Origin of the sequence: Paenibacillus sp. P46E, assembly GCF_001909095.1 — a bacterium.
Taxonomy (GTDB): domain Bacteria; phylum Bacillota; class Bacilli; order Paenibacillales; family Paenibacillaceae; genus Paenibacillus_AQ; species Paenibacillus_AQ helianthi.
Genome location: NZ_LVYZ01000032.1, coordinates 57,672 through 115,342, shown reverse-complemented (window position 1 = coordinate 115,342; position 57,671 = coordinate 57,672). Strand labels below are relative to the sequence as shown.

48 protein-coding genes (2 of these 48 cut by a window edge) are annotated in these 57,671 nt (G+C 50.4%); 21 read left to right on the top strand and 27 right to left on the bottom strand.

Going from position 1 to position 57,671, the window contains the following annotated elements:
• The 3 genes in view from A3849_RS09525 to A3849_RS09515 are tightly spaced (at most 23 nt apart) and all read right to left on the bottom strand, a layout consistent with a single transcriptional unit that may run on beyond the window.
• Window positions 1-1,044 carry the 5' portion of a HAMP domain-containing sensor histidine kinase gene (locus tag A3849_RS09525; RefSeq protein WP_074111181.1) on the bottom strand. It extends 330 nt beyond the left edge of the window, so only the first 1,044 of its 1,374 coding nucleotides appear in the window; the start codon lies at window positions 1,042-1,044; the stop codon falls past the left edge of the window.
• Between the two features lie 9 nt (window positions 1,045-1,053).
• Window positions 1,054-1,731, bottom strand: coding sequence for a response regulator (locus tag A3849_RS09520; protein ID WP_083607039.1), 678 nt, complete (start codon window positions 1,729-1,731; stop codon window positions 1,054-1,056).
• A gap of 23 nt (window positions 1,732-1,754) precedes the next feature.
• The gene (locus A3849_RS09515; protein ID WP_074111180.1) at window positions 1,755-2,933 is read right to left on the bottom strand and encodes a DUF4097 family beta strand repeat-containing protein; all 1,179 of its coding nucleotides are present in this window, start codon (window positions 2,931-2,933) and stop codon (window positions 1,755-1,757) included.
• Window positions 2,934-3,107: 174 nt separating this feature from the next.
• On the opposite strand from A3849_RS09515, the gene A3849_RS09510 reads away from it, so the two are divergent.
• Window positions 3,108-3,686 (top strand): class I SAM-dependent methyltransferase, encoded by a 579-nt coding sequence (locus A3849_RS09510; RefSeq protein WP_074111179.1) that lies wholly within the window; start codon window positions 3,108-3,110, stop codon window positions 3,684-3,686.
• 22 nt (window positions 3,687-3,708) lie between these two features.
• Entirely contained in the window at window positions 3,709-5,058 is a 1,350-nt protein-coding gene (locus A3849_RS09505; protein WP_143191772.1) for a DUF2252 domain-containing protein, read from the top strand.
• On the opposite strand, the gene A3849_RS09500 is transcribed toward A3849_RS09505, so the two are convergent.
• Window positions 5,059-6,774: an Imm51 family immunity protein gene (locus A3849_RS09500; protein WP_074111177.1), complete on the bottom strand. Its 1,716-nt coding sequence runs from the start codon at window positions 6,772-6,774 to the stop codon at window positions 5,059-5,061. It lies immediately after the preceding gene.
• A gap of 53 nt (window positions 6,775-6,827) precedes the next feature.
• Window positions 6,828-7,271, bottom strand: coding sequence for an Lrp/AsnC family transcriptional regulator (locus tag A3849_RS09495; protein ID WP_074111176.1), 444 nt, complete (start codon window positions 7,269-7,271; stop codon window positions 6,828-6,830).
• Window positions 7,272-7,443: 172 nt separating this feature from the next.
• Between A3849_RS09495 and A3849_RS09490 the strand changes: the two genes are divergently transcribed.
• Together A3849_RS09490 and A3849_RS09485 are read left to right on the top strand one after the other, a co-directional pair.
• Window positions 7,444-8,619, top strand: coding sequence for a serine hydrolase domain-containing protein (locus tag A3849_RS09490; protein ID WP_074111175.1), 1,176 nt, complete (start codon window positions 7,444-7,446; stop codon window positions 8,617-8,619).
• 15 nt (window positions 8,620-8,634) lie between these two features.
• Window positions 8,635-9,855 carry an MFS transporter gene (locus A3849_RS09485; protein WP_074111174.1) on the top strand — a complete coding sequence of 407 codons (1,221 nt, stop codon included), beginning with the start codon at window positions 8,635-8,637 and terminating at the stop codon, window positions 9,853-9,855.
• A 64-nt stretch (window positions 9,856-9,919) separates the two neighbouring features.
• Here A3849_RS09485 and A3849_RS09480 read toward each other — a convergent pair whose 3' ends face one another.
• The 3 genes from A3849_RS09480 to A3849_RS09470 form a co-directional block, all read right to left on the bottom strand.
• Complete coding sequence (locus A3849_RS09480; RefSeq protein WP_143191771.1) at window positions 9,920-10,330, bottom strand: hypothetical protein; 411 nt, start codon at window positions 10,328-10,330, stop codon at window positions 9,920-9,922.
• 59 nt (window positions 10,331-10,389) lie between these two features.
• Window positions 10,390-10,785, bottom strand: coding sequence for a tetratricopeptide repeat protein (locus A3849_RS09475; protein WP_074111172.1), 396 nt, complete (start codon window positions 10,783-10,785; stop codon window positions 10,390-10,392).
• 89 nt (window positions 10,786-10,874) lie between these two features.
• Window positions 10,875-12,113, bottom strand: a complete 1,239-nt coding sequence (locus A3849_RS09470; RefSeq protein WP_074111171.1) for an ATP-binding protein — start codon at window positions 12,111-12,113, stop codon at window positions 10,875-10,877.
• 287 nt (window positions 12,114-12,400) lie between these two features.
• Between A3849_RS09470 and A3849_RS09465 the strand changes: the two genes are divergently transcribed.
• From A3849_RS09465 to A3849_RS09455, 3 genes are all read left to right on the top strand, one after another.
• Window positions 12,401-13,168 carry a DODA-type extradiol aromatic ring-opening family dioxygenase gene (locus A3849_RS09465; protein WP_074111170.1) on the top strand — a complete coding sequence of 256 codons (768 nt, stop codon included), beginning with the start codon at window positions 12,401-12,403 and terminating at the stop codon, window positions 13,166-13,168.
• Between the two features lie 233 nt (window positions 13,169-13,401).
• On the top strand, window positions 13,402-15,801 hold the full coding sequence (locus A3849_RS09460) for a putative bifunctional diguanylate cyclase/phosphodiesterase (protein WP_074111169.1): 2,400 nt from the start codon (window positions 13,402-13,404) through the stop codon (window positions 15,799-15,801).
• Window positions 15,802-15,897: 96 nt separating this feature from the next.
• Window positions 15,898-16,377, top strand: a complete 480-nt coding sequence (locus A3849_RS09455) for a hypothetical protein (RefSeq protein ID WP_074111168.1) — start codon at window positions 15,898-15,900, stop codon at window positions 16,375-16,377.
• Between the two features lie 26 nt (window positions 16,378-16,403).
• Here the strand turns inward: A3849_RS09455 and A3849_RS09450 are convergent, their stop codons facing one another.
• From A3849_RS09450 to A3849_RS09435, 4 genes are all read right to left on the bottom strand, one after another.
• A complete protein-coding gene (locus A3849_RS09450; protein WP_074111167.1) occupies window positions 16,404-17,531 on the bottom strand; it encodes an SGNH/GDSL hydrolase family protein in 1,128 nt (375 codons plus the stop codon).
• Window positions 17,532-17,716: 185 nt separating this feature from the next.
• Window positions 17,717-18,610 (bottom strand): sugar phosphate isomerase/epimerase family protein, encoded by an 894-nt coding sequence (locus A3849_RS09445; protein ID WP_074111166.1) that lies wholly within the window; start codon window positions 18,608-18,610, stop codon window positions 17,717-17,719.
• Window positions 18,611-18,643: 33 nt separating this feature from the next.
• Window positions 18,644-19,501, bottom strand: a complete 858-nt coding sequence (locus A3849_RS09440; protein WP_074111165.1) for a sugar phosphate isomerase/epimerase family protein — start codon at window positions 19,499-19,501, stop codon at window positions 18,644-18,646.
• Window positions 19,498-20,550, bottom strand: coding sequence for a Gfo/Idh/MocA family protein (locus A3849_RS09435; protein WP_074111164.1), 1,053 nt, complete (start codon window positions 20,548-20,550; stop codon window positions 19,498-19,500). Before A3849_RS09435 ends, A3849_RS09440 begins: the two co-directional genes overlap by 4 nt.
• A 127-nt stretch (window positions 20,551-20,677) precedes the next feature.
• Here A3849_RS09435 and A3849_RS09430 point away from each other — a divergent pair, with 127 nt between their 5' ends.
• From A3849_RS09430 to A3849_RS09420, 3 genes are all read left to right on the top strand, one after another.
• Complete coding sequence (locus A3849_RS09430; RefSeq protein WP_074111163.1) at window positions 20,678-21,547, top strand: AraC family transcriptional regulator; 870 nt, start codon at window positions 20,678-20,680, stop codon at window positions 21,545-21,547.
• 96 nt (window positions 21,548-21,643) lie between these two features.
• Window positions 21,644-22,438 (top strand): AIM24 family protein, encoded by a 795-nt coding sequence (locus A3849_RS09425; RefSeq protein ID WP_074088291.1) that lies wholly within the window; start codon window positions 21,644-21,646, stop codon window positions 22,436-22,438.
• A gap of 120 nt (window positions 22,439-22,558) precedes the next feature.
• Window positions 22,559-23,098, top strand: coding sequence for a MerR family transcriptional regulator (locus A3849_RS09420; RefSeq protein ID WP_074111162.1), 540 nt, complete (start codon window positions 22,559-22,561; stop codon window positions 23,096-23,098).
• Window positions 23,099-23,176: 78 nt separating this feature from the next.
• Here A3849_RS09420 and A3849_RS09415 read toward each other — a convergent pair whose 3' ends face one another.
• The 3 genes from A3849_RS09415 to A3849_RS09405 all read right to left on the bottom strand — a co-directional run bounded on the left by A3849_RS09415 (window position 23,177) and on the right by A3849_RS09405 (window position 25,285).
• Window positions 23,177-24,022: a hypothetical protein gene (locus A3849_RS09415; RefSeq protein WP_143191769.1), complete on the bottom strand. Its 846-nt coding sequence runs from the start codon at window positions 24,020-24,022 to the stop codon at window positions 23,177-23,179.
• Window positions 24,023-24,137: 115 nt separating this feature from the next.
• Window positions 24,138-24,716: a sigma-70 family RNA polymerase sigma factor gene (locus A3849_RS09410; protein WP_074111160.1), complete on the bottom strand. Its 579-nt coding sequence runs from the start codon at window positions 24,714-24,716 to the stop codon at window positions 24,138-24,140.
• 338 nt (window positions 24,717-25,054) lie between these two features.
• On the bottom strand, window positions 25,055-25,285 hold the full coding sequence (locus tag A3849_RS09405; RefSeq protein ID WP_074111159.1) for a hypothetical protein: 231 nt from the start codon (window positions 25,283-25,285) through the stop codon (window positions 25,055-25,057).
• Window positions 25,286-25,638: 353 nt separating this feature from the next.
• On the opposite strand from A3849_RS09405, the gene A3849_RS09400 reads away from it, so the two are divergent.
• From A3849_RS09400 to A3849_RS09375, 6 genes are all read left to right on the top strand, one after another.
• Complete coding sequence (locus A3849_RS09400) at window positions 25,639-27,441, top strand: sensor histidine kinase (protein WP_074111158.1); 1,803 nt, start codon at window positions 25,639-25,641, stop codon at window positions 27,439-27,441.
• Window positions 27,442-27,444: 3 nt separating this feature from the next.
• Complete coding sequence (locus tag A3849_RS09395) at window positions 27,445-29,034, top strand: response regulator (RefSeq protein WP_074111157.1); 1,590 nt, start codon at window positions 27,445-27,447, stop codon at window positions 29,032-29,034.
• 108 nt (window positions 29,035-29,142) lie between these two features.
• Window positions 29,143-30,489: an ABC transporter substrate-binding protein gene (locus tag A3849_RS09390; RefSeq protein ID WP_074111156.1), complete on the top strand. Its 1,347-nt coding sequence runs from the start codon at window positions 29,143-29,145 to the stop codon at window positions 30,487-30,489.
• Window positions 30,490-30,594: 105 nt separating this feature from the next.
• Window positions 30,595-31,476, top strand: coding sequence for a carbohydrate ABC transporter permease (locus A3849_RS09385; protein ID WP_074111155.1), 882 nt, complete (start codon window positions 30,595-30,597; stop codon window positions 31,474-31,476).
• A gap of 15 nt (window positions 31,477-31,491) precedes the next feature.
• Window positions 31,492-32,337 (top strand): carbohydrate ABC transporter permease, encoded by an 846-nt coding sequence (locus A3849_RS09380; RefSeq protein ID WP_083613420.1) that lies wholly within the window; start codon window positions 31,492-31,494, stop codon window positions 32,335-32,337.
• A 136-nt stretch (window positions 32,338-32,473) separates the two neighbouring features.
• On the top strand, window positions 32,474-33,841 hold the full coding sequence (locus A3849_RS09375; RefSeq protein ID WP_074111154.1) for an erythromycin esterase family protein: 1,368 nt from the start codon (window positions 32,474-32,476) through the stop codon (window positions 33,839-33,841).
• A 451-nt stretch (window positions 33,842-34,292) separates the two neighbouring features.
• Here the strand turns inward: A3849_RS09375 and A3849_RS09370 are convergent, their stop codons facing one another.
• The 4 genes from A3849_RS09370 to A3849_RS09355 form a co-directional block, all read right to left on the bottom strand.
• On the bottom strand, window positions 34,293-38,225 hold the full coding sequence (locus A3849_RS09370) for a glycosyl hydrolase 53 family protein (protein ID WP_074111153.1): 3,933 nt from the start codon (window positions 38,223-38,225) through the stop codon (window positions 34,293-34,295).
• A 238-nt stretch (window positions 38,226-38,463) separates the two neighbouring features.
• The gene (hprK, locus tag A3849_RS09365; RefSeq protein WP_074111152.1) at window positions 38,464-39,381 is read right to left on the bottom strand and encodes an HPr(Ser) kinase/phosphatase; all 918 of its coding nucleotides are present in this window, start codon (window positions 39,379-39,381) and stop codon (window positions 38,464-38,466) included.
• Between the two features lie 248 nt (window positions 39,382-39,629).
• Window positions 39,630-40,793 carry a glycosyltransferase family 8 protein gene (locus A3849_RS09360; protein WP_074111151.1) on the bottom strand — a complete coding sequence of 388 codons (1,164 nt, stop codon included), beginning with the start codon at window positions 40,791-40,793 and terminating at the stop codon, window positions 39,630-39,632.
• A gap of 134 nt (window positions 40,794-40,927) precedes the next feature.
• Complete coding sequence (locus A3849_RS09355; protein ID WP_074111150.1) at window positions 40,928-41,953, bottom strand: sugar phosphate nucleotidyltransferase; 1,026 nt, start codon at window positions 41,951-41,953, stop codon at window positions 40,928-40,930.
• A 438-nt stretch (window positions 41,954-42,391) separates the two neighbouring features.
• Here A3849_RS09355 and A3849_RS09350 point away from each other — a divergent pair, with 438 nt between their 5' ends.
• The 4 genes from A3849_RS09350 to A3849_RS09335 all read left to right on the top strand — a co-directional run bounded on the left by A3849_RS09350 (window position 42,392) and on the right by A3849_RS09335 (window position 48,073).
• Window positions 42,392-43,906: a PTS transporter subunit EIIC gene (locus A3849_RS09350; protein ID WP_178382648.1), complete on the top strand. Its 1,515-nt coding sequence runs from the start codon at window positions 42,392-42,394 to the stop codon at window positions 43,904-43,906.
• Window positions 43,907-43,915: 9 nt separating this feature from the next.
• Window positions 43,916-44,788, top strand: a complete 873-nt coding sequence (locus tag A3849_RS09345; protein ID WP_074111149.1) for a PRD domain-containing protein — start codon at window positions 43,916-43,918, stop codon at window positions 44,786-44,788.
• Between the two features lie 260 nt (window positions 44,789-45,048).
• The gene (locus A3849_RS09340) at window positions 45,049-46,506 is read left to right on the top strand and encodes a glycoside hydrolase family 68 protein (protein WP_074111148.1); all 1,458 of its coding nucleotides are present in this window, start codon (window positions 45,049-45,051) and stop codon (window positions 46,504-46,506) included.
• Between the two features lie 67 nt (window positions 46,507-46,573).
• Window positions 46,574-48,073 carry a glycoside hydrolase family 32 protein gene (locus tag A3849_RS09335; RefSeq protein WP_083613424.1) on the top strand — a complete coding sequence of 500 codons (1,500 nt, stop codon included), beginning with the start codon at window positions 46,574-46,576 and terminating at the stop codon, window positions 48,071-48,073.
• 90 nt (window positions 48,074-48,163) lie between these two features.
• On the opposite strand, the gene A3849_RS09330 is transcribed toward A3849_RS09335, so the two are convergent.
• From A3849_RS09330 to A3849_RS09315, 4 genes are all read right to left on the bottom strand, one after another.
• Window positions 48,164-49,687, bottom strand: a complete 1,524-nt coding sequence (locus A3849_RS09330; RefSeq protein ID WP_074111146.1) for a malate:quinone oxidoreductase — start codon at window positions 49,685-49,687, stop codon at window positions 48,164-48,166.
• Between the two features lie 337 nt (window positions 49,688-50,024).
• Window positions 50,025-50,465, bottom strand: a complete 441-nt coding sequence (locus A3849_RS09325) for an EVE domain-containing protein (protein WP_074111145.1) — start codon at window positions 50,463-50,465, stop codon at window positions 50,025-50,027.
• Entirely contained in the window at window positions 50,453-50,992 is a 540-nt protein-coding gene (locus tag A3849_RS09320; RefSeq protein WP_074111144.1) for a DinB family protein, read from the bottom strand. Before A3849_RS09320 ends, A3849_RS09325 begins: the two co-directional genes overlap by 13 nt.
• 140 nt (window positions 50,993-51,132) lie before the next feature.
• Complete coding sequence (locus tag A3849_RS09315) at window positions 51,133-51,663, bottom strand: dihydrofolate reductase family protein (RefSeq protein WP_074111143.1); 531 nt, start codon at window positions 51,661-51,663, stop codon at window positions 51,133-51,135.
• 78 nt (window positions 51,664-51,741) lie between these two features.
• Here A3849_RS09315 and A3849_RS09310 point away from each other — a divergent pair, with 78 nt between their 5' ends.
• Entirely contained in the window at window positions 51,742-52,677 is a 936-nt protein-coding gene (locus A3849_RS09310) for a helix-turn-helix transcriptional regulator (RefSeq protein WP_074111142.1), read from the top strand.
• Here A3849_RS09310 and helD read toward each other — a convergent pair.
• From helD to A3849_RS09290, 4 genes are all read right to left on the bottom strand, one after another.
• Complete coding sequence (gene helD, locus A3849_RS09305; protein WP_074111201.1) at window positions 52,669-55,080, bottom strand: RNA polymerase recycling motor HelD; 2,412 nt, start codon at window positions 55,078-55,080, stop codon at window positions 52,669-52,671. The two genes, A3849_RS09310 and helD, sit on opposite strands and share 9 nt — an antisense overlap.
• Before the next feature lie 433 nt (window positions 55,081-55,513).
• On the bottom strand, window positions 55,514-56,938 hold the full coding sequence (gene araA, locus A3849_RS09300; RefSeq protein WP_074111141.1) for an L-arabinose isomerase: 1,425 nt from the start codon (window positions 56,936-56,938) through the stop codon (window positions 55,514-55,516).
• Window positions 56,939-56,972: 34 nt separating this feature from the next.
• The gene (locus A3849_RS09295) at window positions 56,973-57,668 is read right to left on the bottom strand and encodes an L-ribulose-5-phosphate 4-epimerase (RefSeq protein ID WP_074111140.1); all 696 of its coding nucleotides are present in this window, start codon (window positions 57,666-57,668) and stop codon (window positions 56,973-56,975) included.
• Window position 57,669: 1 nt separating this feature from the next.
• Window positions 57,670-57,671, bottom strand: partial view of a xylulokinase gene (locus A3849_RS09290; protein ID WP_074111139.1) — a 2-nt sliver only. Its footprint extends 1,612 nt past the window's final position; a 2-nt sliver of its 1,614-nt coding sequence is all that appears in the window; its start codon lies off the right edge, out of view; the stop codon is cut by the window's right edge — 2 of its three bases fall inside, at window positions 57,670-57,671.

The following is a 57,671-nucleotide window of genomic DNA, read 5'->3' as shown; positions in this document are numbered from 1 at the left end:
TCCGGGCATGCGGATCAGTATCACCGGACCCTCCGGATGGCCGTCATAATCAAGCTGTACCTCGGGATTAACATGAACGGTCTGGGGCAGCAGCTCGTTGAGGGTATTTTTAAGATTGCAGGTTTCTTCCCCGCCGTCTGCCACCGGGGACTCCGCTTCTGCAAGCAGGAGCAGTTGGGCAATCAACTCCTTCATCCTCCGGGTCTCATTCATCATGAACGACAGTGACTCGTCCAGCACCTCCGGCGATTGCTTGCCCCACCGCTGAATCATATGCGTATGTCCCTCAATAATGGCAAGCGGTGTCTTGAGCTCATGGGAAGCATCAGCGATGAATCGCCGTTGCTGGTCAAAGGAACCCTCCAGCCTGTTCAGAAGACTATTGAAGGTCTCCCCGAGCTGATGAAGCTCATCCTGGGCCGCGGGCACATGCAGCCGCCGGGACAAGCTGTTCGTCCCGATGCTATGCACCTCACCGATCATACTGCGGATCGGCTTCAATGTTGAACGGGCGACGACCCACCCTGCTGCTATAGCCATCCCTGCAGCAAGCAGGAGGCCCAGCAGCAGCAGCCTGCCGACCTCCTTCTCCGCGGTTGCGCTGCCCGAGTGCCCACTTTCAGTGAGGCGCAGCCGGACAGGGCCGTATACAAGAAGTGAGAACTCCCTCTCTGCCTTGTAGGTGACGGCAGTGTCTGCCGTTCCGCCTGAACCCACCTCTGCCAGCACCCGTCCTTTGGAATCGAGCATCTGCAGTAATTGTCCCTCGCTCAGATCCGGGGCAAACGCCGACAAGTCCGGCTTCAGTACCGCCGCCGCTCCGCTTCCTTTACCCAAGCCCGGCTTAAGCAAGGAAGGCAGGAACTCCACCTCCCCGACCTGAAGCTCGAACTGCCTGAGCTTGGCATCCAGCAGCTCAGTCTCCTGGCGCTCTGTCCAGTGCTTGAAGGTGATGTAGACAAATCCGCTGACAACGGCTGCGACGAGCAGCGCTGTCAGTGCAATAGATGCGCTTACTTTACGTGAGAACGTCCATGGCTTCATTCGCTCACCTCAGTCCCTCAGAATATAGCCGCTGCCACGGACAGTATGTATCAACTTGTGTTCAAACCCTTCATCCACCTTCATGCGCACGTAACGGATATAGACATCTACCACATTCGTCTCGCCTTCATAGGAATACCCCCAGACAAGATTGAGCAGGGCTTCACGGTTCATGAGCCGGTTCTTATGGGCCAGCAGACAATGCAGCAGCTCGAATTCGCGCTGAGAGCATTCAATCTCGCGCCCGGCACGGCTCACCCGGTGCGAGGCCTTGTCGAGTGTCAGATCCTTGGCACACAGCACTTCGTCCCCCGTCTCCGCCAAGTGAAGCCTACGCTGGAGGGAACGCATGCGGGCAAGAAGCTCCTCAATGGCGAATGGCTTCGGCACATAATCATCTGCCCCGGTATCCAGCCCCCGCACCCGGTCGCTGACCGTATCCCTGGCCGTTAGCATAATAATCGGGGTCTGCTTCACCGCCCTCACCCGCTTGCATACCTCAAACCCGCCCATTCCCGGCAGATTCAAATCAAGCAGAATCAGGTCAAAATGCTCATTCAGCGCTCTGTCTGCGCCCTCAAGGCCATCGTATGCAACCGTGATGTCGTAGCCTTCATAAGAGAGCTCCAGCTCCAGCAGGCGAATCATGGCGATTTCATCCTCAATAATCAATACGCGTTCCTTCAACCCCTCGTCCACCTCTTCACAGATCATTTCTTCTTCATTAGCGATAAACCGGCCATGGATTGCGCATGGATCTGATACGTCCCTTCGCCAATCTTCCCGCTAACCTTGTGATTCTTCACCGTCAGCGGGAAGTCAGTATCCATCTCCCCAAGAGCTGACTTTGCATCCACCACCACTCCGGCATTTTCCGGCCAGGCCAGTTCAACATCCCCTACCGTCGAGGTCACCCTCCAGTCTCCGCCGACCTTCCTGCTCTCCACATGGATATTACCAGCTACCGTGACTGCTTCTATAGCAGCGAGCGCATCCTTCACCGTCAGATTGCCGTTTGTCGTTTCAGCTACCAGAGTTCCCGCAATTTGCTCTGCCTTCACATTGCCATTGGTAAGCGAAATATCCACATTTGCCTTCGCTTCGGATACTTCAACATTCCCATTCACCGTGTGCAGAGAGATGTCTTTCGGGGGGCCGGATGCCGTAACGTTGCCGTTCACAGACGATAATTTAATTTTACCTGTACTAGAAACATCTGACAAAGAGAGATTTCCGTTCTTGGTCTTCGCCTGCAGATCGGCCTTCATTCCCTTGGGCAGTGTAATCATCAGCTCAAGACCCGGATAATGAATATTGCCGTAAGGCTCGCTGTAGGTCTTAATCTCCAGTTGAGCTCCCCCGCTTACCTTCACCCCCGCCTTGTCCGCTATGGTCCGGGCTTCTTCGGCTGTGGCTTGATTCACGACCACTGTCGTATGGATTTCAATATCCTTCCCGTTGCCCTGCTTCATCTCAATCTTTCCGTTGGTATTTGCAATAGAGATGCTTTCCGTACCTTCTGGTACATCGACTCGGGTGATGCCTTTGTCAAAAGTGTACTGTGCATTCCCTGCAGACACACCCTCCGCACCTGTCTGCCACGACCCGATAACCGTAGAGGCGGCAGAGATGACGTCGGAAATAACCTCCGGAACGGACACAGAGTCCGTAGTAGCTTCGGACACAGCATCCGGAGCAAACTCAGCGGCTGCAGAGGTGGCTTCGGATACAACATCCGTAGCAGAGGCAGATACCCCCGCAGGCTCAGATGCGGAATTTGCCCCAGACAGTTGGCGGGCTTGGACTGGGCCGCCATATCCTTTTCCAATGTAGAAGAATACTACCGCCAGAGCGGCACCCAACAGCAGCCACTTCCAATTAAACTTCATACTCATTTCCTCCCTAGTCCTTGTGATTACCCTTAGGTTACAGCAGACTGAATGAGAAAGACTTTGCAGGAAGATTAGAGTTTGATGAGAACACTTTAGCTGGTTATGACGCCAAATGGGATTTATAATAACAGAAACATTAGAAACCTGTTCATGGAGAGAGGAGAGGATTGCATGCTCATCCTCCAGACTATCACGTGGGTTCTCGCGCTCGCCGTTCTCCTGTCTGTGGTGTGGATCGTTGTGGACACTTGGAGGAACGGAATCTCACCGATGCCCACCTCGAAGGCTGTGCGGCTGGCGGTTGCCGGGGAGGTGAACCGGATTCCCGGCTACAGCACGGTTGTAGAGGCGGGGTCCGGCTGGGGCACATTGGGACTCGATATCGTCCGTCATTGTCCAGGCAAACGACTCGTTGGGATTGAGAATTCAAGCCTCCCGTTATGGTGCTCGCAGCTGCTGGCACTGATATTCGCGCGGCTCCCTCACTCAGGGAACGGCCCGAAGCCGCTCCCGGGCAGACTCCGCTTCATCCGGGGCGATATCTACCGCAGGTCCTACGCCGATGCCGATATGGTTCTCTGCTATTTATTCCCCGGCGCCATGGAGCGGCTGGCGGACAAGTTCAATCAGGAGCTGCCGCCCGGCGCAGTGGTGATCAGCATTTTTTTCGCCCTGCCGGACAGGCAGCCAGCCCGCACAGTGACCTGCAGAGATCCGCTGCGGACCAAGGTGTATGTGTATACTTTTTGAAATATATCCAAGGAGGGTTCCCGTGATCGACAAATCTATTACCGAAGGCGTCATCCGCACACGAACCAAGCTCCGCAAGGATCTGCTGATCTCCATCTTTGAAGAGTTCGATCGTGGCATTATGGGCCTGAGTCCCGAGAAACGGACGGAGAAATATCTGAAAATGTCGCAGAACGCTTTCTCCTTTTACCGGGGCAGCGCGTACTTATTCTATTTCGATACAACCCGCCAATACTTCCCTTACCACACCCCTGAGGACCGGCCAACCTGGATTCAGGGAGACCTGCACTTCGAGAACTTTGGTGCCATCCGCAGCGAAGACGGAGATATGGTCTATGACGTCAATGATTTCGATGAGGGGTATGTCGGCTCGTATCTCTATGATCTCCTGCGTATGGCCGGCAGCATCGCTCTGGTGGGCAGACAGCTGGAACAGGGTGAAGCTGAACAGCTCAGCCATATTGAGAGCTTTGTTAAGGCGTATGCCAGACAGATCCGGCGGTTCGCACAGGGCAAGGATAACCCCGCCACTTATATTATGGATGAGGATACCGCCAAAGGTCCGGTGAAGAAGCTCCTCCGCAAGTTGGAGAAACGCAGACAGGCGCATTTTCTGGAAAAGGTTACGGCTCAGATGCAGACGGGCAGAGTGTTTCTGGAGAATTCCGAGCTGGCTGTCCCCGGACAAGCCGAACAGACCCTCCTGGAGAGCGCCTGGACGTTCTATACACAGACCGTGGTTACCCGAAACCTGAATGAGGATCACTACCGGATAAAAGACATTGCCGTCAAGCATGGTTCAGGCACCGCCTCCATCGGGCTGGACCGCTATTATGTATTAATCGAGGGTGGACATGAGCAGGAGGATACGGACGATACCGTGCTTGAGGTAAAAGAAGTGCGCGTGCCGGTTCCGGCTTATTTCATGCCGTATTCCGAGTCCTTTTGGCAGTCCTTTGGGCATCAGGGAAAACGGGTAACGGCGACACAGCAGGCCATGCACCATAAGGCCGACCCGTATCTGGGCTTTCTGACGCTTGCGGGAAGGCACTTCTATGTAAGAGAACGGTCGCCGTATAAGAAAAGACTGAAGCTGACCGATATCGCGACTATGGAGGATATGACCCGGGTACTTGAGGTAATGGGCTGCCTGACCGCCAAAATGCATGCCCGGGCCGATGCCGATGTGGACCAGGGCATTCTTCCTTATCATAGCGAGGAGGAAATTGCCAAGGCCATGGGGCAGGACCCGGATGCTTTTGCGCGCTATCTCTCCCGTTGGGCTTATGGGTATGCCGATCAGGTGGAGAAAGACTATGGGATGTTCACAGAATGGGTAAAAGAACGATTTGAAGTAGCCGTAGTGGAGTAATCAATCCAGCTCGGCGCGGGAGAACAGGTCCCGGATCAATACCTCATCCTCGCAGGCCTGCTTGAATCCGGCAGCAAAACCAAGTATAGCTTCCCTGTTGCCGGAGTAGGCGCAGAACATGTCCGCCTCCGGGTCAAAATGCACAATGTCTGCCAGCTCCGGCATGTGTTCCTCCAGGAAAACCGCTGCAAGGGAAGCCCAATCGTAGCCGTTGCCTTCAAAGCCTTCGTCTGCCCGTGTATCAAACAGATCGGCCAAATAGGTACCTACGCTCAGAATAACAGACATACCGCCATTTGCCTGCTCTACCAGAATGAACGGAGCTACATTGCCATTTGCAGACACGGCGAGACCGTTCAGCTTGTGCAGCAGGGCCTCCCGGGCTTCTTCCGTGAAGCTGAGCACACCACCACGCTCAATAATACGCCCCTGCCGGACCCGATCATCCAGCCAATCCGTAATGAAGGACGGCGCGTAGCCGCCGGTTCCGAATTCGCCGCCAAAGGCGATCATTTTGGAATAGACCTCCAGGTATTCAGCCCGGCTGGTTTGCGGGTACGATTTGGTATACAGCCAGAACTGCACATCATACATCAAGATAGAACGCTCATCGGCATGGAGAGAGAAATGCCCCTTGTCTTCTACAATCTCCGTACAGATTGAACGGATTATACCCTCTACATTACCGATCTCCGTGACATTGCCGCACAGCTCTGCAAGCAGGGGTGAAAAGGCCCCCTGAGCCACCTTCCGCAGATCCTCTGCCTTATCCTCCTCGGACGTATCGAAGACCTCCTCATTCACCAGCCCGCGTACAAAGCTCTCGAAGTCTTTGGCCAGAAAAGTAATCTCATAATCCGCTTCCTGATCCACGTGGATCACAGCCGGTTCGCCTTCCGGACCAGAGGCCCGGTAATCCAGCATGATCACATCATGTCCTGCGGACGGGCAATCGCCGAATACCACACCAATATCAGGATAACCCCACTCTTCAATCATGAAGCGGCTACCGAGTTCCCCGCATAAGGAATAGGTCTTCTCCCGTCCAATGCCCATAATGCCTGTGATGGCCACATGATCTTCCGCCCAAGAGGTCGCTTCCTCTGTAGGGAAGCAGGTATCCCGGGGAATCCCCCCATTCTGCCGCTTCATCATCTCGATATAAAAGGCCGGCAGCTTGTACCCCAACTCCTGCTCCACCGAGGCAATCAGCTCGTCTGTAGGCGGATCGGATACATAAGATTTTCGGGCATAATCGCTGTCCTCCCAGAAGCCGTCGAAGTCAAAAGGTTCAACTGTGCTTCCTTCCGCAGTGCCCTCGCCGGCCTGTGCAGCTGCAAAACGCTGCTGCTCCCGAACCTCCCGCTCCGCCGCACGGCGGCTCCAGCCAAGCAGCTGCTGAACCGCCTCATCTCCAGGCTCCAGCTGATCCGCCAGCTCGAATTCGCGAACCGCTTGATCGTACTGCTTCAGATAGTAGTAGGCATAGCCTGCCCGGTAATGCCAGATTGGGTCTTTCTCTCCTTGCCCTGCAACACTCAGCAGCTGTTCCAGCGCTTCATGGTAACGGTCCAGATTGTTCAGCGCCCTGCCCAGTTGACCAATTAAGGTATAGTCTCTGTCCGGTTCGGGAATCTCCATGATGCGTTCCACAATTTTGGCAAATTCATCATCTTCATGCCACTGTACCAGTTGCGCCAGCAATGTCTCTTCCACTATGTATATGCCTCCTCTCGAATCTACTCTTCATTCCCCAGTGAGGGCAGGTCCTAAACAGTTCCTTCCAGCAAAGGAATAAGGTACTTATGATCAATGGGCGATGACATTACGATTAGAATTGTATAAGTCCCGTATCTATCGCATTCATTGCCGAACTGCTCCAAGGCTTGCGTGGATTCGGTCATTACTTTTAGCAGATAGTTGTGCTCCCCACTGATCCTGTAACACTCAAGGACCTCAGGGGAGGAGCGGCAGAAATCAACGAAGGCATGGCAATCCCTGGAGTGAAACAGAATGTAAGCAGCAGCCTGTTTCCCAATTTTTTCAGGTGAAATAATAGTCCGGTACTCCTGGATCACCCCGTTTTCCTCCATACGTTTAACTCTTTCCGTCACTGCCGGTTGTGATAGACCCACACATTTCCCGAGTTCTGTCATAGACATTCTCGCCTGGTTTTGAAGATGAAACAGAATCTGCTTGTCTGTATGGTCCATCTCATTCAGCTCCTTTAATTTTAAGGATTCATGTGTAAACTGCCTTGTTTTTAACTGCTGAACGGCTGTTATAGCTTAGTTGCCTTATGTTAGCAGGCCAACTAATTTTATATAATATACTTACAATAGTAAAGCGAATTTAGCTTTAACTATAGCGAAAGGATGACTACGAATGCAGGATTCAAATCTCATAAACCCGGAGCATCTACCGGAGCGCATCGATAACGTATTGGACCAGACATTAGCCGACAAGCGTCTGGCGGGGGCTGTCATCAAGGTAGCGTTAGATGGGAGGATCATATATAGCCGTGCTGCCGGTTTTGCGAGCCGCGAGCTGAACCAGCCTATGCGGGAGGACGCCTTGTTCCGGCTCGCATCGGTTTCCAAGCCTATCACTTCTATGGCTACTCTGGTTCTGGTAGCGCAAGGCCGCCTGAAGCTGGATGACCGCGTGGACCGCTGGCTTCCGTATTTTCAGCCACGACTTGAGAACTGTAAGCCCGCAGCAATCACAGTAAGGCACTTAATGACGCACACCGCTGGTTTGACCTACCGCTTCTTTCAGGAAGAGGGCGGCTCCTATGAGCGGGCTGGTGTATCTGATGGCATGGATCAGACTAACCTTACGCTCGAAGAGAACCTACGGCGTATTGCCTCAGTCCCGCTCCTCTATACCCCAGGCACCATGTGGAGATATTCTATCGCAACAGATGTGCTGGGGGCCGTGATTGAAAAAGTCACAGACACCACACTCAGCGAAGCCATAGATTCACTTGTGACCTATCCGCTAGGTATGAAGGACACGGGCTTCGTTGCAACTGACCCGCAGCGGCTGGCCGCTGCTTACGCCGATGATGTTCCCGGGCTGCGTCCTTTGCACAATCCGGACAGTCTTGCTTTTGTGGAGGGTACAGCAGGCTTCCGCCTCGCCCCTGGACGGGCGCTCGACCCTGCAGCTTATCCCTCTGGGGGAGCTGGCATGGTCGGCAGCACCGGGGACTTTCTGCAGCTGCTGGAAACCCTGCGCAAAGGGGGAGCACCTCTGCTGCCGGAATCCCTGGTTCGGGAAATGACCACCAATCAGATTGGTGATCTGCACATGCCCTTCTGGCCAGGGCGGGGCTTTGGCCTGGGCATCACGGTGCTTAAAGACCCTCTTGCCGCAGACACTGCGGAATCCCCTGGCACATGGCGCATGGGCGGTACCTATGGTCATTCGTGGTTCGTTGATCCCAAGCAGCGGCTAAGCGTGGCGGCTTTCACCAATACCGCACTGGAGGGTATGTCGGGTCCGTTTACAGTTGACCTGTGCAATGCCGTCTACGGCAGATTGAATCATGAATCATAAGGTAGGAGGTTCGAAATGAGCAGCAGCACAGCTTCTTCTTCTTCTTCTTCTTCTTCACAGCAAATCTCCAGCGCTTCTGCTTCCGGACGCCTTCCCTGGGCCGGATTGCTCGCCCTCGCTATGACCGGGTTTATCTGTATCCTTACCGAGACAATTCCCGCCGGATTACTGCTCCAGATCAGTAAGGGACTTGGAGTGACGGAGGCCATGGCGGGTCAGCTCGTTACCCTGTATGCCCTGGGCTCGCTACTCGCCGCAATTCCTTTGACCACCGCAACACGCGGGTGGAGACGGCGTCCCTTGCTGCTGACATGCATTCTTGGTTTTCTCATATTTAACACCGTCACGGCTCTCTCTTCAAGCTATCCCCTAACGCTTGCGGCCCGGTTCCTCGCGGGCGTATCAGCCGGTGTCCTATGGGGCATGATCGCAGGCTATGCCCGGCGTATGGTGCCGGGGCCGCTTAAGGGAAGGGCTATGGCCATTGCCATGGCAGGAACGCCACTTGCTCTTGCGCTCGGTGTCCCTGCCGGAACCTTGCTCGGGGACCTTGCGGGCTGGCGCAATGTCTTCGGCATCTTGTCGCTGCTCACGCTGCTGCTGGCCATTTGGGTGCTCTGGAAGCTGCCGGACTCTCCGGGAGAGTCCGCAGACAAGCGGCTTCCTCTCCACAAGGTCCTCACTACTCCCGGAGTGCGCCCGATATTGTTTGTCGTACTAGCCTGGGTACTGGCCCACAACATCCTGTATACCTACATTGCACCGTACCTTACGCAGACCGGGCTTGCAGGGCGCGTGGACGTGGTGCTTCTCATCTTCGGCGTTACCGCACTGCTTGGCATCTGGCTGACCGGAGTCTGGATTGACCGGCACCTGAGACTGCTTGTTCTGATCAGCCTCGTTGCATTCGCCTTGGCAGCTATCCTGCTGGGCATAGGCAGCAGCCAGCCTATTGTGATCTATCTGGCGGCTGCCATGTGGGGCTTAACGTTCGGGGGAGCGGCAACGCTGCTGCAGACAGCTATTGCCGTAGCAGGCGGAGAGAGCGCAGATGTAGCTCAATCGATGCTGGTGACCGCATGGAATCTCGCCATCGGCGGCGGGGGTGTGGCCGGTGGGATTCTTCTCGAAACAACGGGTGTCGTTTCTTTCCCGTGGGCGTTGTGCATCCTGCTGGCCTTTGCGTTTGTGACAGTCTGGCGCAACAAAGCACGCGGGTTTCCAGCTGGAAGGTGAAAGAAACAGCAAAGGGGCGTCCCATTGAGGACAGCCCCTTGTTGGTTTCCTAGCATGGCCGGTCTTAAGCCCGCCCGGGGCGCACAGGTGCAGAATGAGAGGTACTTATACCTCTCATTCCACCAAATAGCTCAAATCCGGCAAACTCAGAGGTACTTATACCTCTCATTCCACCAAATAGCTCAAATCCGGCGAATTCAGAGGTACTTATACCTCTCATTCCACCAAATAGCTCAAATCTGGCAAACTCAGAGGTACTTATACCTCTCATTCCAACAAATAGCTCAAATCCGGCAAACTCAGAGGTACTTATACCTCTCATTCCACCAAATAGCTCAAATCCGGCGAATTCAGAGGTACTTATACCTCTCATTCCACCAAATAGCTCAAATCCGGCGAATTCAGAGGTACTTATACCTCTCATTCCACCAAATAGCTCAAATCCGGCAAATTCAGAGGTACTTATACCTCTCATTCCACCAAGTCGGCAACCTCTGGCATTCATCTTAGGCCTAATGACTTCCTCTCAATTCTTCATTCATCTTCTTCGTCAGAAGAATCCTTATCCGCTGTGGCTTCAGCCGCTTCCTTACGGCTCCATTCCAGGAACTGTACCGTATCTTCATCTTCAGGGTCCAGCTTGTGCGCAATCTCAAATTCCCGGATCGCATCCTTCAGCTGGTCCAGATAATAGTGGGCATACCCCACACGGAAATGCCACAACGGGTCCTTCTTGCCCTGGTCGGCCGTCTTCATGAACCATTTCAGCGCTTCTTTATACCGCCCCAGATTGTTCAGCGCTCTCCCCAAATGGGTAGCCAGCTCATCATCAATAAGGATCGTCGGCGTTTCTTTGATCCGGTCTACGATTTCCTGGTATTTGTCCTCCTCATGCCACTTATTTAATTGTGCGATCAATTCTTGTCTCATTCCTTCTGCCTCCTGGTTACGATTTCCTGAGAATTCTCTCTTCAATAAACACTTTATCATTTTTGAACAGGGGTCTGCTACAGAGCCCTTTAGGTAGGGATGGTGATGAGGAAGGTTGTGCCCCTGCCCTTTTCACTTTCCACTTCAATGTTCCCTTTAACCTTATTGATCGTACTGTAGGCCATAAGCATCCCAAGCCCGGTTCCTTCTTCTTTGGTGGAGTAATACGGCTTGCCGAGGCGTGAGATTTCTTCCTTCGTCATGCCGATGCCGGTGTCCCGGATCGTGATCAGGATGTTCTGCTTCTTCTCCGAGATATCGATGGTGAGGATGCCCCCGTCCTTATCTCTCATTGCTTCAATCCCGTTTTTATAGAGGTTGATCAGGCATTGCTGGATTTGGTTCTTGTCATAGCTTTTATTGAGCGTGTTGTCGAAACTGAACTTGACCTCCACCTTGTGAATGGACGCATAGGGCATAATGATGTTCTTGGTGTACTCTGCTTCCGCCTGCATATTGGAGAACACCATATTATCGGATTGCGGCTTGGCAAAAGAGAGATAATCGCTAACGATCTTCTCCGCACGGTTCAGCTCCAGCAACGACAATTCTACATATTCCTTTTCCTCAGGTGTGAGGGAAGTCGATTTATTCAGCAGCTGCAAAAAACCGCTGGTCACCGTGAGCGGATTTCGGATTTCATGGGATACGCTGGCCGCCAGCTCACTGACTACATTCAGGCGCTCCGACTGGAGAATCCGGTCACGGTTCTTGATATTAGTGATAATCTGCTCGATCAAAATCATGATGATGCTCATCACTACGGCATGTGTCGTCAAAGCATAGACCGTGAGCGTCCAAAATTGCCCATCCAACTTACCCGTCATCGTCCCCAGAATCATCAGGTAGATTCCCATGGTTAACGTAGCAACAGCTGCTGCCCAGAAGATGCGGCGGTTGGAAGAGCTCTTGATGAAGCGTTTGCTGAAGTAAGGCACCAGCAGCAGCACCGCCGTTGAGAACAGGAAGGAGGGGAGCGTGCCCGCACCGCCTACATAGAAACGGTAAATATTCATGATTACATATAACAGAATGACGTTCCGGTATCCGCCAAAAAGCGCCACAAGTATAAACGGAATATATCTGAGATCATATATATATCCCATTTCCAGGCGAATAGGCTTGGCAATACACAGAACCATCGTCACGGCGGACATCAGCACAAGCAGCTTGTTATTGTAGGGGTGCACTCTATTTTCAAAGAAAATCACTACGATCAAGACTGGAAACAATAAAAATAAGAAATTTAAAAGTAAGGTTTCGAACAAGGCTAACTTCCTCTCAGCTAGTGGTTCTAGTGTGCTTATTTCTATTATAAGGAAAATTCAAGAAATTCCCTATACAATTCTCCTGCAATCCATCTATCCCTATGTAATATGATTATATACAGAAAGAAAAACAAAAGATGGACAGTTCCTTAATAAGTTGCCATCTTTTGACCGTTTCAGCACCTAACCCAATAAATAACTTTACGAAATTTAATATATAATATATACTTAATAACATAATGTAAGCAATAATATGAACCTATTTGATACGAAAAGGAGCGTTAACGATGATTGCCCCCCTCTTTGTTGGTCACGGATCTCCCTTGATGGCGATACAGAACACCCCTTGTACGGATTTCCTGCTCTCCTACGGACAGCAGCTTAAGCCTAAGGCTATTGTCATCTTTACAGCTCACTGGGAAACCGAGGTGCTGACCATCTCCTCCACGGATGATGTGTATGACATGGTTTATGATTTTGGCGGCTTTCCCGACCAGATGTACCAGATCCAATACCCCGCCAAAGGTTCATCTGCGCTGGCAGCATCCCTGGCGGACCGCTTCAGAGCCCAAGATATTCCTGTTCAGTTCGATACGAAGCGCGGGCTCGATCACGGGTCCTGGGTCCCTCTCCTGCGGATGTTCCCGGTTCCTGTCTGTCCGGTCATTCAAATCTCCGTCAATCCGTATTTGCCACCGGTGGAGCAGTACCGGATTGGCGAAGCGCTGCGGGGTCTGGATGAGGAAGACATCCTGATTATGGGCAGCGGGGCTACGGTTCATAATTTCCGTACCATGAACCCAGACGCCACTGCCCCTGACCCTAAGGCTGTTGCCTTCGATGATTGGCTGATTGAACATATGCATAAGCATGACTTGAATGCGCTATTCAGCTACGAAACGCAGGCACCGTATGCCAAGCTGGCCGTACCCCGGCCCGAGCACTTCATTCCGCTATACATCACTATGGGAAGCGGCAATCCCGCACGGACGCCTCAAGAAGTCCACCGGAGTTACGAAATGGGGTCGCTCAGCTACCTCTCGGTTACGTTTTAACCCTTACTCACTGCTCAGACCGTAAGGCTACCCCATACGTACACGCATATAAAAAGACCTCCGATCCTACATATACTGTGGATTGGAGGTTTTTTGTCATGATTTTTTCGTATTTTTATCATAAAAGGAGTTTAATCGTCTAATATATTGTTTATATACGATAAATGTCCTATGAAAAAAGGCCTACATAATTTACCTTTTATATATTATCTACATAACGAAAGAGGTATTCCATGTTACACTTGCAACCTTTGAATATGAACTGGCTGCAATTGGCTCTGGCTCTGCTGGCAAGCCTTGCGTCCTGCACTCTCATTGTCTTCGGAACAGCCCCCTTCCAGGCTGCCGGCCAAAGCCGGGGGAAGCGGTTCACACGAATGAAGGTAATGATCCTGGGCACCACTGCTTTTAGTGCCTCCCACATCCTGGTGCCTTTGTCGCTTAACCTTCCCCTGGCTCCGAAATATTACATACTGCATCTCTTATTCACTCTCGGCGGCTGCTGGGCTGCTACTTATTTTGGCATCCGGTATTCCAGCATGCCCCGCAGCCATACAGGACGCCACTTCAGAATCAGTCTGGTAATCGCCGGCACCATTCTGGTGTTCGATTACCTGAACATCATCTTTCTGTTCCGTGAATTCCTGGTCTGGAAGCCCGCACTCGTCTTCATGACTGCAGCTTCCGCCCTCAGTCTGTGTCTCGCCATTCTGCGTGTCCTGGTGATCTCAAACCGTAACCGTGAGCATCAACTATATTCCAAAGCCACGATTCCAGGCATCTTCCTCTGTGCAATAGGGCTCTTGATGATTCCGCTGCTCTGCGCCTTCTCGGTGATACCTGTCGAGGATGCCGATCCGGGAAGCTATTTGCATCTGATTCCCTATATCTTGACGCTGTTTATCTGCACAGGGCTGTATATTATCCCGGACGCCTACAGGGACACCCGTCAGGAATATCAGAACCGCAGAATTATGGAGACAGAGCAACATTATATGTCACTCTTTGAATATAACCCGGACAGTGTGCTGGCGTTCGATGCCCAGGGTATTGTCACCGGTCTGAACCGTCAGGCGGAGCTGCTCGCCCAGCAGCTAGACCAGGAGCTGGTCGGACGGCACTTCTCGGATCTTTTTGAGGGAGCGTACCATTCACTGGCCCAGCACCATTACCGGCATGTTCTCCGCGGCAAATCCAGTACCATTGAGCTGCAGCTGCGGAACCCTGGTGGTACTATGCTGACCTTCTGGCTCACTTCGCTTCCGATTGTGGTCGAAGACGTCCCCGTGGGTATTTACAGCATTATTAAGGACATCACCAAGAATAAGAAGGACCAGGAAACCATCCGTCATCTGGCCTATCAAGATGAGCTGACCGGGCTTGCCAACCGCCGTTCTTTTCACAATCTGCTGCTTGAGCATACAGAGCAGACCGGCCTCCCTGCTTACCCGTTCACACTGTTCTTTATTGATCTGGACCGCTTCAAACGGATCAACGATTTATTCGGTCATTCCTTCGGTGACAAGGTCATCCAGCAGGCGGCAGGCAAGCTGAAGAACTGTGTCCCCTCCTCCTGCAGCATTGCACGGATGGGCGGGGACGAATTCATAGTGCTGGCTCCCCATCTGCGTAGTCGTGCGGAGACGGAAGCACTGGCAGCCACCATCGTGGGTGAATTTACACATCCCTTTGAAGTAGGTAACCATACTGTGAAATTGTCCGCTTCTGTAGGGATCGCCTGTTTTCCGCAGGACGGGCTTGATGCTGACTCCCTGGTGAAGCACGCCGATACTGCGATGTATAATGCCAAAGAAAACGGCAGCTCCCAGTATCAGTTCTACGATGCGGAACGCGACCAGACCAGTCTGGAACGGATTATTCTGGAGAATGATCTGGAGCAGTCGCTGGACAATGATCAGATCCGGCTGTTCTATCAGCCCAAAATGGATATCCGCAGCGGCGAAATTGTCGGTCTTGAAGCATTAGTTCGCTGGGAACACCCCATTCTGGGCATGATTCCTCCCCTGGAGTTCATTCCGCTGGCAGAGAAATCCGGCTTCATTATTCCGCTCGAGCAATGGGTGCTAAGAACGGCCTGTACCCAGGTGAAAAAGTGGGAGCGTGAGGGCCGCCTGGTCGTTCCCGTTGCCGTCAATGTCTCGCAGATTCATCTGATGAAGCCGGATATTTTCCAGACGATTATGAGCACCATCCATGAGCTTGATTTCGACACCCAGCTGCTGGAGCTTGAGATTACAGAAAGTGCAATGATGCACAACGAAGAGCATGTAATCAGTATCCTGAATGATCTGCAGGGAGCCGGAATTTCCGTGTCTATGGATGATTTTGGGACCGGCTACAGCTCGCTCAGCTATTTGCAGAGCCTTCCGATTGGCTGCCTGAAGATTGACCGTTCCTTTGTCCGCAAAATCACGACTGACACCGACAGCCGGGCCATCGCCGAGATGATTATCTCCATGGCCAAGCAGCTCGGGCTGACCATCGTCGCCGAAGGTGTAGAGACGATAGAGCAAGTTGCACTGCTCAAGGAGATCCAGTGTTACAACGCACAAGGCTTCTACTACAGCAAGCCGGTAAGCGCAGATGAGATTGAGGGCCAATACCTGGAGTAGTTCCCCCTCATTACGGGTAATCACTTCCAAGAGAGCCTGTCAGCGTTAGCCTGCTCCCGGGCAATGCTGAATAATGGCTATTAAGGAGAGATGCAGATGGGCATTACCGGTGAGTACTACATGGAAAAAGGTAATTTGGAGGATATCCTGGCAGGCCATGTGCAGGAAGCCACACTCGATATTGACAAAACCTGGAGCCTGATCGCGGGCATGTTCCCGGATGTTCCACTCGTTCCTGTCCAGGAACAGTACAAGGTTGATAGCAAGGTTACAGAGTATGGCTCTTTCTATTTGCCTGCGGGGGAGGTTGCCCAAATCGCATTACAGATACCCGGGCTTAGGCAGCCTGAACGTGTGGACGAACGGATTGATTTCGAGAAGTGGACCCGTATCCACAACATGGATCTGGATTCCCTCGATGAACAGGAGCTGATCCTGCTGGCCTTTCCAATGAGAGACGATGAGACCTATGAAGAGCTCGTCGACGGGTATCTGCTGCCGCATTTGCAGTCTTTGTTCGATCTGTTTGAAGAAGCGGCGCGGCAGCAGTCCGGTCTGGTGTTCAACATCGTCTAAGCCTTAGAGGCTCCATTTAGCGGGGACTATCCCGGCAAAATCTCATGCAGATATCCGGTCAACGCCTGGGCTGCCCGTTCATGGGCCAATACACCCGGATGGGTTCTGGACCCTACAGTTTCAGCTGTTGTATTGGGAAGCTGGAATACCGACACCCGTCTATCGCCTGTCTTCCTTATATAGCTGCTGACTGCACGGTAGATCGACGGCATCATCGGTATGCCCAGCATGCCATAGGCCCATACGATGTGGGCCTTTTTATTATTTTTCCGAAGTGTACCCAGAAAACGTTCAACCGCCGCCTCAAAGGCTGCCAAATCCTCTTCGTTATACGTTCCGTCTTCATGGAGCCGTTGCTTATGCTTTTCCCCGGTCGCCTCATCCCTCCATGCCGGAGATTGGAATGCGCCGCCATCATTGGTGCCCAGATTCACCACCACCACGTCCGGCTGCCAGTCCTCAAAAGTGTTCGCTGTATGTACCCCTAACGCTTCATTCCTCTCACCCGTCAGCATCCCGCATACCTGCTCATAATACCTTGGAATATTGCAATGCGGATTGTTATCCCAGCTTGTGAGCACACCCCAACCACTCTGGGAAATCACCCGGTAGTCGGCATTCAGCGCTTCTGCTGTCATTGCCGTGTAGTTGTAGGTGGCGCTGAACCAGGCAGGAATCCAGTCTTCCTCCGCCTTGGCGCCTACCGTCCCTTCTCCAGAAGTAATACTGTCGCCGATAAACTCCATCTTATAGGGCTTGTCTGCAACCGGCAGAAATTCCCCATCCCCCTTCACCGCATGGATCTGCAGCAGGCACGCGGGATCTTCGCTCATCGCCTGGACCTCTTTGACCACCCGCACATTTTTAACAGCGTTCTCATTCATACCTCTAAATACACAAATCCAGTACCGGCCTGCGGTCAGCATTTGTCTGCTTACAGGGACCGAATTGATCAGAATGCTGATCCACGGCTCATACACCTCATAATCCGCCTCAACCTCAATCCACAGCTCTGAGCCCTGTACATTGAATTCAACAGCACTCCCCGTCCAAAACAGGGTTAACGGAGCAAGTGCTCCTGTGGTTCTTCCATGGACTTTTACATGCGCTACAGCAGACAGCGGCTGTGTCTTTAAACGTTCTTGTGTGGTCATTGGTTGCCCTCCCAAAATTTCCTTCTCTCTTGGATTATAGCAATTTCATTCTGATACCATGAAGATTATTTCCAAGCAAAAAAACGGCTGCGCCTCCTTCACAAGAAAGGGCAGCCGTTTCCATGTTCACCTGGACTTCAGGATCTTCATACAGTAAATCAGCCTAGTCCGCCGTTTAGCCTCGCCTATGCCCGGAACCTCTTCAAAAACTCAACAGCCAGGCGGATATCCGCCTCCGGATTGCTGCCGACTTCTCGCTCAATCGTCAGATACCCTTGGTAGCCGATATCGTTCAGCGCCTGAAGATAACCGTTCCAGTTGACACTTCCCGCTCCCAGCGGCACTTCGCGGAACGCCGAACCGGACTCTGCCATCTCCGCGATTTTCTCATGGTCCAGCTCCGGTGCTGCATAGCCGTATTCCCCGTATACATCGCGCGGATCGATATTAGCCAGCTTGACACCATCCTTCGCATGGGTGTGCACAATGTAGTCTTTCAGGGTATGCACGCCCTGCACCGGATCATCTCCAGTCACCATCACCATATTGGCAGGGTCAAAGTTGACCGACACCCCTTTGGAACCCAACCCGTCCAGGAACATTTTCAGATGCGCGGCGGTCTCCGGCCCGGTTTCGATCGCGAAGTATGCATTCATCTCATGCGCATACCGGCTTAGCTCCTCACAGGCTATGTGCATCGTCTCATAGATTTGACTGTTCTTGTTCGGAGGAACGATCCCGATATGCGTGGTCACGATGTCTGTGCCCAGTTCCTTGGCCAGCTCCATGATACGCTTCGACTTGTCGATTTTGGCGCGGTTCTGCGCAGGGTCCTGGAAGCCGTGCCCTCCCAGATCGCCGACAAGAGCCGAGATTTCGAGCCCGAGCGAAGCGATATATTCCTTCCATTCGCGGCGGGCAGCCGGAGACAGATGAGCAGGATCGAATTCACCCTGTACCGCATAGATCTGCACCCCGTCCGCGCCTGCTTCTTTTGCCTTCCGCAAGCCCTCCTTCACCCCAACCTGAAAGCTGTCTACGATCACGCCGATTTTATTGCTGATAACAGGTGTCGCCATGGCGGTAATCCTCCTCATATTCAAGTGATTTGATTAGATCGCATTCCATGTCCGCTTGACGTATTCCAGGCCCAGCCTTGTTCCCTTGCGGCATTCTTCCAAACCCTCGAATTCAATGGAAATATAGCCGTCATAACCGCTCTCCTTCACCAGCCTGAGCACACGCGGCATATCGATATCGCCCTGGCCCACGATCGCGCCCCTGAGCCAATTCCCGCCGGAAGACTGGAACCACCCTTCTCCGGGATGCCGGTCCTGCGGACGGACATAGAAATCCTTGAGGTGAACCATGGAGGCAATCTTGAGGTTGCCGGCCACAGCAGTAAGCGGGTTCTCATCGGCGCACAAGAAGTTGCCAACGTCTAGTGTCGTGCGGAAGTTCTCCCGGTCCACAGCGCTTACCAATGCCTGTACCCGGTCACTGTGCTGAATGAAGTATCCGTGATTCTCTACACTCGTTGTGATGCCGAAGCCGGATGCATAATCGGCAATTTCACGGCATGCGTCAGCCAGCTGCGGCAGCTCCTCCAGAAAATGGACAATGGACAGATCAGGTGACGAGGCCACATCATGCCGCATCCGCTGAATGCCAAGTGCCGCACACACCTCCACTTCCCGCTTCACCCGCTCCATTTCCTTCCGCCGCATCTCTGTATCCAGTCCGGCAAAATTCGCACCGATCGCATAATTGGACAACTCAAGGCCACGGTCCGCTGCAGTCTTCAGAATCACATCCGTAAGCTCTGGATTGTCGATCAGATTGAAGCCTAAGGGTACAATCTCTGCATGTTCCGCCCCCAGGTCGGCGATCGTCTCCAGGACGCCCTTCAGTGTCAGCTCTCCGGCGGCAAACGCCGCGTGCAGACTGTAAGTGCTGATTCCGAGCTTCATAATTTCACCTCTTCACCTTTGGCTGCGGATGCGTAGATCCCGCCAAGTATCTTCATGATTTCCACCCCGTCCCGCACAGGGCTCAGCGGCTCCGATCCGCTGCCTACACAGTTGGTGAAATGATCAATTTCATACTGGAACGCACTGTTAAAATCGAAACCTGCATGATCCGTCTGCGGATAGATATTGACGATGGTATTGGCCTCTTCACGGACAATCACCGTTTCGGGATCGATTTCAAAGCCGCCTTTCTCCCCATATAGGCGCACAGACCGTTCATCTTCCTTGGCATGCAGTGTAAAGCTGACATCTACTAACAGCGAGGCTCCGTTCTCGAACCGGATCAGCGCATTCGCCAGATCCTCCACGGTATTATTCGCCGCATCGTAGTCGGCAGCTTTATAGAAAGAGAGATGTTCCACGTGGGCGCGGTTACCCAGCTTCCGGTAGGTATTGGCACTGACTGATACCGGCTTCGGACGGCCCATCAAGTACCAGCACAGATCGATGACATGGACCCCGATATCAATCAGCGGCCCACCGCCGGAGCGTTCGATGTCAGCGAACCAGCCGCCGGGATTACCAAGACGCCGTAACGTCGTCGCCTTCGCATAGTAGATCTCACCGAACTCCCCAGCTTCCACCAGCTTCTGAAGCAGCTGGACGTTGGCATCGTAGCGCCGGACGAAGCCCACTTGCAAAATCTTGCCGCTCTCTTCCACTACCTGCTGAACCTGTACCGCTTCTTCCAGCGTACGGCAGAGCGGCTTCTCCACCAGCACATGCTTGCCGGCTTGCAGTGCCGCAATGCTGATCTCGGCATGGGAGTTGTTCCAGGTACAGATACTGACCGCATCGACGGCGGGATCAGCCAGCAGCGCGCGGTAATCCGTATACACCCTCTCCGCACCATACTCAGCAGCAGCTGCCTTTGCACGTTCTTCATTCAAGTCGCATACCGCATACACAGCGGTCTGAGGATTCTTCCGGTAGGCATTCAGATGCATACCTGAGATGGAGCCTGTTCCAATTACGCCAACCCTGATCATATCTACGAACCTTCTCTCCATTATTTGCATACGTTCTGATTCGTATTATAATGATTTCAATCATGAAGACCATGCAGCGCCTTGCGGTCTTATTTGTACAATTGTGCGGTGGAGGTGTGATCCAACAATGTTGAACTATGACCTGGAACTGCGGGAGCCCATGGATATGCCGGACCCCGAGTTTCCCATCAAAGTACATACCCAGCGCTTTGACAGGGCGGGCGTCGTGCTGTTCCCCCATCACTGGCATGAGCATCTGGAATTTCTGTTCATTGAGCGCGGGGAGGCGGTGTTCGAATGCGGACGGACACCCATCCATGTCCGTGCCGGCGATCTGATCGCCGTGAACAGCAATGAGCTGCATTATGGCGTAAGCGCCTCTGCCGATCTGCTCTATTACGCGATTATTGCGGACACCTCGCTACTGCATAGCGCCGTAAGTGACGCTGCAGAGACCAAATTCATCGCACCGATCCAGCAGAACCGTCTGCTGCTCCGCAACCATATCTCCGGGGATCAGCATATTACAGACTGTGCCCTGACCATTATCCGTGAACTCGAACGCCGCGAATTCGGCTATGAGCTGGCAGTCAAGTCCGAGCTGTACCGCCTGCTTACACTGCTGCTGCGCGGACATGTGGTAACCGTACTCTCGCAGGCCGAACAGACCCGTCGCATTCAGACCATTGAGCGGTTCGCTCCGGTGCTGCGTTATATTGACACCCATTACAGCGAGTCTATCTTCGTGGACCATCTTGCGGCGCTGGCCGGGCTCAGCCGCTTCCATTTCAGCCGCCTCTTCAAGGAGCTGACCGGACACACGATATCCGAATATGTTAACGCCGTCCGTCTGGACCGGGCCGACTCCATGCTGCGCCATACGCAGCTGACCGTTTCCCAAATCGCCGCAGCCACCGGATTCAATGATATTTACTACTTCAGCCGCACCTTCAAAAAACACAAGCAGAGAACCCCCTCCAGTGTGAGAGGCTTCTAGGGTACAAGGAAATACACCCTTTATGTCGAATACCTACCTTCGAAGCAGATCTGCTTCCGCTTACAACATCACTGCCCAACAGAGGAGAGGATTCATTTGGCCTACACCATCAATAATCTGAAAGATAACAGCAATGTTGTGATCAAGGAACAGCTTGGCGGATTTTCGGTTATCGAGTACAAAGAGGATTTGAGCAGCACCACCTTGGCGGAAGCACAATCCAACTTCTTCATGAGCAAAAGCAACATGCGCAACAAGCAGCTCATGATTGAGCTGAACAACAGCGAGGTTACGCTCAGTGCCGGGGCCATGCAGTATATGGTCGGAAATATTGAAATGACTTCAGGGGTAAAAGGGGTCGGTGGACTGATGCGAAATATCGTGTCCAGCGCCGCAACCGGAACCAGCGCCATCAAACCTCTCTACAAAGGCACAGGTACGATTCTGCTGGAAACCACTTATAAATATCTGTGGCTGATTGATGTCGATAACGATCATATCGTCATTGATGACGGCCTGTTCCTGGCCTGTGAGTCTTCCCTCCAGCTGGCCGTCACCGCGCGCAAGAATCTGTCCTCTGCCGCACTGGGCGGAGAGGGGCTGTTCAATCTGAGCGCCAAAGGCAAAGGCATCCTGGCTCTGGAAGCACCGATTCCCTCCGAGGAGGCCGTTGTCGTTGAACTGCAGAATGATGTGCTGAAGGTCGATGGCAACTTTGCATTAATGTGGTCCAACACCCTGGATTTCACCGTAGAAAAATCAGGCAAAACCCGTCTCGGCTCCGCTGCCTCCGGCGAGGGGCTCGTCAATGTGTACCGGGGGACAGGCACCGTGTGGCTGGCTCCGCTTACCCAGTACAGAAACAGCCTGTTTCAGCCGAATACCCCTTAAATAATTTCTCAGAATAGCACTTTGTTTATCGAATCAGCACTTCCTTTGTCACCCGTGCAGGGAGCCGCTTATGAAGAGCGAATTGTTCATAGCAAGACTACCTGAACTGGAGGAACCGAAATGGAAATGCTGAAAACAAAGGATGCCGCAGAGCTGCTGTCCGTTAGCCAGACCACCATCAAACGCTGGGCTGCCATGTTCCCTGATTTCTTTCCAAAGGACCGGTTTGGACATTATATATTCTCAGAGCAGGCAATCAGCCTGCTACAATTGATTAAAGACCGCATCAATCGCGGGGAAGCACTGGAGTGCATCAACCTGGAGCTTGCTACTGGCACCGGGCAGCCCGTATCACAGGAGAAGGACCCGCTCCTCCGCACACCCGACGGGCCTATGGAAGACATGCTGTCGCGAATCGATTACATTGAACGCTCACTAGAACATAAAGCTGACGAGGTAGTCTCGGTACAGCTGCTCCAGCAGCGCGGAGAGCTTGAGGACCTGCGTCAAATGATCAAGCAATTGGCGGTATCTCTGGAAACGATCCAAGAGCGGGGCGGTCCAGCCCTCTTCCCGCACGAGCCTAACGCTGCAGCCGGAAGGGTCCAGAATCCGCCGCGCAAGCGCGGGCTGTTGCGCACTTTTTTCTCATTCCTGTAACCCCAAATCCGCATGCAGACCAAACAAAGAACGGCTGATTCCATGGATCATGGATCAACCGTTCTTTGTTGTAGCTGTCTAGAACAGGCTTTTTGCCGCTTCAATTAATTGCTCTTGGGTCACCGTCTGGGAATCGGTCTGCACATGATAGGCAGTGGTCTTGCCTTCGCCTTCACTCAGCCATGTTACATCCTGATGGACACTGCTCTGCCCGAACAGCGACTGACTGTCCTTCAGATAATGTGCCGTTAGGCCGCCGATTTGAAGTTCTTCATACACCGTACCAGGCGGAACGAGTTGGAATACCTTGGCACCGGGAGCGCCGTCTGCAATTTGCCAGGTCAGATAGATCGATTCGCCCGCCGCATTGCGGTATACAGAAGTGTAGGTTTTAGTAATATCTTCAGACACATCCGTCTTACGCCACAGCATCTCACTTCCCGTCTTCTTGCTCTCAGCCTTCATTTCATCCAGAAGTGTGTAGGCATCCGCCCCGAACGTGAATTGGAAGGGCGAAGTCTCCATGCCTTCTACGAAATGGTAGGTTCCAAGGATCGATTCAGGAAACTTCTCCCCGACATGATGCTCCTGCAAGGCCGCTTTCCACCCCTCTAAAGGAAGTACAACCGGTTTATTGATGCCGTAGACAACCGGGGTTCCTTGAGCCTCAATGTCATGGTCTTTAAAATATACAACCGCCGTTTCTCCAGGGTTTAGCTGTGCTCTCACTTCCGCAAGCGAACCGCGGATCTTCGCTACATCTCCTGGAAGGAGCTGCAGCTTCTGCTCGATCTTATAGTTAGAGGAGAGCTTATCGGTATGGTCATCAAACAGGAGCTTGCTGCCTGCATAGCCGAACCCGCATAGTACAATGAAAATAGCGGCGATCAGGACAAATTTCGGCGTTTTTTTAGTTTTGAACATGGATGGTTTTCCCCTTTGTTGCATCACCTGCTGCCTGTATTCTGCCGCTATTCGGGTATCCAGATCAGAAGGACACCTCCGGGAATCTCGTTTGAACTCCTCTACCAGCTGCCGCTCAATAGACAAAGCCATCCCCCTCCTTTCGCAATCCCAGTTCGTCGAACCGCTGGCGCAGCTGCTTAAGCGCATGATGATGCCTGGATTTTACGGTACCTAATGGAATCTTCAGCAATACGGCGATTTCCTCCAGCGAGCAATCCTGATAATAGCGGAGGACAATAACCTCTTTGAGTTTGAGCGATAATGTCTGGAGAACCGGAAGCAGCTCAAGCTGATCATCCAGCGCCGTTAGCCGCAGCTCTGCAGCAGTATCGGATGATTTGGCGGTGCTCAGCTTCAGTTTTTCCGTGATCCGAAACAGCCGCCACTCCTTCCGCTTCCAGTTACGCACTTGCCTGATAATCAATCCGTTGAACCATGAATTGAATTGTAATTCCGGATCATACCTGCCCACACTTTTGTATAGCTCGAAATAGACTTCACTCATAATATCTGCAATATCTTTCCTGCTTGGAGCGAGGTAACCGATTAACCGGTAAGCATGCTCGCGTGTTGCTTCGTAAACGACTTGGAATGCTTCTTCATCCCCCTGGCTCATCCGGATAAGCCACGGGTTCAAGTCTAAGTCCTTCATAAGGGCCGGCCTCCATTCGGGTCTTACAACAGATATTGGCTCCTTTTGCCTAAAAGGTTCAAACGGTCCATGAAAAACTATCAATAGCCAATTTATAAAAAGTTTAACAGCTGTTTAAGTTTGCGGCGAACTCTTCGCCTCTTTATTTATCCCTATTTTAAAACTGCCTTTTATGATAGGGCTATGAATATTAGGAGGGAAGTATATGAAGAATTACCGTGCCTATGCTCTGACTAAGCTAGCCTCTATCTCCGTTCAGGCTGGCGTTAGCGTCAGATTAGCTCAAAAAAACCACATGATAAACTGATTAACATGTGGTTTCATAATAGTCTCAATTACTATTTTAATTCGTATTCTTTAGGCGGATTTTCAAAGCCGTTCCCAAAAAACCACAGTCTACCGCATATTTTACATTCAAGAAAACTTTTCATTTTAAGGTATAATTCTTCTGCATCGATTTGTCCTTGATATTGGTCATATTCAACATCAGAGATGAATTTGTATTCAATATCACAAGGTATATCACCAAATCTAAGAACCTCTCCACATTTACATCTGATTTTAGGCATAGTAACCCTCCATTATTATGGCATGATAATTATCCAGACAATACATTTCCCACTTGTAGTTGTAGGTGTATATACATCAGGATACAGGAAGATAATGAAGCTTGTCATTGCAGCTATCGTCGGCACGATAATCTATAGTTTCTCCTTCGGCTACGCATTTTCCCGTTTCATCGATTTGCCCCACCCAACCCACTTCTCTCGATCATTTCACACGAAACACCGGTTACTAAGCGATTCCTGCGGTTCCTACGGTTACAATTTTTGCTTTTGCAAAATATCCATGAAACGTGTTAACATTCGCGTTGTCAGTTGTACGAGAACACAAGGTCAACAGGCTGAAATGGAGGAGCACTATGCAATTCAGGGGACGCTTATATCCGGGTAAATGGTTCGACAGGCTATTGATACGCAAAAAGATTATGTATGTCTACATTCCGCTGATTATATTACCCTTATTTATTCTAGGCTTTGTCTCGTACCGGGTCTATACCGATGCTATTGTCAAGAAAACAGTGAACAGTGTCTCCGACAATTCAACCTTGATTACTACACTCATGAACAGCATGCTGACCAATACGGAAAGCGCTGCCAATATATTAACCTTAAATCTGAACAAAGTGATCGTCGAGAAATATTCGGAAGACGGCGGGCAGGTATCAGATCTGCAGCTCTACACCCAAATCACCAATCAGTTAAGCTACGCGCTGCTGATCTTCCCGGATGTGGATTCAGCAGCTTATATCAGCCGAAGCGGTGTGGTCTATGGCTCAAATCTGGAGATGGAGAGGAACGCCGGGCAGCTCCAGGGAAGCGGTATGCTGAGCACACTGGAGCATTCCCGCGGCTCTAATATTTGGTTTCCTATGGAGCGCCGCAGCTATCTGGTCTCCAGCCCGGAACAGCCGGTGCTCTCCCTTGGCAAACGAATTGTCAACATCAATACCGGAGAGACGCTGGGCTACGTCATTCTGAATGTGCGGGAGGATGCCTTATCAGCCATCTACCGCAATATCGGCTCCATCCAGGATGAATCCTTCATGATTGTTGACCCCAGCGGCCTGGTGGTCTCTGCACTGGAGCCAAGCCAGGTATTACACCCGCTGCCCGGAGGTGCTCTAAGAGACTGGGTGATAGGATCTGCTGAACAAAATCTGCTGCAGCCTTCTCCCTCAGGAAGGATGCTTCTGATCCGTGCAGATATTACTAAGCTAGGCTGGCAGCTAATCTCCATGGTCCCCTATAATCGTCTGAACGAGGATACCAAAACCATTACACAGTTGATCATCCTCATAGGTTTCATCTGCCTGTTCTTTGCGATTCTTGGTGCGGGCATGTTATCCAATCTGATTGCCAAGCCTATTATCAACCTCTCCCGTCATATGAAGCATGTGAATGAAGGCCATCTGGACCCCTACCTGGAGGTCAAATCCAGGGATGAAATCGGAATCCTCGCCTCCGGGTTCAATATGATGATGAACCGGGTCGAAGAGCTGCTGAGCAACATCGGCAAGGAGCAGCGGGAAAAGAGGGAATATGAGCTTGCTCTAATTCAGGCGCAGATCAAACCTCATTTTTTATATAATACGCTGGATGTCATTTATACGCTGTCGGACATGGGAAGACCACGGGACGTACAGCGGACCACGAAGGCGCTTGCCGACTTCTATAGGGTGGTCTTAAGTAATGGCCGGGACCAGATCACGTTACAGGAAGAACTGAACAGCGTCCGGGATTACCTGTCTATTCAACAGATCCGGTATTCGGATGTATTCAATTTCCTGATTGAGATCGAACCGGATATTCTCCCCTGTATTATTCCTAAGCTTACCCTGCAGCCGCTTGTAGAAAATGCAATTTATCACGGGCTTAAGACCAAGGGCTCCTTCGGTGAACTTATAATCAGCGGATACAGAGAAGAAAACAAGGTGATCTTGAAGATCACAGATGACGGAGTGGGGATGTCTGAAGAACGGCTGCACGCACTGGAAACTGCCATGAGGGGTCAGGAAAAGCCCGTCGGCTATGGAATAAGCAGTGTTCACGAACGAATCAGACTTTATTTTGGCTCTGAATACGGATTGCAGATTACAAGCAAGCTTGGACAAGGAACAGAGATCGCTGTGAATCTCCCTTATCCGGGCCGGTCAGGAGAATAATATATGCAGACAGTAATGATTGTAGACGACGAGAGTATTTTCCGTGAATATCTGCGCGGAGTGCTGGATTGGGACACGCTGGGTTTTGAGATTTCGATTGAAGCGAAGAATGGGGTGGAGGCGCTGGAGCTTTGTACAGCACATCCGGTAGATATCGCACTGATTGATATCACCATGCCTTTCATGGATGGCTTGGAGCTTACGCGGAAGCTGAAGGAGCAATACCCTGAAATGAGCATCGTGCTGATTACGGGACATAATGAATTTGAGTATGCGCGGACAGCGCTCAAGCTGGGGGTAGAGGATTATATTCTGAAGCCCTTTTCCAAAGACGAGCTGATGCTGACCCTGCTCAAGCTGCAGCAGGAGCACCAGAAGGTTCAAAAAGAGAATTTAACGTATAAAGAGAACCAGCAGCTCGTCAAGGATAGCTTCCTTAATCAGCTCATTAGCGGCGACTGCATGCTGACCCATGAGGAAATTATGACACGCCTTGGGCAGTACAACATCCACATTCAGAGCCCGGTTTTTGTTGTCGCATGCATCGAAATTGACCATATTGACCGCAAATGGGAGAAAATAAGCGAACGGCTGCTCATGAAATACGCCGTTACGAACATCCTCAACGAAACCCTGGATGACAGCTGGAAACATCATATCTTCAATGGACCGGAAGGGCGGATTATCGGACTGATTGAGCATGTGGACCATCACAACCCTATGGCGTCTTTTTTGGACGGATACAGAAGGCTCGGCGAATTAATCAAGAAATACCTAAATTTCACGATTACGATCGGTATTGGCCGCAGTAAACAAGGATTCAAGGATATCCACGATTCCTACCAGGAAGCGCTTATCGCCTTGCAGAACAAGTTTGTCCTCGGCCATGACCGTGTGATCACTTATGAATCGGTTGCCGCTGAGATTGGACAACAGGCATTTTACCCCGTAGAGGTCAATGAGAAGCTGCTGATTCAGCTTCGGATGCGGAATTCGGAAGGGGTGCAGCACATCCTTGACGGTGTATTTGACTCCATTCTCGAAAGACGGCTGTCGATTGAACATGTGTATGTCATTTGCATTGGTCTGATTGCTGTGAACCTCGCCTATATCACAGAATCAGGCCATCCGGTTGAAGAGTGCTTCGGAGAGAACTTCTTCCCCTACAACGAAATCCGCAAGTTTGAGTCGCTGGAAATGACCTTTGAATGGATCAAGGAATTGTTTCATAAGGCCATCCGCTACACGGGCCAGTATAAAAATACAAGGGCCGCGAAAATTGCACAGTCGGCCAAAGCATATATAGAGCAATGTTATCCCGATCCTGAGCTTCAACTGGAGCAGGTTGCCCAGCATGTATTCATTAATGCCAGCTATCTGCGGGCTGTATTCAAGAAGGAGTTCGGTATGACACTGAGTGATTACATTACCCAATACCGGATGAAAAAAGCGAAAGAACAGCTGGGGCAAGGCGGTCTGCGCTTATCCGACATCGCTGAGAGTGTCGGTTACAGCGACGCAGGATATTTTAGCAAAAGCTTCAAGAAATTCTACGGATACTCCCCCAGCGAGTATGAGAAGAACCGGAGTTAAGATTCTTTCTGCGCGGATTTTACCAGAAGCACGCAGTTTTTGCCTTATCACCATGGCCCGCTCTTACTATACTTAAGTCAGAAAACAACATTGAAGGGGGTCACCCGAATGAAGAAAGTAGCCACAGCTCTAGCGGGCTTAAGCCTAGTGTTTGTAAGCGCATGCGGTTCAGCGGGCAACAACACAGATACAGCAGCAAAAGAAACAAACGCCGGATCACCTGCAGCGACAGAAGCAGCGGCAGCAACAACGGCAGCACCGGAAAAAGCAGTCAAGCTGCGTATTTATGCCCAATATTCCGATGATGACACGAAGCTCCCTTATGACTACGCTGTCGCGGAATTGAAGAAAGAGATGCCCAATGTCGAGCTGGAGCTGGAGGTACAGGCTCAGGATGACGGGCAGAAGCTCAAAACCTACGCCGCAACCGGGAACCTGCCGGACATCTACCAGGCGGGCACAGACATTATTAATACCTTCAAGAAATCGGGCAATATTCTGGAGCTGGACAAATACGCCGATCTATATGATTTCAAAAGCAAAATGTACCCAAGTACGATGAATACGCTAATCAGTGAAGACGGCCATATCTATGCCTATCCTTATGCCGGCAACGAATTCATGCTCCTCTACTACAACAAGGAGCTGTTCGAGAAAAATAATGTTAAGGTTCCTACCACCTATGACGAGCTGATGACAGCTGTACAAACCTTTAACAAAGCGGGAATTACTCCGTTGTCCCTGTTCGCCAAAGAAAAATGGCCAACTGTTGCCCTCTATGATGTGTTCGCAACACGCACTGAGCCGCAAGGCATTCTGAAGCTGCAAAGCGGAGAAGCATCGCCAAGCGATCCTGCGTACAAGCAAGCCACAGATGAATTATATAAACTGATCCAGGCCGGCCTGCTGCCTAAGGGCGCAACCAACCTGAATTTCGACCAGGCAGCCTCCCTGTTCTATGAAGGCAAAGCCGCCATGTTCCTGAATGGACAATGGGAAATCGCAACTTCCACAGAAAAGCTTGGCGACAAAGTGGGCTGGATGTACTTCCCGGCCGCAGACGCAGCCTCCTATGAGAAGAACAAATATGCTTTTGTCGGTGGAGGAAATCCAGGCGGATATGCAGTGAATCCGGATACTAAGGATCCTGAGCTGGCAGCCAAAGTAGCGGCCTTCATCTCCTTGAAATATGCCGAATTCAAATACACCGAGCGCGGCAATCCGCTGGTAGCCACCAAAGTGGATAAGCCTATTGTGAAAGAATACCCTCCAATGATGAAGCAGCTGTCTGAGGATATTTCCAAGATCACCAGCACCACCGCCTTCGACTGGGGTCTCTCTGATGCTAAATTCAAAGCAGCGATTGAAGATGCCACACAAGTCCTGATGACCGGCGGTTACAGCGTAGATGAATTCATTAAAGATGTAAGCAAAGCAATACCAAACGGTAAATAAACAGCACCACCTGAATAGGACCCGCCTAGCCCTTGGGTACGGGCGGGTCCTATCCTTTTCTTCAAAGCTATGGATTGTGCAGCTACCAGCAAGGGATGTGAAGAGATGAAGAAATTTTTAGGGAACAAGACAGCGATTGCCATATTTACGCTGCCTGCACTCCTTTTGTATACCATTATGGTGTTCTACCCGATTATGCAGACTTTCTTCCGCAGTTTATATGAATGGGACGGTCTAACAGCAGGAACCTTCATTTGGTTTGACAACTATAAGAATTTATTTGACGACAGTGTGTTCTATACCTCTCTCTATAATGGGCTGATCTTTGCAGCCATCATTACCGTTACACAGATCGGTATCGCTTCGATTCTGGCTTTTGTCATCGCCGATGGCGTCGTTAAGGGCCGCCGGCTGCTGAGAATCAGTTATTTTATCCCCGTTGTGCTGTCGATTACAGTGGTCTGCCAATTATGGCTGTCCATTTATAACGGGCAATATGGTCTCATGAACAAGCTGTTCGAGATCCTCGGCATTCATTATCAGCAAGACTGGCTCTCAAGCAGCAAATCGGCGATCATCGCCGTGGCCTTCGTCAATGCCTGGCAGTATATGGGCTATCACTTTGCTCTGATCCTTGCGGGAGTGAGATCGGTACCCGAGCAATACATGGAAGCGGCCCGGATTGACGGTGCAACCAAACTGCAGGCGATCCGCAAAATCATGATTCCCATGATGGCTGAAACGTATAAGTTCTGTCTGGTCTTCGCAGTTACGGGAGGACTGAATGCTTTTGCAAATATGTATATTATGACCGGTGGTGGACCAGGAACTTCAACCTATACACTTACCTATTTGATGTATCGTTCCGCTTTCCGTGTGGGAGAGTTCGGTTATGGAAGTGCGGCGGCGGCTATGCTGGTCATTGAATGCCTGCTTACAACACTAATCATCAACCGTCTGGTTGCCAGAGAACGAATCACTTATTAAAGGAAGTGTCCAAATATGGCCTGGCTTATTAAGAAGGTGCGCCAAAACAACCTGCCCGTCACAGGCTTTATGTGGCTGTATGCAATCTTGTCGGTGTATCCGTTGATCTGGATGATTTTTTACTCGCTAAAAAATAATGACGAGATCTTCGTAACCAATCCCTTTGGGTTCCCGACTCATCTAAGATTTGAAAATTATTCGAATGCCTGGTCCAAATACAATGTCCCGGTATACTTCATGAATAGTCTAATCGTTGCAGGGGCAACCGTTATTGGTGCAATCGTTCTGTCCGTCATGTTCTCCTATGCGGCGGCAAGGTTGCAATGGCGGCTGCGCGGTATCGCCCACACTTATATTATGATAGGCATGTTCATCCCCATTCAGGTCATTATGATTCCGCTGGCTATTCTGGTCAGAGACTTTCATCTTGCCAATACGTATGGTGCGCTGATTGTGCCGTATATCGCCTTTAACCTGTCCTTTACCTCTATTGTATTCTATGGCTTCTTCCGTAGTATTCCTAACGAGCTGGAGGAGTCAGCCTGTATTGACGGAGCTTCGATCTACCGGACATTCTTCAGCATCATGCTGCCGATTATCAAGCCGGCGCTCGCCACGATGGTCATCTTTATCTTCCTGAACTCCTGGAACGAATTCACGATGGCCGTCATCCTGATTACCAAAGAAAGCCTAAAGACGCTGCCGCTGGGTCTGCTATTCTTCCAAGGTCAATTCACAACCGACTGGGGTGCGATGGGAGCGGCCATGACCATTGCCAGCTTACCTACCGTTCTGATCTACATGCTGTTCAGCGAACAAGTCGAAAATGCGCTTACCGTTGGATCAGCGGTTAAGGGCTAATACTATAGCGAACACACAAGGGCATCCTTCGCGGGATGCCTTCTTTTTTTGCTTTTTGAATCATTATCAATTCTTTATAAACGGCTCCTATAATGAGGGCGAAAGGTATACATAACCCATTTGAGGAGGAACACCAATGTCTGTGAAATTAAAATGGAACCGGAGGTTAATCACTCTATTGTCTACACTGCTGGTGCTGTTGCCCGGCCAGAGCGTATTAGCGGGGGCTGTACCACAGTCTGCTTCGAAGCCGCTGGCCTATGCGCACGAGATCAAGTCAGTCCGCGGAGAGGATTACAGCGATCTGGCTTTTCTAAAACCGCTGCTTGCAGGTAAAAGGGTAGTCAGTCTGGGTGAGAACTTTCACCGGGTAGCCGAATATGCAAGTCTAAAGACGAAAATGATTAAATATTTGCACGAAGAGCTTGGATTTGATGTCATTGCCTTTGAATCTGGCTTGGGCGATGCCGAGTTTATCAACAAACAGGCCGATCAGTTGACTGCCACCCAGATGATGATGTATTCCGTCCTTCCAGTCTGGCATTCCAAAGAGACGCTTGAGCTGTTCAACTATATTAAGAAGTCACACAAGACAGACAAGCCGCTGGAATTGGCCGGTTTTGATAACCAGTTCACTAACCCTTTGCTGACCTACAGCGTGAGAGACTTCATCGCCACTCAAGACAAGGAGTACGGGAAGGCCTTTGAGCATTTCGATCTGCAGGCAGTCACCGAATTCTATGACGTAATGAATGAATACGGTCTGCATCCTGAGCAGAAAGAGTATAAGCAGGGGATGGAGCAGGTAAACCAGCGTAATATACCGGAATATGAACAGTATATCCAGTTCATCAAAGACCGGCGGCAGCAGTTTGCAGCGGCCTATCCAAATGACCCTTATATCGTCGATGTGGTCCTGAAATCGCTGGAGGATCGTGTGCAATTTTTGCAGAGCGGCTTGATTGTAGATGTGCAGCAAGCCTACGAGGCACGCGACCGGGCCATGGCCGAGCATGTAGAATGGTTGATGAAAGTCCGATATCCGGGTAAAAGAATCATTTTATGGGCACATAATGACCACCTTGCCAAAAACACCTCGGACATCCGGGTGCTGGAGGGCGGCAAATGGGTGGGCAGCTTCAAGAGCATGGGAGAACTCCTGCACCAAAAGCTCAAAGATAAAATGTACGTAGTCGGCTTCTTTATGAACAGAGGCAAGACCGTTTCAATTACAACAATGAAGCCATTTTCAATCAGCCCTATGCCAAAGGGCAGCCTGGAGCAAACCGTTATGAAGTCTGGCTACGCCAATACTTTTGTCGACCTGTCCGGCCACACCAAGGCAAAGGCCTCCAACAGCTGGATGTTTAAGCCAATCTATGCCGCTGAAGACGGGATGACAAGCGAGGTCATTGCTCCGATGTCGATGAAGTTTGTTCCGAAGGAGCAGTTCGACGGCCTGATGGTCATCGACAAGGTCAATACTCCGACTCCTGCGTATTAGCCTCTGTGGATTTCTGGTGTAGACTTGCCTGGATGGCCTCATTAGACTCGGTGGCAAGCATGTTGGATTAAGTGAACTTAAATCTTATTCTCCCACTTCTCCGCAAGCGCATGTTGGAAAAAGTAGATCTAATCCGGCTGATTCCCATCCTTTCGGGTAAATTCGCTTAAATTAAGTCTACTCTTTCCCACTATTGCCTCCGCAGAACGTTTTTTCGTCTATTTAAGTGGACTAATTCCAATTCCGGCAGCTGCACATCATCTCCACAACGAAAGTTCACCGTAATTTCCAAAAAAAGAAAAAATGGCGGCACCGGGGGAATTATCCCGGTGCCGCCATGAAATCCAAGCTCATCCGTATAGGAATTGTTGAGGATGCAGAAGGATTTTGCTACTTGACCTTCTTCTCCTTCTTCTCCTTCTTCTCCTTCTTCTCCTTCTTGTCTCTCCTCTTACTCTCCCTTGTTCTCTTCGCCGCCGGCTTCCCGAAGGGTGTAGCTATGACTGACGGTAGCTTCCTCAATGTCATGGAAAGCCCAATAGCCTGGGGTTACATCTGACCACGCCGGAGTCAGGGAACCGTATAAAGGTCCTCTCTTCAGTACTCTATTGATTAACGTCACTGCTTCTGCCCGGCTGAGCAGCTTATCCGGTCCGAAGCTTCCGTCTGGCATCCCTTTCATATACCCTGCCTGCTGAACCAGGGCAATATTATGTTCTGACCAGTGACCCTGAGTATCCGTGAATGAGGATGTGAGCTCTCCGCTCAGGTTCATCCAGCGCACCACAATGGCTGCTATTTCAGCCCGGGTGATGAACACATGGGGTCCGAAAGTTCCGTCCTTGTATCCTGTCATTAATCCGGTCGATGTTACTGTACCAATATCGTTTGCCGCCCACCCAAAATCAGTCATATCCTTATAACTTATAGTCTGGGTCTTTGTATTCTGACCTGCTCCAATCCGGGACAGAACTGCTGCCATTTCAGCTCTGGTCATCGCTTGACCCGGTCTGAAGGCTCCATCCGGATACCCCTTCATATAAGGTTGATGCTGGGATGGATGCTGTTGGGATGCTGCCCAGTTATCCATGCTCAGAACAGTAAATGTGCTGAATTTGGTCACGCGGAACTTCAGTCCAAGCTGCTCGCTTGAATACTGCACCACTTCTGGTTGCACCAGCACTTTCTCGCCGTCGCTGTGTTCAATGTAGATCACCAGCTTCGCTAAGAATGCCGCCCGCTCAGCCGCACTGGTTGGAACTGCATGGCTTGGAAGCGGGAGAATCAAGTCAACCGGATGATCCTTCAGGCTAGTCTCAATGCTTACCGGACGTCCTATAACTTCTACACTTCCGGTACCTGCAGCCGCTTGGACGACAGCCTCCTTCTTCGCCCGTTCCTCTACAGATTTAACTGCAGCCGTATTCTTCACAGGGATGAACTTGAACCGATAATCTCCGTTTAGCAGAGTTAGAGTCTGCTGTGGCAGGATCAATCTTGCATTATTCGTGTACATTTCCAGATTGACCTTGCCGGAAGCAAGTGTCTTCAAGGTATCCTGGGACAATCCAAGATCCAGCTCGGAGACCTTGTCTTCCTTATCCGGAAGGACTAACCGGACTGTTTCCAGCCCTGCTGCAGTAACTTTACCTACGGCTTCAAGTGCCTTGGCCATTGTATAATCAGCCTTGTCCTTTTGGGTTCCATCCGGTTGAGTCGTCCGGTTAATGACCACATTGGATACCGGCTGCCCCCCTGTATTTCCGCCATCCACGTTAACTGTGATCGTCTCGGTCACAGGTTGTGTTCCTCCGGCAGATGGCTGCGGGGTAACTGGCGTCTCTGGCTGAGGCTGCGGAGTAACCGGAGTCTCCGGTTGAGGCTGCTCCCCTCCAGGATTCCCCGGGGTCCCCGTTCCTGGATCAGGCTCCTGCTCAATATCTTTGGTGAAGCTTAAATAAAAATCATCCACCGTTCCCCATGCGCCGCCATCGGCCTTAATGTTGGCTCCGATCGTCAGCTTCCCATCGGTAACGGGGATATTTCCAATTTCAGGGTTATTCCATTGCCCCCACCCGTTAACCCCGGTGTCCGCTTTCACTTCTTGTCCACCCGTCACGGCGAAGAGGTTCATCTCGGGATGAACAGCATCTCCCCCCTGAATGAACATGGAGAGGTTGTAGTATCCCGGCTTCAGCCCGTAAACGGTCTGCACTACACTAAAGTTGACTTGGTTTGCGGAGTAGAAATGAAGCGAATAATTACCTGTCTTGGCATCAGAAACCTTATTCTGATAATCCGTATGAGGTGAACTTCCCTCTCCGTACGTGATCTTCCACATGCTTCTGTCGCTATTCTCAAAACCTGCGTTAACGATGAAATTCTCTTTTTTAATGACAAGCGAAGCCTTCACCGCATGACCGCCTTCTACGGTTCCGCTAATTACATAGCTGCCCGCCCCTTGGCTGGTCGCCTGATCAAGTGCGGCTTGATCCCATACCACCGGTATCTTTCCGGTACTTCCATCATTGTAAGTCACACTTACAACCGTCGGTAATTCAACCGGTTCCCCGGCCATCGCAGTCACCGAGACAGCCCCGATATCATCAATGGCTAGCGGAGCAACCGCCCCCGTATCCACATATTTGAATACATTCAATGAAGGAAGCGGATGCCCGGCAAAGTCAAACAATGCCTGGTTGTCGACCGCACTTCCCCCATACCATACCCCTGCATCTTTAGGGTCATATTCCTTCGCATAGCTGGCGGCCCAACCTGAACCGTATTTTTCCCACAGGAGTTTATTCTGCTCCAGGTTTTCTTTCGGACCTACCGGAAGCCATGCCGGCTCCCAATAAAACACGCCAATTCCTGCTTCACCAACATTGGCAACCGCCTCAATCACATTTCTGACTGAATTGGCCTGGCCTTGAACGCTGATGGGATAATCCAAGGTTTGGCCAGAGCTCTGAGGCGCTGTATTTCCGTGTCCATCCCCATCTTCAGCGGTATACGCGTAAGAGGTTTCGGCTACCATTACCTTTTTACCAAAAGTATCGGCTACCTGCTTCAAAACAGATGTCAAATTGCTTAATGTGCCATGCCAGAACGGATAATAGGAACTCGCGAACACATCATAGTCTACTTGGTTATCCTTCAGCTTCTGTGCATAGGAAACATATCTGCCCGAAGATTCCGGATTCGTAAAATGCAGTGCGATCAGAATGTTCGAGTTGACTTCCCGGATCGCTCTGCTTCCCTCGCTAAACAATGCGCTCATCTTCGTCCAATCGGACTCCCCGACGAATTGCCCGTTGGTTTCATTACCTACCTGTACCATACCTACATTAATACCTTCATCGAGCAGGGCTTGCAGGCTTTCTTTGGTATACGTATACAGCGCGGTCTTCTTGTCTTCAAAACTTAGATTTGCCCATGCCTTGGGCGTATGCTGCTTACCCGGATCGGCCCAAAAATCAGAATAATGGAAGTCCACCAGCAGCTTCATTCCATTGGCGGTGGCTCTTTTGCCGATTTCAATGGCGGTGGCCAGATCATTATTGCCGCCTCCATACCCCCTGCCCGCTGTATCAAAAGGGTCATTCCAGATCCGCACCCGGACATAGTTCACTCCGGCTTCATGTACCGTTGTAAAAATATCCTGCACTGTGCCGGCCTCATTATAAAACTTGACTCCGCTATTCTCCAAAGCGATGATGCTGGAAATATCCACACCCTTAATAAAGTCAGGCGAGAGTCCTTCAACCTTCTTCACAAAAATATCTGCCGCTACCGGCGGAGCAGCTTCTACGCCTGTCTGCTTCAGCTCGAAGCTGTCCAAATATCCCCATGCTCCCGGAGCACCGCTGATATTCGCCCCGATGACAAGACTGGAGGTATTCTGTGCCAATACAAATTTTAGACTGACCGTTCCCCAGGCATTGTAACCGGTGGTGGCAGTGACGGATGATTTGCCGTCTCCCGCAAACAGTTCAACCTTACCCGCTGCTGCTCCAGCGCCGCCCATGGACTTGACCGACAATTCATAGCTCCCTGCCGGAAGAGAATTCAGGGTCTGCTTCACCGTGATAGCCTGATTTCCGGCCGCCGCATCTTTAATCCAATATTTAAATGCATAAGTCCCTTGATCCGGTGTGAGCCATTTATCAGTGGCATATGCAAAACGGCTAATCTCTACCTGATTCCAGTCTGCCGTTTCCACATTCCATGAATGGTCGGCCCAGAAATCCGTCTCAAAACCGCCGTTCACAATCTGCGGACCACTCGAAACTGCAGCCTTCGCCGTCCCCATCTGGAATGAAAATGAACTGAACATCAACAATACTGCTAATACTACAGATATGCCCTTTACTCTATTTCTCATGTTCTGATCACCTTTCTATGCCCGTCTTTCGATACCAATGAGTACTCCTGTTACACGTAAGCACTTACATATAAATATATCAATCGTTAAAATATTAGGTAACGTATGAAAAGAAAACATTTTGTATGCTTAAGCAAGCATTTTGTACGTTGGCACACTTTTGCATCAGGTATCATCCCAGACGCACACGTCAAAAAGCCGTTCCCCGGTTATAACGGGAAACGGCTGTTCTATCGTTCTAAGATTCCATGCCATTCTCAATCCGCTGCATGAACTCTTCAGCAGCGCTGTAACCAAGCTGCTTCAGGTACCAGTTGTTGGCTGCCGCTTCGATCAACCCCGCTATATCGCGCCCCGGCTGAAGCTGGACTTCGATATGCGGAATCTGGACACCGAGATAATCCGTGAACTGGGGTACCAGCTCCAGGTCATTGTTCAGTGAATTCTCCCGCCACGGACACAGCTCAATATCAAGCACAATGCGCGTCTCATCCTGAAAGGCCTTGCGTCCGTATTGGCGCACCACGTTGATTAGACCAATACTGCGAAGTGCGAGAAATTCACGTGTGGTCTCATTATGTGTCCCAAGAAGCGTGGACGGACCCAGCTTCTTGAGCACCACAATATCGTCTGCCACGAACCGGTGGCCTCTGCCGATAAGCGTGTGTGCGGTCTCGCTTTTGCCAATCCCGGACTTGCCCCTGAGCAGAACACCGATGCCTGACACATTCACACATACTCCGTGGATCGACAGCTCCGGCGCCAGCGTCTTCACCAGATAGCTGTCCAGCTTGGCAATGAACTCTGTTGTGGTATCATTTGTCCGCAGCAGTGGAATCCCCTCCTGGTCGCAGAATAGAGTCAGGTAGGGGATCTCCTGCTGCCCTGAGGTCACAATAAAACACGGTGGATGGTATTTAACGATATTTCCAATATGCAGCATGCGCTCTTCTACGCTTAGCGTTAATAAATAGGTGATTTCCTTACGGCCGAGCACCTGCACCCGCTCCATAGGAAAAAAATCAAAATAACCGACAAACTCCAGTCCCGGTCTATGCGTCCGTGGACGGGTGATTTCACGGTCCATACGGCTGGAGCCCGCCAGCACTTCCAAATGGAACTTCTCCGTAAGACCTTGAACAGTGATAGACTTCATTGTTGTTCTCCTCCTGCGGTTAGGACATATCCAGGATACGCCTGTATTTCGAATCCTTTGCTCCCGGTTTATATTCCACGATCCGAGGGAGTATTCCTGCCAATGGGGGAGGAGCAGACTTGAACTTTCTTTCCTCTTTATTTGCCAGATCGCATTGGCCAGTAGAAACACACAAAAATAAAGAAGCAGGTCTGCCGGGGTATCCGACACATCTGCTTCTTTTGCGGGATTATATTCATTAACCTACTTTATGAGACACGCTTACGCTTCCGGGTATATTTGCTCTTTTTCAGCGAGACCTGATGGATCACATATCTGCGCTTTCTTCTTACCGCCCGTAGTTTTCTCATTCTCAGTTGCAGTGCCTTTCTCTTTACATATCGACGCTTGATCAGCCTTGCCCGCTTGATTGAACGGTATTTGGCGCGGATCATTCTTCTTCTTCTCAGTCTGCGTATCAGCCGCAACGTTCTGCGGCGTTTACGTCTGTGCCGCTTCACAGGAATATCCGGGGACGGTGCAGGCACTTCTGGAGCCGGGTTTTCCAGAACTGAAGTTTCCGGGAGCTGGATTTCCGGAGCGGGCGGTTCAGCCGGGATATCAACCGGCGCCGGCTCGGAAACCGTCACTGGTGTAAGCTCTCTGGCCCACGGAGTCATGGCAAGGTAATTATTGTATATCGGTGCATTGGGTGAATTGACATCCCACCACTTATTGTCTCCGGCGAAATGCACAATTTTATTCTCTAAATCGAGATCGCTATGAGCAAACGTATTAAACCGCTGATCCATTTGCAAATAGTTAGAGCTATAAACAGCATTCAGAATATCCTGATCAGGCATGGTCATCGTGGGGTAATTACGCAAGAAATCAAGCATTTCGCCATACCAGTTCTCTTTACCACGGATATTGTTCAGTTGAAACAGAATGACCCCTGAGTTAAAATACAGCTCTGCACTTAGCCCGAGTGAGATGAAGTATTCCAGCAAATTTTGGCCCTGATCCAGTACTGCGCCCAAATAATGTTCTCCCAGGTCGATGCTCCATAGTTCATTAATATCCATATTAACCAAAATGTCGCAGTCAAGATAAATAACCCTGTCAGCCTGAATAATGATCGGAAGCAACAAACGGTACATACTGGCCATTGTCCAGTAGTCGATTTTATGCACGCCGGCTGCAACTTCTTGCATATCCCAAGGAATTGAAACATGATAAAAAAAGATGTTGTGATGAAATACATCCACTAATTGAGTGAGCTTTAACTTGTTTTCTTCGCTTAGGGAATCATCATGCACAATGTGCACATTGATCATTTGCTGGGTGTTAGCAAAAACTGATGCAAGAACAACACCCGCATGCTCCGTATAGCTCCCGTCTTTATCGTTAATCGTTAAAACTAAATCAACCATTATCAACGATCACCTACCTTTAAAGTATCTTTTGCATAGTTGCCTGATGCATTCGACTACTTTAAGTGTATGTTTGCCCCAGTGACCGGATTGGACTATTCCCCAGTACATATGCAATTTATTTTGAATCCATTTTACGAATCCCCTTGGACTCTTGTGACTGATGCACGATCGCCCAGGATATAACGAGCCGGCCGCTCCTGAATTTCTTGTTCAGCCAGATGAACATACGATCCAAACACACTTCCTTCCGCATGAACATGGGACAATTCCACCTGATCAGTTAAAATACTATTGGTTAGAATACAATCTTGCACCACGCTATTCGGACCAATATACACATAAGGTCCAACAACACTGTTCGTTACACTTGCAGTCGGATCAATCCTAACCGGAGGAATGAATTGAGCAGATATGTCGATGTCAGATGAGTTCATGAAGTTCTGCGGATCTTGATCCATCTTGTATCGGTTCGCTTCAAGCCATCGTTCATGGGTCCCGATATCAAAAAACGGTGCGGTCGTTATGCTGTACGCAACATGCTTGCCCTCTGAGATTAACATTTGGATGGCATCCGTCATCTCGTATTCTCCACGCGGGGAGGGTGTCAGTCTATCCAATACCGGCCAGATAGCTGCAGTAATAGCATATGCACCTACTATCGCCAGATTGGATTTAGGAATGCAGGGTTTCTCTTCCAGACTGACAATTTGTCCATCATTGATGACGGCAACGCCAAATTGACTAGGGTCCTTAACCTGTTGAAGCAGGATCGAGGCCGCAGCCTTACCCGCCTCCAATGATCGGATGAATGGCATCAGATCACCCTCATACAAATTATCGCCAAGCATCACTAAAAAAGGGGAATCCGCCACAAAGGACCGCGCGCTTTTGACCGCATCCGCCAGTCCCTTTGCTTCTTTTTGCAGAAGAAAGGTTAACGAGGCGTTCCATCGCTCCCCATCTCCAATCGTTTGCCGGATCTCTCCTTGCGAAGGGTTCACTACAATTCCAATCTCGGTTATTCCGGCTGCAACAAGTTTGTTAATGATTGAGACAAGAATATACTCCCCGTTAACAGGTAACATGCACTTTGGCTTGGTATATGTTGAAGGCTGTAGTCTCGTCCCCCGGCCGGCACACAGGATTAATCCTTTCATAAATATCCCCCCCTACTGATAAAATAAATATTTCGACTCGGTGCAGATGAGCTCTATATATTTTATGCACAAGCTATAAAGGAGCTTGGGTATATATTAAGCAACAAAAACCTATTAAACTATGATCCTGTCAGGAGGAGATAACTATAACTAAGTCTGAATACCTGCTTTATTTCGCTACAATGTGGTAATTCCTGACCATTGATTTTGGAAACGATCATTGTCACAATAGGATAACAGCCAGATATTACGGAGTTGTTACTTTTTGAGGCAGGCAAAGACCTGAGAAGAGTCATGTTCGGCCCGTTTCTGATCTGAAGGGACGACGCTTGATTCTCTAAAGGTCTTTTTTATATGTTTGGCGGTATGCCCCGCAGATTGAATAAGTGCCGCGGCGAAATGATAGCCGCTCTGGCACCATGGTTGGGAGGAGCTGCAATGCCCCGGGAAAATATCCGCCCGGAACAGAATGAACAGACCGAAAGGGAGGTCCGCGGGTCAGCGAAAGCATTGGCTGTACGTCTGACTCAGCTGGCAGGTGGCGTCGGCAATATATCAGAAGCTATTCACTGCACAACCCGGCTTCGCCTTAGACTGCTGGACAGCTCCCGGGTAGATGAAGCCGGGCTATCCGGCTTGCCGGAGGTTCAGGGTGTATTCTTCCGGGCTGAACAGCTGCAAATCATACTCGGAACGGCTAATGTCTTTAAGGTACACCGGCAGGTTCTCCGTATCCTTCAGGACAATGCGCCTGTTACGCAGCAGGAAGCGGAATCCCCGCCGATTTCGTTGGAACCGCCAAGCCATGATGACAGCACATCCAAGGACAAAGTCCTTGTAAAACAAGGGGTATTGAGACAGGCTGTCGATGCAGTCAGCTTCTTCTCCGATATTGTTGTGCCCATGATTCCGCTCTTTGTCGGAGTTGGCCTGCTACTCGGCGTGCTCAGTATGATGGAGGTTTTCGGGTGGGCGCCGCAGGACAGCATCTGGTTCCGGACCTTGTCCTTGTTGACCCGATCGGCATTTCAGTTGATGGCTGTGATGTTCGGCTACCACACCGCCAAGCGGTTCGGAGGCACCCCGCCGCTCGGCGCGGCAATCGGCATTGTCATGACCCAACCCGATCTGCTGCGGGTTACCGGATTCGGAGGTTCGCACATAAGCTCCGCTGATTTATTGCTCGCACCACAGTTCGGGTATCAAGGCTCGGTGATTCCCACTATTCTTGCGGTCTTGCTGATGACGTTAATCGAGAAGGCGTTGCGCCGGATTCTTCCGTCATCGACCTCAGTGATGCTGATCCCCTTCCTAAGCCTTGCCACTGGGGGCACCCTTGCCATCCTGGTCATTGGACCGCTCACTTCTCAGCTTAGCGGCTCTCTTGGCAGCATGCTGGAGCTTGTGTTCAGACAAGGCGGTACGGTTTTCGGACTGCTGCTTGGCGGAATCTACAGTTCTATCGTCGTAAGCGGGCTGCATCACGGGATTCAGGCCGTTGAGATCGGACTGATTACCAATCCGGACATCAGCGTTAATTTCCTGCTCCCCATCTGGTCTATGGCCAATATCGCACAGGGCGCGGCCGGACTGGCCGTGTATGCCCGAACCCGGGACAAGGCTTTACGAAAAATAGCGCTGCCCGCCTCGATCACCGCCTTTTTCGGCATCACCGAACCAGTCACCTTCGGTGTCAACCTGAAGCTTGGCCGCCCTTTCTTGGGCGCTGCGGCAGGAGGAGCCGCAGGCGGGGCATATGTAGCTTTTCATCAGGTGGCAGCTGATTCGTTCGGTTTGACCGGCATTCCGATGATCGCCTTTATCGTCCAGCTCGGACAGATGAATCTTATCCATTATTTGATCGGTTTTCTGCTGGCAGCAGTAACAGCCTTTATGGTTACCTGGATTCTTGGTGTTGAGGAGCCGTCTGGATTAAGGAACAAAAGAGCATAGGAGAATAACATGAAAATCAAAAAAATTCTGAACAACAACGCGGTTGTGGTAAACGACCTCGGAGAGGAAAAGATTGTCATGGGCTCCGGGATTGCTTTTCAAAAACGGAAAAACGATATTATTGATCCGTCCCTGATCGAGAAAGTGTTCATTATGGACGACCCAGAGCAATACGGCCATTTGCAGGAAATGCTGGGGACCTTGCCTGAAGAGGAGATTGCGGCATCAGAGCAAATTATTTCGTACGCGGAGCATGAACTGGAAGTGACGTTTAATGAGCACGTGCATATTGCGCTTACGGATCACCTCTCCTTTGCTTTGGAGCGGATCAGCAAGGGAACGATGATCCAGAACACGCTGCTGGATGAAATCCGCATTTTATTTCCGAGAGAGTTCCAGATTGGGCTGCGCGCCAAGAGCATCATCCGCGAAGCATTGCAGGTCGATATCCCCGAAGATGAGGTAGGATACATCGCCATGCATATCCACACCGCCTGGAAAAATGCTGGCGCCCGCGGGACGGCTGCCGAAATGGCAGCGATGATTCGGGATATTGCTGAAGGAGTGGAACAGGCCAGCGGGATTATGCTGAAACGCGGTTCTGCCAACTATGAGCGCCTGGTGACCCAGCTTGAAAATATCCTGCGATCCGATGAAACTGGCAAGCTGCTGAGCGAGTTGAACCCGGAGATTGTACGAATTGCCAAGGAGCGCTACGCCCGGGAATACACCCAAGCCAAAGAGATTGGGCATCAGGTGGAAGAAGATTATGACTATGTGCTCATCGACAGTCAGCTGGTATTTATCGCCATGGAAATCAACCGGATAAACACCCGGTCGAAGGATGGTAATATATCTCAATCTGATATCACGGGTCTTTAGACCCTTGATAATGCTATAAAATAACGAAAAACACCTTTTAGTCCTAAGAAAAACAGGAGTTTCAGGCTATAGCCAGTTTCCGTTATTAAATATTAGAATTAACGCGACAGCAAAATATTGTCGGGATTGTTACTGTTAAGCAGGCAAGACCTAAAAATCCATTTGGGAATGGATACTTTTTTAAGTGTCCCCCAATGGTATTTTTAGGTCTTTTTTCTGTTTAAGACGACATATCCGAAATAGAAAAGGAGACAGGGAATATGAATATCAAAAAGATGGCCAGACAAGCAGCAGCAGTAACCTTTACAACAGCATTACTAGCAGGTGGCGGGGCTTCAGCTTTTGCAAGTGGGAATGAAAGCCAAGACTACAAAGAAGGCTACGGCTTCACCCACATTACCCGCTCTGACATGCTGAAAATTCCGGAACAACAGAAGAGCGGGCAGTTCCAGGTCACTCCATTCGATGCTTCCACAATCCAAAATATTCCTTCCGCAAAGGGTATGGACCAGTGGGGCAACCCCATCGATCTTGATGTCTGGGACAGCTGGCCGCTCCAAAATGCGGACGGAACGGTCACTGAGTATAATGGCTACCATATCACTTTTGCTTTGGCGGGAGATCCGAAGAGAGGCTGGGACACATTTATATACATGTTCTATCAAAAAGTGGGCGACACCTCGATTGACAGCTGGAAAAATGCCGGCAGAGTATTCAAGGACAGTGATAAAAATGTTCCAAATGATCCGATTCTGAACAAGCAAGCCGAAGAATGGTCCGGTTCTGCAACCTTGACGAAGGATGGCCAAGTCCGCCTGTTCTATACCAACCGCCAAGGCTGGGATCCTGCACACGGATTTTTTGGCAAACAGACCTTGACGACCGCTCAGGTGAATGTATCGAAGCCAGATGCGGAGACGCTGAAGATAGATGGTGTGGAGGACTTCAAATCGATCTTTGACGGAGACGGCAAATTCTATCAAAATGTGGATCAGGCCTTCGGTGGAGGCGATTATGCGGATAACCATACCTTAAGAGACCCCCACTATGTTGAAGACAACGGTCATAAATACCTTGTGTTCGAATCCAATACCGGGACGGAAACGGGCTACCAAGGGGAAGCATCGCTGTACAATAGATCTTACTATGGAGGAAGCAACGTCTTCTTCGAGGCTGAGAAAAACAAGCTGTTGTTCAGCCCTAAGAAATCTCTCGCAACTCTAGCGAACGGCTCCCTGGGTATCATTGAATTGAATGATGACTACACGCTGAAAACCGTAATGAAACCGCTCATTGCCTCTAATACCGTAACAGATGAAATCGAACGGGCGAACGTCTTTAAAATGGATGGAAAATGGTATTTGTTCACAGATTCCCGAGGCTCCAAAATGACTATTGATGGAATCGGCGGCAATGATGTATACATGCTGGGCTATGTATCGAATTCATTAACCGGTCCTTACAAACCATTAAACGATAGCGGGCTTGTATTGCACATGGACCTTGATCCTAATGACCTTACCTGGACTTACTCTCACTTCGCAATCCCGCAGGCGAAAGGAAATAATGTGGTCATCACCAGTTATATGACGAACCGGGGCTTATATGCCGATCAGAAATCCACGTTTGCACCAAGCTTCCTGATGAACATTAAGGGCTCGAAAACTTCGGTTGTCAAAGACAGCGTCCTTGAACAAGGACAATTGACGGTTAACTGACCTCTTGAGCAAAAATAAGAGTGGAGTGCAACGGTATTTGCTTCTATGCACCATTGGTTTGAGCCTTATGATTACTATAGGGGTAGCGGCTTACTATTCCGGAAAGAACAATAGCCCGGAGGAGGCTACCCCTTCTCACTCACCACTGACCTATCGGGCGGCCTACCATTTCACAACACCCGATAAGTGGAAAAATGATCCTCAAAGGCCAATTTATCTGGATGGAGCCTACCATTATTATTATCTATATAACCGTGATTACCCCACCGGAAATGGCACTGAATGGCGCCATGCGACTTCAACAGATCTGGTGTACTGGAAAGATGAGGGGATCGCGATCCCCAAGTACACGAATCCAAATGGGGACCCCTGGTCAGGGTCGGTGGTTGTAGATGAAGCAGGTACAGCTGGTCTCGGAAAAGGGGCTATAATCGCAATTGTAACTGAGCCCTCCGCCGACAGCGGGCAGCAGGAGCAATATTTATGGTACAGCACCGACCGTGGATACACGTTTAGCGCTTACGACAATGCCCCCGTTCTGCGGAATCCGGGGACAATCGATTTTAGAGATCCGAAAATCATTTGGGATGACTTATCCGGCAAATGGATCATGGTCTTGGCGGAAGGCACAAAAGTAGGCTTTTATGAGTCCCAGAACTTAAAAGCCTGGCACTATATAAGCGGCTTTGTAACGGAGAACATCGGAATTGTGGAATGCCCCGATCTTTACCTGATGCATGCGGACGATGGGACCTATAAATGGGTGCTCGGCGTCAGCGCCAATGGGACATCATCGGGGAAACCTAACACCTATGCCTATTGGACTGGAGACTTTGACGGAAAGGCGTTTTTTTTCGATCAGAAGGAACCCCAGTGGCTGGATTACGGTTTTGACTGGTATGGTGCCGTAACCTTTGAAGATGGTACAAGCAGCGACACCACACATCACCGTTATGCTTTTGCCTGGATGAATAATTGGGAGTATCCCCATACTACTCCGACGCTGCGGGAAGGGTTCAACGGGATGGATTCGATTGTTCGCCGAATTGAGCTGAAGCAGGCAGGGGAAGGCCGCTATCATCTCGTTTCTGAGCCCCTGGAAGCCTTAAGTCAAATATCACAAGCGGCGGCGGCCTATGGGCCAATCGTTGTGAATGGTTCTGAAAAGCTCCCTTTTACAGGGAATTCGTACGAGCTTAACGCCGATATCACTTGGTCAGAGGTCAAAAATGCGGGTTTGAGACTTAGGGAATCTGCCGATAAAATCCATCATGTGGATATCGGAGTTTCTGTAGAAGGCCGCTATACCTATGTCAATCGGGCTTACACAGGGAACCCCGACAAGAGCGGCAATTACCTGGAGAGCAAGGCTCTCTTCGATGTAAGCAAGAAGAAGGTTCACCTGAGGATTTTTGTCGATAAAACGAGCGTGGAAGTTTTTATTGATGAGGGGTCCGTTGTTTATTCCAGTGTCATTTTCCCCGAATTATTTGATCAGGGAATCACTCTGTTTTCGGACGGCGGCTCAGCGATTTTTAGTAATATCGTGATCAAGCAGTTCCGATAAGTTACCTTGGCATTCACCCGATTCCGCTTCTATGTGGAATCGGGTGTTTTCTGGCGCATTCAAGAATTTTGCATAGTACCGGGAAAGCATTTATGAAGTAAATGCATGCTTCTGTGTCTCATACTCTCCCTCTTCATTCGTTAGACCAAGGGAGCGATCCGTTAAGGTGTGAATGTCCTGTATTAGTTTGGGGTTATCCAGTAAGGTGGCACCATAGGAAGGGATCATCTCTTTGATTTTCGATTCCCATGCTTTGATCTGCTGCGGGAAGCATTTGATGATGACTTCCAGCATGACGGAAACAGCGGTAGAAGCACCGGGAGAGGCCCCCAATAGCGCCGCTATCGACCCGTCGGCACTGCTGATCACCTCTGTGCCAAATTGCAGCGTTCCTTTGCCGGCTGCCGTATCTTTGATAATCTGCACACGCTGGCCGGCCACCACCAGATCCCAATCCTCACTCTTAGCGTCCGGGACAAACTCCCGTAATGCTTCTATACGCTGTTCTTTGGATAACATCACCTGACCAATCAGGTACTTGGTCAACTGAAGGTTTTTTGCCCCCGCTGCCAGCATGGTTGTCAGATTGCCCGGCTTAACAGAAGTGATCAAATCAAACATCGAGCCGAATTTGAGGAACTTTGGCGAGAAGCCGGCAAACGGTCCAAAGAACAGCGATTCCTTCTGGTCGATGACTCTCGTGTCCAGATGCGGAACAGACATTGGAGGAGCTCCGACCGCAGCCTTTCCGTATACTTTGGCATGATGCTTTGCTACAATATCCGGCTTCTGGCACACCATAAACAGTCCGCTTACCGGAAATCCCCCAATTCCTTTCCCTTCAGGGATACCGGATTTCTGCAGCAAATGCAGGCTTCCTCCCCCGCCGCCGATAAAGACGAATTTTGCAGAATGGTGCGAAGTGGTACCCTTATCGAGATTCTGCACCTTCAGGTTCCAAGAGCCGTCCCGGGCGCGGGTAATATCATCCACTTGATGTTTGTATCGGATATCCGTCTGATTACTCTGTAGGTGGTCAAACAACATGCGTGTTAAAGCACCGAAGTTCACATCTGTACCTGATTCGATTCGGGTTGCCGCTATAGGCTGTTCTATTCTTCTGTCCTTCATCATTAGCGGAATCCATTTCATCAGCTGTTCCGGGTTATCGGAGAATTCCATCCCCTGAAACAACGGATTTTTCGAAAGCGCTTCATATCTTTTTTTCAAAAAAGCAACATCTGTTTCCCCTTGGACAAAGCTCATATGGGGTACGGCCACAATAAAATCCCGCGGGTTTTGTATCCGTTTGCTATTTACCAGATAAGACCAGAATTGCTTGGAGAACTGATATTCTTCATTTACTTTTACAGCCTTGCTAATATCGATGGATCCATCCGGCCCCTCTACAGTGTAATTCAGCTCGCACAGTGAAGAATGCCCCGTTCCCGCATTATTCCATTCGTTAGAGCTCTCCTCACCTGCACCTGCCCGCCGCTCAAACACGGTGATGGTCCAGTCCGGGACTAATTCTTTCAGCATAGAACCTAACGTCGCACTCATGATTCCGGCACCAATTAAAATAACGTCTGTTTTTGTTTGTTGGTTGCTCATGTTTACCCGTCCTTCTACCCTACGATTTGCAGGAAGATTCAGGCGCTCCTGCTTAGGCGCTATAACAAGCTAGGGCGCAACTTCGTCACACACCTTTTTTGGATCAATGATGACCTGATCTTAGTGTATCACTATTACATATAAATTTTAATATTTATCTAGTTTTTTATATAACATAGTGAATCCCTTAAGCTCAGGAACAACTTGCAGCCATCAACCAGTACTCCCCTCATAACTCCGCCAAACTAAAGAAACGGCTGGATCAGATTCTCCTGATCCAGCCGTTTCTTTAGTTTGTTACCATATGTTCATAAGACGGGACCGTATCCGCTTATTCTTATATGATGTCCAGCATGGCGGCCGCAATCGCCTGCCCATCCTCCCGGCTGATCTCGAAATGACCATAACGGAAGCTATACCCCCAGTTTCGATTCCCGCGTGTGAAGCTAAGCTCATTCAATAGATCCGCAATCTTCACTTCCCGGCACGGAAAATAGCGGATATTCCGGCGGTAGGGCACAAAGGTTTCGGACATCGGATAGGGGTAGATGGTGTCATCTTCAATCTGACCAATGGCAGTGAACGCCTGGAGAACCTCCCCCTTCGCCATATCCGTCCGTGGAGAATAATATATCAGCCAATCGCCACGGCTCATCCGCCGCAAAGGTGCTGACTTACCATGGTTGAGCTGGGCGAATCCACCGAGCACCCCCCGCTTCACATGAGAAGCGGAGACAACCCCGATCCAGCAGCGGCTCTGCTCGCTTATACTTTGCATTCTAGAAATGCCCTCAACCGGTCCATCTGCAGAAGATGATGACGATAGTGCATTTCAATAAGCAAAAACCATTCTACGGAGTTGAGTGGACCGAATCGCGGATGGGGTACCGTATTCTGCAGAGATGCCTGTTCAAGCTTCGGCAAGGTTTCTTTCATTCGGCCGATCACAGTATTCAATCCCTGAATTAACTGTTCTTTGCTCTCCGGCTGCACCGGGGTATATTGTGGAGAAGGCGGGACATGGACACGGATAGGCGGAAAGCTTCCTTGATCAAAGATCTCTGCACCCGCTCTTGTCTTTTCCGCGATAGGGGTAACAGAATCCTCACCTGGAGCAAGGCATTGTTCAACATTGCGAAGCTGCATATACAGAGCCGAGTTAATCAGATGCAGATACATTTGCCCAAGTGACCACTCGTCCTCACTTGGCTGACGATTCAACTCCTCCATACTGAAACCATCCAGTTGATGGAGATAGTAATTTGCCGTTTCTTCAAACCGCTGCAACGCTTCGGTAGTATTCATACTTTTCGAACAGCTCCTTTATCTTGATCTAATCTGATTATACAAAACGCTACTGACAACGTTATGTCAGTAGCGTTTTAATTCTTTTTCAGCTTCGTCACAAACCCGGTTCCGCAAAGACCCTCCCGCCGCCAGGCTTCTTACTTGATGACTTCATAACAGATCGATACCATCTGACCCATACGCTCCAGCCCTGTCAGCTTCAGATTGCCGGGAACTGTTCCCGCAGGAAATAACGGAATCCCCTCGCCAAGCAGCTTCGGAATCAGGGTTAACTGCACTTCATCGATCAGTTCATGCTCCAGGAACGCCTGCACCAGCTGGCCGCCCCCCACCAGCCAGACATCCCCATCGGTCATGGCCTGCAGCCGCGGGATCAAGCTGTCCAGCGCCTCGTCGGTAAAATGAACATACTTGTCTGGAGCTTGCTCTCTTCTGGTCAGAACGTAACAAGGCTTGCCGGCATAAAGAAATTCATCCGAAATCTTCAGCACCTCATCATAGGTAAGTCTTCCCATAACCACTACGCCAACGCCCTTGTAAAAATCACCGTAGCCGTTGTCGCCCCCATCCCCTTGAACATCATAGAGCCAATCCACTGAGCCGTCTAACCTAGCAATATACCCGTCCAGACTCATGGCAACATACAGCACAACTTTACTCTGCTTCATTGTTCATCGCTCCTCTCATGCTTTCATGATAAACTGGAACTATGACAATATACGTCGTAATTAAATGAGGTGCAAAAAATGAACGAACGACGGCTAGCCATGATGCAAATCATCGACTCCCGCAAAAAATTTACTGCCCGTGAGTTGGCCGACCGCTTTGGGGTATCCCTGCGAACGATTCAGCGCGATCTCGACTACCTGCAGCAGATCGGCTTCCCGTTATATGCCGAAGTAGGTGCCCATGGCGGTTACCGGGCGCTGCCTAACCGGATTCTGCCACCGCTGCGGCTTACGCCTAACGAAGCTCTGGGCCTCTTCCTGATGCTTCAGGTCATGGAGCAAATCCAGAGCTTCCCCTATGAGTCGTTTCGGACGCACCTGGCGGAGCATTACTATGCCAGCCTGCCGCCTGACGTGAAGGATTCCATCGACCGGATGCGCAGCCACATCGCCGTCCTCCAGCAGCAGCCTGCACAGCCCGCGCCATTTACGACAGCTATTCTGCAAGCAGCAATTGCCAAGAAGCAGATTGCGTTCACCTACCGCTCGCGGAGCGGAACGAAGGATGTACAAGCAACTCCTGTCGGCATCTACCTGGAGAACGGCTACTGGTATATGCCCGCCAAGAAAGGCGAGCGTGTGATTCTGTACCGCGCCGATCGGATTCTGCAGTTGGAGGTGCTGGAACAAGAGGACCCCTCCGCTCCAGATCTGCAGGAGTGGCTGGGAGCTGCTGATGAGCGGCCCCGATTGGAGGTTACGCTGTGGTTTACCGCCTTTGGAGCCCGGCTGGCTGAATCTGATCCAATGTTTCACTCTCTACAGTTGGCAGAACTCCCTCCTGGATACGCCTATCTTTGGAAGGGCAGCGTTCCTGTGGAAGAGTTCCCTTATACAGCACGGGGGCTGCTGAAGTTCGGACCCGAAGTGAAGGTCGTAGAGCCGCCCCAGCTGCAGGAGACCGTTATCCAACTGCTGGAGCTCAGCTTGAAGCCGTACCGGTGCTTAGACTAGCTCATACAATGATGGATCTACGCCCTGAACAAAAGGCGTCCATTCCCCTGTCGTATACAGTAAAAGCCGGTGCATTGCCCGTGTGCATGCTGTATAAAAGAGCTTGCGCTCGCTCTCCCGGTCATAGGACTGCGGGGAAGCATCGTAGATCAGCACTGCATCAAATTCAACGCCTTTAGCGAGATAGGCAGGAATAACTAGCGTACCCTTTTCAAAAGTGGGGGTGTTCTTTGTGATCAGCCGCAGCTCTTTGGAACCCCCGGCTGTCAAAGTCTCGTAAGCTTCTCTGCTCTCGGCGGCAGTCTTCGTTATAACAGCGATGGATGTAAACCCTTCAGCCTGAAGCGCCGCCAGATCTGCCGCTATTCGTTCCGCCCGTTTCCCGCTGCACTCCATTTTCAGGAGGGACGGCTTCCTGCCGCCTCTGTCAAACGGCACAATTGCATCTCCGCCCGGCAAAAGCGACTTCGTAAACTCCACAATTGGACGGGTGGAGCGATAGCTGCGGATCAGAAGAAACTGACTGGTTGCCGCTTCGCCATACAGCCGAACTAACGGGGAGTCCATCCCATGCAAATTCGTTGCCTGCGTAAAGATGGCCTGACCGAAATCACCGAGTACCGTCATACGGGCACGGGGAAAGAGTCTTTTGAGGAACTCATACTGAAACATCGAATAATCCTGGCCTTCATCGATGAGGATATGCCGCACTTGCGTGTTGGTCCGGGCACCTTCGACAAGCTCTTTCAGATATAGATACGGTGTAGCATCTTCATGATAGAGTTCGTTCCGGCCCAGCTTTTCTTGGGTCTGCCTGCAGATTTCCGCCCAAAGCTCCGGTACCTCAGCTTCATTCGTCATCTCCCTGTATGCCGCCTCGTCTCTGAACAACTGGCTGTACAGTCCAACCATGTCTATGAACGAGAACTGTTTTACGCTCCGTCTAAGTGGTTTGAATTCCTCTTTCACAATCATTCGGCTGAGCAGCTCTTCCTCCCGCTCGGCAAAATCGAAATCACTCTCATCCGGACGACGTTGGTTGTGCAGGATTTCGTATATTCGGGCGTACTTTTCGGCAAAGTCAAAGACCCCCTGCTCTTTATGCAGCATACTGAACACCTCAGCGTACTGCTCTCCATCGAGGTAGTTCAGCTCCTCCTGTACCCAAGGCGCTTCCTGCTCCTTCTTCTCCAGCCGGGTCAGCTCCTGCAGCAGCCATTTTTGTACCAGTGCGATGCGGTTCGTGAGGCGAATGGAGGAGTCATAGCTGTAAAACTTTGCTTTGATTTGCTCGCCCGGAATTAACACGCGATCCCGGAAACGGATATCGTCAAACCTCATTCCCTCCTTCACCAGCCACAACGAATAACCGCGGAGTGCCTGAAGGTAAGCTTCAGAAGCCTTATATTGAATTCCATTCATACGAGCCTCATAACCCTGAGCCTGCTGCTCAGTCAACACATATTCGATCTGATCAAACGGGTCTTCTAAGCAAAACGTTGAGGCAAGCCAATTGTCCAGATATTCCTGGAAGGTGGTCTGCTGCATGTTTTCCTCTCCGAGTTCGGGAAGAACAGTGGATACGTAGCTGTTGAACATGGGGTTAGGTGAAAAAAGAACGATCTGATCCGCGGTGAGTCTTTCACGGTGTTTATACAGCAAGTAAGCCACACGCTGCAGCGCCGCAGAAGTTTTCCCGCTGCCGGCCGCTCCCTGCACAATAAGCATTTGACTGTTATCGTTGCGGATGATCGCGTTCTGTTCTTTTTGAATTGTCCCCACGATGCTCTTCATTTGTGCATCGGCCCCCTGACCGAGCACCTGCTGCAGTAACTGGTCACCGATAGTTATACTCGAATCGAATACATTATGGAGATGGCCGTCACGGATCTGATACTGCCGCTTCAGCTTCATGATCCCGGTGATGCGCCCTCCCGGCGTTTCAAAGGCTGCCTCTCCTGGAGGATAGTCATAGTATAGACTCGCCATAGGGGTACGCCAGTCGTACACCAGAAAGCTCAGGCCATCCGCATCGACGAAGGACGACACCCCAATATACACCTGCTCAGTGATACCCTGGCCTTCTTCCTGAAAATCAACACGCCCAAAATATGGAGATGGCAGTAGCCGGTTCATATTTTTCCATTGCTGCAACAATCGTCCGTGGCTCCGTTCCCGTTCGGATAACACGGCAGTTTGCTGATTGATCGTGAAGAACGTCTCTTCAAAATCCTCATCCGTACTCGTGTTGACCGTAACCTCATCCCAAAACCTTTTGCGGATATCGGCTGCCTGCTCCCTTAATTGACTTATCTTGGGCTCCAGCTCAACAATCCTCTCCTCCAGCTTATCCATCACCAGATCCAGCCGCTGCTGCTCCTGCCGCCATTCATTTGAGTCCATCATTCCTGAATACACTCCTTCTCAAACTAAGTTAGAAACAAGTAGAAACGGCATCACCGTCCTTTTTTAAGGACGGCACCGTTTCAGCGAGAAATAGAAGGATAATTTATAGCGCGAATCATATAAATTCTTATATTTTGAAAAAAGGACGGTTGACAAAACGTAAATTCTTTTGCTATAATCAAAGTATAAAGATGATCAATAAGTCTGTCTTTATGTCATGAACATCGACAGCCCTTCAACTTTAACATATTGCTTCTTTGTATGCAATGATTATATAGGTCTTAGCCTGGCGCGTCTGCCAGGCTTTTTCTATTTCATTACCCCGCTTCGCCCTCTAGGTCAGCCTGCCAAGACAACCTCATTCATCACACAAAAAAAGCATTGGGTCCTGTGAACGGACCCAATGCTTTTATAGATAATTATCTTCTGATTACTTAATAATGACGTATTCCAGGTTAACCAGTTTGGCATAAGTAACAATCTGGTCTGTAGTTAGATTCAAGGAAACCACGGTATGGTGGCCGCCGCCGTTCTCAATCCATGCTTTAACCCCGTCCTGGAAGTTCGGCTTCACGTTCCATAGTACACGGGCTACTGGAAGATTGGGAGCAGGAACTGTTGGTTCAAATGCAGTAACCTCATTGATCAGCAATTTGTAATGAGTGCCGAAGTCAGCCATGGACACAACCACACCGTCTCCTGCCTTGCCGTCAAACACCAGTCGGGCCGGATCTTCACGATCACCAATACCGAGCGGAGACACGAGGACTTTGGGCTTATTGCTTGCCAGTGTCGGGTCAACCTCAAGCATATGGGATTGAAGGATTGATTCCTGACCTGCTGCCATTTCATAGGTGTAATCTTCCATGAAACCAGTGTTTTGATTGTGGCTCATTACTTTCAGCAGACGATCAAGGGCAGCGGTCTTCCAGTCCCCTTCACCAGCAAATCCGTATCCTTGTGCCATCAGACGTTGAACGGCCAGACCCGGAAGCTGTTTCATACCGTAGAGGTCCTCGAAGTTTGTTGTGAAGGCCGTGTAGCCGCCATGATCCAGGAAGCGCTTGAGGGCAATTTCATAGCTTGCCTGCACTTTTACACTGGCTTCCCAGGCTTCCTTGCTGTAAGTACCATAGTCAAATTCATAAGCTTTGGAATACTCCGCGAACAAAGCATCGATTTCTTCTTCCTTCACAGCATTCACATACCCAACAAGGTCGCCAATTCCGAAGTAATCCACGGTCCAGCCAAATTGAATCTGGGCTTCAACCTTATCGCCTTCGGTAACGCCAACATTCCGCATGTTGTCGCCAAAGCGGGCCACTTTGATATTGAAGCTTTCATTGTAAGCAACCGCTACATCCATCCACTCTGCAATTTGCTTCTGAACTTCCGCGCGTCCCCAATATCCTACTACTACTTTATTCTGTTTTTTCAGACGGGCGTTGATAAATCCATATTCACGGTCACCATGTGCTGCCTGGTTGAGGTTCATGAAGTCCATATCAATGGTTGCCCAAGGAATACTCTCATTGTATTGTGTAGCCAGATGAAGCAGCGGCTTCTGCAGCATTTTTGTACCGCGGATCCACATTTTCGCAGGTGAGAAGGTATGCATCCAGGTGATGACACCGGCAACTTCGTCACGATAGTTGACTTCTTTCATGAGGGTAGTGATTTTGTCTGCAGTGACTGCCAGATCCTGCAATACAAGCGGATAAGGCAGTACGCCGCTCTTATTCAAGGCATCGGTCATTACTTGTGCATTTGCTTTTACTTCTGCTAACGCTTCTTCACCATACAGATGTTGTGAACCTACGACAAACCAGAATTCTTTTGCACCTACTGTTGACATGATTCATCCTCTTTTCATAAATTATTAGTTGGTATTACTTCTGCCCGTAGTAGGCATCTTTCCCGTGTTTACGCAGATAGTGTTTATCCAGAATGCGCTGCGGCAATTCTTCAGCAAAACTATTCAATTGCCGTGCGAATAAATTCATTTTCGAAACCTCTTCAAGCACGACACTGTTCATGACTGCGGATTTGGCATCTTTGCCCCAGGTGAACGGAGCATGACCCTTAAGCAGGACACCGGGTACTGCTAAAATATCAAGTCCGCGCTGCTCAAACGTCTCGATAATGACACGGCCGGTTTCCGCTTCATAACCACGGTCAATCTCCTCTTGGGTTAAGAAACGGGCGCAGGGAACGGAACCATAGAAGGTATCTGCATGAGTAGTCCCCATAACAGGTACATCCAGACCCGCTTGAGCCCAAATGGTCGCCCAAGTCGAATGGGTATGCACAATACCGCCGATCTCTGCGTAATGCTTATACAGTACGGCATGAGTTGGTGTATCTGAAGAAGGTCTCATCTCTCCTTCAACCACATTGCCGTCGAAATCAACAACTACCATATCACTGGCTTTCATCGTGTCATAGCTGACACCACTAGGCTTGATAACGAATAAGCGGCTCTCGCGGTCAACAGCGCTTACGTTCCCCCATGTGTATTTTACAAGCCCATGTTTAGGCAAATCCAGATTCGCTTGAAATACTTCTTCTTTCAGTTGCTCTAACACGTC

Bases quoted from the DNA above. Each gene is read 5' to 3' on its own strand.
- A3849_RS09515 (WP_074111180.1), bottom strand. From the start codon at position 2,933: ATGAAGTTTAATTGGAAGTGGCTGCTGTTGGGTGCCGCTCTGGCGGTA.
- A3849_RS09510 (WP_074111179.1), top strand. From the start codon at position 3,108: ATGCTCATCCTCCAGACTATCACGTGGGTTCTCGCGCTCGCCGTTCTC.
- A3849_RS09495 (WP_074111176.1), bottom strand. From the start codon at position 7,271: ATGGACCATACAGACAAGCAGATTCTGTTTCATCTTCAAAACCAGGCG.
- A3849_RS09490 (WP_074111175.1), top strand. From the start codon at position 7,444: ATGCAGGATTCAAATCTCATAAACCCGGAGCATCTACCGGAGCGCATC.
- A3849_RS09485 (WP_074111174.1), top strand. From the start codon at position 8,635: ATGAGCAGCAGCACAGCTTCTTCTTCTTCTTCTTCTTCTTCACAGCAA.
- A3849_RS09480 (WP_143191771.1), bottom strand. From the start codon at position 10,330: ATGAGAGGTATAAGTACCTCTGAATTTGCCGGATTTGAGCTATTTGGT.
- A3849_RS09475 (WP_074111172.1), bottom strand. From the start codon at position 10,785: ATGAGACAAGAATTGATCGCACAATTAAATAAGTGGCATGAGGAGGAC.
- A3849_RS09465 (WP_074111170.1), top strand. From the start codon at position 12,401: ATGATTGCCCCCCTCTTTGTTGGTCACGGATCTCCCTTGATGGCGATA.
- A3849_RS09460 (WP_074111169.1), top strand. From the start codon at position 13,402: ATGTTACACTTGCAACCTTTGAATATGAACTGGCTGCAATTGGCTCTG.
- A3849_RS09455 (WP_074111168.1), top strand. From the start codon at position 15,898: ATGGGCATTACCGGTGAGTACTACATGGAAAAAGGTAATTTGGAGGAT.
- A3849_RS09450 (WP_074111167.1), bottom strand. From the start codon at position 17,531: ATGACCACACAAGAACGTTTAAAGACACAGCCGCTGTCTGCTGTAGCG.
- A3849_RS09445 (WP_074111166.1), bottom strand. From the start codon at position 18,610: ATGGCGACACCTGTTATCAGCAATAAAATCGGCGTGATCGTAGACAGC.
- A3849_RS09440 (WP_074111165.1), bottom strand. From the start codon at position 19,501: ATGAAGCTCGGAATCAGCACTTACAGTCTGCACGCGGCGTTTGCCGCC.
- A3849_RS09435 (WP_074111164.1), bottom strand. From the start codon at position 20,550: ATGATCAGGGTTGGCGTAATTGGAACAGGCTCCATCTCAGGTATGCAT.
- A3849_RS09430 (WP_074111163.1), top strand. From the start codon at position 20,678: ATGTTGAACTATGACCTGGAACTGCGGGAGCCCATGGATATGCCGGAC.
- A3849_RS09420 (WP_074111162.1), top strand. From the start codon at position 22,559: ATGGAAATGCTGAAAACAAAGGATGCCGCAGAGCTGCTGTCCGTTAGC.
- A3849_RS09415 (WP_143191769.1), bottom strand. From the start codon at position 24,022: ATGTTCAAAACTAAAAAAACGCCGAAATTTGTCCTGATCGCCGCTATT.
- A3849_RS09410 (WP_074111160.1), bottom strand. From the start codon at position 24,716: ATGAAGGACTTAGACTTGAACCCGTGGCTTATCCGGATGAGCCAGGGG.
- A3849_RS09405 (WP_074111159.1), bottom strand. From the start codon at position 25,285: ATGCCTAAAATCAGATGTAAATGTGGAGAGGTTCTTAGATTTGGTGAT.
- A3849_RS09400 (WP_074111158.1), top strand. From the start codon at position 25,639: ATGCAATTCAGGGGACGCTTATATCCGGGTAAATGGTTCGACAGGCTA.
- A3849_RS09395 (WP_074111157.1), top strand. From the start codon at position 27,445: ATGCAGACAGTAATGATTGTAGACGACGAGAGTATTTTCCGTGAATAT.
- A3849_RS09390 (WP_074111156.1), top strand. From the start codon at position 29,143: ATGAAGAAAGTAGCCACAGCTCTAGCGGGCTTAAGCCTAGTGTTTGTA.
- A3849_RS09385 (WP_074111155.1), top strand. From the start codon at position 30,595: ATGAAGAAATTTTTAGGGAACAAGACAGCGATTGCCATATTTACGCTG.
- A3849_RS09380 (WP_083613420.1), top strand. From the start codon at position 31,492: ATGGCCTGGCTTATTAAGAAGGTGCGCCAAAACAACCTGCCCGTCACA.
- A3849_RS09375 (WP_074111154.1), top strand. From the start codon at position 32,474: ATGTCTGTGAAATTAAAATGGAACCGGAGGTTAATCACTCTATTGTCT.
- A3849_RS09370 (WP_074111153.1), bottom strand. From the start codon at position 38,225: ATGAGAAATAGAGTAAAGGGCATATCTGTAGTATTAGCAGTATTGTTG.
- hprK (WP_074111152.1), bottom strand. From the start codon at position 39,381: ATGAAGTCTATCACTGTTCAAGGTCTTACGGAGAAGTTCCATTTGGAA.
- A3849_RS09360 (WP_074111151.1), bottom strand. From the start codon at position 40,793: ATGGTTGATTTAGTTTTAACGATTAACGATAAAGACGGGAGCTATACG.
- A3849_RS09355 (WP_074111150.1), bottom strand. From the start codon at position 41,953: ATGAAAGGATTAATCCTGTGTGCCGGCCGGGGGACGAGACTACAGCCT.
- A3849_RS09350 (WP_178382648.1), top strand. From the start codon at position 42,392: ATGCCCCGGGAAAATATCCGCCCGGAACAGAATGAACAGACCGAAAGG.
- A3849_RS09345 (WP_074111149.1), top strand. From the start codon at position 43,916: ATGAAAATCAAAAAAATTCTGAACAACAACGCGGTTGTGGTAAACGAC.
- A3849_RS09340 (WP_074111148.1), top strand. From the start codon at position 45,049: ATGAATATCAAAAAGATGGCCAGACAAGCAGCAGCAGTAACCTTTACA.
- A3849_RS09335 (WP_083613424.1), top strand. From the start codon at position 46,574: ATGATTACTATAGGGGTAGCGGCTTACTATTCCGGAAAGAACAATAGC.
- A3849_RS09330 (WP_074111146.1), bottom strand. From the start codon at position 49,687: ATGAGCAACCAACAAACAAAAACAGACGTTATTTTAATTGGTGCCGGA.
- A3849_RS09325 (WP_074111145.1), bottom strand. From the start codon at position 50,465: ATGCAAAGTATAAGCGAGCAGAGCCGCTGCTGGATCGGGGTTGTCTCC.
- A3849_RS09320 (WP_074111144.1), bottom strand. From the start codon at position 50,992: ATGAATACTACCGAAGCGTTGCAGCGGTTTGAAGAAACGGCAAATTAC.
- A3849_RS09315 (WP_074111143.1), bottom strand. From the start codon at position 51,663: ATGAAGCAGAGTAAAGTTGTGCTGTATGTTGCCATGAGTCTGGACGGG.
- A3849_RS09310 (WP_074111142.1), top strand. From the start codon at position 51,742: ATGAACGAACGACGGCTAGCCATGATGCAAATCATCGACTCCCGCAAA.
- helD (WP_074111201.1), bottom strand. From the start codon at position 55,080: ATGGACTCAAATGAATGGCGGCAGGAGCAGCAGCGGCTGGATCTGGTG.
- araA (WP_074111141.1), bottom strand. From the start codon at position 56,938: ATGTCAACAGTAGGTGCAAAAGAATTCTGGTTTGTCGTAGGTTCACAA.